We start from the raw sequence: 56694 nt of genomic DNA on the forward strand, positions 1-56694 counted from the left end.
CCGAAGCCCGAGCCGGGGATGACCCCTTCACCTGGATGGAGGAGATCGAGGGCGAGCGCGCCCTGACCTGGGCGAAGGCCGAGAACGCCCGCTCCCTGCCCAGGCTCCAGAACGACCCGCGCTATGCCGGCCTCTACGCGGAGGCCCAGGCCATCGCGACGGCCCCGGACCGCATTCCCGGGATCGCCTTCGCCGGCGGGGAAAGGATCCGGGACTTCTGGCAGGACCGCACCCATGTCCGGGGCCTTTGGCGCGAGACGGACCTCGCCAGCTACCGGTCGGGCGCGCCGGCCTGGCGTACGATCCTCGACGTCGACGCCCTGGCGAAGTCGGAAGGCGGCAACTGGGTCTTCGCCGGGGTCGACTGTCTGGCGCCGGACAATCGGCTCTGCCTGGTGAGCCTGTCCGATGGGGGCAAGGACGCCGTGACGGTGCGGGAGTTCGACGCCCGCGAGGGCCGGTTCCTCGACGGCGGGTTCCGCCTGCCTGAGGGCAAGCACCGCTTTGACTGGATCGACCGCGACACCCTTTTGGTCGTCACGGCCCTTTCGCCGGCGGAAAGCACCGTCTCGGGCTATCCGTACGTCGCGCGTCTGCTGACGCGGGGTCAGACGCTCGCCGAGGCCCCGGAGGTGTTCCGCGGCGACCGTAAGGACGGCGGTTACGGGGTGAACGGGCAGGTCTTCCGGAACGCCGGGGGAGAGGTCGAGGCCGTGATCCTGACCCGGCCCCTCGACACCTTCAGCGCCGAACATCACCTGCTGGCTGGAAACCGGACCCTGAAGCTGGCCCTGCCCCTGCGCTCGACCGTCCAGGCCCTGGTCGCCGGCCGGCTGGTGGTCAGCCTGGAGGCCGACTGGGCGGCGGCCGGCCTGAAGGCCGGTGACCTTGTCGACTTCGACCTGGCCGCAGTCCGAGCCGCGCCGGAAGCCCTGCGGCCGGAACTGGTGCTGCGTCCGACCGAGAGCCAGAGCGTCGAACAGGTCGCCTCGACCCGGGACCGGCTGGTCATTGGCCTCCTGGACAATGTCCGGGGCCAGGTCCGGAGCCTGAAGCGGTCCGGCGGCGGCTGGAGCTCAGAGACCCTCGCCCTGCCGGTGGACTCGACCCTGACCCTCACTTCGGTCAGCCGGGATGGCGACCGGATCCTGGTGAGCGCGGCGGGCTACCTGTCCCCGACCAGCCAGTGGCTGGCGGACGCCTCGGGCGGCGCGCCGGAGCGCCTGCGCAGCCTGCCGGCCCGGTTCGACGCCTCAAACATGATCGCCGAGCAGCACTGGGCGGTCTCGAAGGACGGGACGCGGGTCCCCTATTCGGTCGTCCGCCGGAAGGATGCACCGATGGACGGCTCCAACCCGACCCTCCTCTACGCCTATGGCGGTTTCCTGGTCAGCCAGACGCCGGCCTACGCCGCCACGCCCGGAAAGCTCTGGGTGGAGCGGGGCGGGATCTATGTGGTGGCCAATATCCGGGGCGGCGGCGAGTTCGGGCCGCGCTGGCACAACGCCGGCCTGAAGCTGGACCGGATGCGGGTCTATGAGGACTTCTTCGCCGTCTCCGAAGACCTCATCCGTCGCGGCTACACCTCGCCCCGGCGGCTCGGGATCATGGGGGGGTCGAACGGCGGACTCCTCATGGGCGTCGCCCTGACCCAGCGTCCGGAACTCTACAACGCCGTGGTCATCCAGGTGCCCCTGTTCGACATGATCCGCTACACCCAGATCGGGGCCGGCGCCTCCTGGGTGGGAGAGTACGGCGACCCGGCCATCCCGGCTGAGCGCGAGATGCTGCTCTCCTACTCGCCGTACCAGAACCTGAAGGCGGGGCGGCCCTATCCCAGCGTCTTCCTCGTGACGTCGACCAAGGACGACAGGGTCCATCCGGCCCACGCCCGCAAGGCCGCCGCCCGGCTGGGCGAACTTGGCTATGACTACCTCTACTACGAGAACATGGACGGAGGTCACGCCGCCGCCGCCAACCTGAACGAGCGCGCCCTGCGCCAGGCCCTGGAGTACACCTACCTCATGCAGAGGCTGGTGGACTGAACGCCGGCCTTCCCGCTCCAGGTAGATCGCCACGTCGATCGCGGCGTCTAGGACGACGGGGAAGTCCAGAACATGAACCTTTCCGCGCCGCGGACCGCAAGGGTCGGTTCAATTTGACCGACCTGCCATCAAGGTTAATCCCTGCCCCCAGATCCAGCGCCTGCCGAGTTTACCGGGGGCTAACCCCGACTGTGGCAAGAAGAGCCGCCGGCGGGATTGCAGACGTCATCCCGCCGGGTCGCAATCGCAGTTGATCGGAGCCGCTCAGACTGGCCCTTCCGTTCCGTTTCGGGACAATCTGTGGCGGCGGCGGAATCTGGCGTCGGATCACGCGCAGGCGTACAACCAAAGGGTGAGCGCCCGGGCGGACTCGGCGGGCCTCGGCCGCCGCCGACAGGAATGCGAGGGCGCCAAGCCGCGGCCGGGTCAGGAGAAGCGGAACGTGAGTCGGGCCCAGAAGAGCGCGCCCCCGAGGATTGACAGTCTCTCGGCCGGAGCAGGACGGATCGGACTGGTCCTCTGGCCGGGCGAAAAGGCGGGGCGACGGGATCTTGAGGCCGACCTGGCCGTCCTGGTCGGCTGGCGCCCCACTGTCCTGGTCTCGCTTCTTGAAGCCGCAGAGCTCAAAGCCCTGAAAGGTCTCCGGCCGGAGGTGCGCTTCGAGGCGGAGGCGCTGGAGTGGCGACACCTGCCGCTTCGGGAGCACCGGCCCCCGGACGCCCGGTTTGAAAGGGCCTGGATTTTCGCGGGCGCCGAACTCAGGGACCTGCTCTCCCGTGGCGCGCGCATTCTTCTTCACTGCACCGGCGACGGCGGTCGCGCGGCCTTCCTGGCGGCCCGGCTCCTGGTCGAGATGGGCGAGGACCCTGAGACCGCCTGGCGAAAGGTCCGGTCGGTCCGGCCCGGAGGTGCGGAGGGCCTGAACGAGGCGGGGCCTGTTCTGGCGCCGGAAACGCCGGGTGAGGACCCGGACCGCCTGTCCCGACGAATCGCCTGCATGGCTGCGGGGGCTGTGGGCGACGCCATGGGCTCGGCGGTGGCGTTCCTGAAGGCGTCCGAGATTCAGCGGCGGTATGGAGACGCGGGCGTCCAGGTTCCCGAGTTTGATGCGGCGGGCCGCATCCGCGTGAGCGACGATACCCAGATGGCGCTCTTCGCAGCTCAGGGCCTGATCAGGGCCGGTGACAGATCCACTGAGGCCAGGACGGTCGGTCAGCGGCTGGCCCTTCTGGACTGGCTTGAAACCCAGGAGGGAAGCTTCATCCCGGGCCGGGCCGGTCTGCTCGCTCACCCCTCCATGTGGGTCCGCCGAGGGCCCGGAAGAACCTGCCTTTCGGCGCTGAGGGCTGGCGGTCGGGGTGATCTTGTGCGGCCGATCAACGACTCCCCGGGATGCGGAGCTGTGACACGCTCAGCCCCCGCGGGCCTCCTTCCCGACGTCACTCCGCAGTCGGCCTTCGAGATCGGGGTCCGGGGGGCGGCCCTGACCCATGGCCATCCTTCCGGTCACCTGCCCGCCGGCGCCCTCGCCGCCCTCGTCGCCCACCTCATGACCGGGCGCGGGCTCGATGAGTCCTGGGCGGCCGCCAGGTCGCTGCTCGCCCTGAATCCGGGAGCCCGCCAGACCCTGGAACTGACCGACAGGGCTGTCGACCTGGCCGGTAGACCCCGGATTCCCGATGTCGAGGGAATCCGCCGCCTGGGGCCGGGACGAACCGGGCCTGAGGCCCTGGCCATCGCCCTCTTCGCAGCCCTGCGCGGCGAAGATCTCCTGGACACCCTCCGGATCGCCTCGAACCACGACGGGAACTCGGGGTCCATCGCGGCGATCGCCGGCAACATCAGGGGGGCGGAGGAGGGACTCTTCGGCCTGCCCCTGGCCTGGATTCTGGCCCTGGACGTCCTCGACCCCCTGGCCGAAGTCGTAAGCCTGTGGCCTGTGACGTAGGACATCGCCGGATCCGGGTTATCCTCCCGGCGGCAAGCCGCTCTAGAATGGTCGGCAGACCTGCTGAAGCGAGGGAGGAAACAAGATGACGGACATTCTCGATCTGGGCGGCCGCGTGGCCCTTGTGACGGGCGCCGGCCAGGGTGTCGGACGCCAGATCGCCCTGCACCTGGGCGGCGCGGCGAACAGCGGCGGCGTGGTGGTGAACGACTACGTCCTGGAGCGCGCCGAGGCGGTGGCCGAGGAAATCCGCGCCGCGGGCGGCAAAGCCCTGGCCCTGCAGTGCGACGTCTCCAACCAGGCCGCCGTGAAGGAGATGGTGGCCAAGGCCAGCGCCGACCTGGGCGCCATCGGCGTCCTCGTCAACAACGCCGGCAACGCCGGTGCGACGCCGTCCGCCGACGCCCGCCTGCCCTTCTGGGAAACCGGGCCCGAGGCCTGGCAGACCTTTCTCGGGGTCAACCTCTACGGCGTGATCAACTGCACCGGGGCCGTGATCCCCGGCATGATACAGCGCCAGGCGCCGGGACGGATCGTGACCATCATCTCGGACGCCGGCCGCTGGGGCGACGCCAACATGGAAATCTACGCCGCCGGCAAGGCGGGCGCGGCCGGCTTCATGCGCTCGGTGGCCCGGACCCTTGGCCGCTACGGGATCACGGCGAATTCGGTGGCCATCGCCCTGACCGCCACCCCGGCCGTAGAGCGGACCCTGAACGGGGATCCCGAGCGACTGAAGCGGCAGATGGAGAAGTACATCATCCGCCGCCCCGGCCGCCCGGACGACGTGGCCAACATGGTGCTCTTCCTGTCGTCGGAAGCCTCGAGCTGGATCACCGGACAGGTCTATCCGGTGAATGGCGGCTTCACCTTCGCCCTCTGAGTCCCGGCCGCGGGCCCGTCCTGGCGTCAGCCAAGCAGAGCCAGGACGGCCCGCCAGGGATCGCCGACGAGGAGCAGGGCGGCGAAGACCAGCTCGAACCCCACAGCCTTCAGGTTCTGGGCGTCCAAGGTCAGCTGGCCGCCGCCAGAGCGCCCGACGCCGCGAACACGGTCTGGGACAGGGGCAGGCCCCCGAGGCGGGCCGCGTAGCGCTTCGCAGCGAGGGTGATCATGCCGGACAGGCTAGAGCGGAAGGCCCGCTGATCGCAGATTTTGGCGATGTAGTCCGTCTGGTAGGCTCGGCAGGCTTCCCGCAGCTCCACCGACTCGATCAGCATGTCGAGGCGGCGGAAGACGTCCTCCGGGTCCGACGCTCGGATGTCCTCAGGGACAGCCGTGGCCGCATCGCCCTGGTTCAGGCTGAGCAGGATGGCCCCGGCGCGGGCCGCCATGCGGGCGCTTCGGCCCCCGCCGCCCCGGAAGGGATTGGCGTAAATGTCCACCGCGCCCATCAGGCGCTCAATCTGTCCGGTATCCGGAAAATGCAGGAACTGGTCGCCGAGAACCTGTCGGCAGGCGTTCGACAGCGACCCGGGTAGGTCGCCGACCACCATCCAGATACAGTGCGGCCGGTCGCGGACAGCCAGCTCGACGCCCGTGATGTAGGCCTCGTCAAGCTCGGCGCCGAGGTGGTCGCCCACCGTGGCGATGATGATGGCGTCGTCCGGCGCGCCGATCTCGGCGCGGGTGACGGGCGCGGGCGGAGGCGCCTCCCTCCAGGGGCCGGAGAGAACCTGGACATGGTTCCTGGCAAAGGCCTCCGGCGCCGCCTGCCTGCGCCAGAGCTGTTCGATGTAAGCCCCTGAATGGCCGGACCAGTAGACGTCGGCGTACTGGACCGGCGCGATGTCCGCAGAGGTGTGCATGAGGGTCGGACCAAGCCGGCTCACCACGCTGATGACGGGAGACAGGGTAGGCTCCGAGACCATGTGGAAGGTGCAGGGGCCCCTGCCGAGGATGTCGGCGAGAAACCCGTCGTTCTCGAGGGTGGACACAAGGGAAATCCCGCGCTCCCTTGGAAACCCCCCAAGCCGCTCGCGGATGTATCCCGCCATGTCCAGCGTCATGAAGCCGGAGTAGACGATCTCCAGCCGATCGACATTCGGATCCATGGCCAGAGTCGCGGCGTAGTCGATGGCGGTCTCGGTGGGCGAGTGTCCGGGACCCTCAAGGTCGCCGACCAGCAGGACGTGCGCCCGTCGAAGCCGCGAGAAGGGCAGGGTCCGGCGGCCGAGGACCAGAGTGTCGGCGATGCCGGCGAGGATGGGCCGCGCGACTGCGCCGACGCGTCCGCGCAGGGACTCGGGCGGCGCGGGCCCTCGCAGGACGGTGATTCGCTCAAGGTCACCCGCGATCTGGAGCTTGACCGCCTCGCTCGGCCCCTCGCCTTCCAGGAAGGCCGCCATGCGCGGGTGGAAGGTCTCGTCCGTCATGCCCTCCAGGACCGCCGGATCAAGCATTCCGGTCCAGGTCTCGGCGATCTCTTCGAGGGCTGGATGACAGCTGGTCTGGACGCCGTCGGCGAGGAAGTCCTTGAAGGTCACGGGCATCTCCGGTGCGTCGGGGGTGTCTGCGCCGTCGCCTCCCTCAGGGCGTCGGCTGCAACCCGGGCGAAGTTGGCGGGAGAGGCAGGGTCTGGGTCCGCCTGCGGCATGGAGATCAGGTCCCGGGTTAGGAGACCTCATCCCTCGCGAGTTATGGTTAATATCTGATTACCCGCCCGGCGGCGGGTCTCGGGCCCGGAGACGGGCGCCGGGTTCTACTCCGGTGGCCTGGGCGCGACCTTGCGATACCAGACCAGCTGCTCTGAGGTGGCCAGCAGCCTGCCGTCGCGCCGCCAGTAGCTGGAGCGCTCGTCAGAGGCGCCGCCGCCGCCGACCCGGCCCTCATATTCCACGAGGATGAAGTCATTGCCGACCTCGGCCACCTCGGCGTCGGTGGCGTGGAGGTAGACCGTCAGGGACAGGGTGGTGGTCGAGACGCCCATGCCGAAGGCGTACATGGCCCGGGGCGGGGAATTGTCGGTGATCATGCCCAGCAGGGCCTTGTCCATCGGCTCCCGGCGCGAGCGCACCCAGGCCAGGGAACGAGACCCCGCCGAAGGCTTGGGCGGGAAGCCGTCGAGGCTGCGGCGCTCCAGCACGGTGGAGCCGAAGTGCTGGCGGGCGTGGGGGATTTCCGGCGCCGGCAGGCTGGCCGGGTCCGGGGCCTGCGGCATGGCGGCGAAGGCGAAGGGCGGGGTGTCAGGCCGCTTCGCCGTGGTGACGATGGCGTGGACCCCAACCTCCTCGGAGCCTGGCGGGCGCAGCTCCACCTCCCAGACCCCCACTGAGCCGCCCTGGCGGATCCGGCGGGTGCGCACATCCAGGTCGCCCGCCGGCAAGGCGGCGGCATAGGTCAGGGTCAGGGACAGGACCTCGCCCACCCGCTCGGGTTCGGCCTGGATGATGCGGGTGGCGAGGCCGATGGCGTAGCCGCCCCACAGGCCGCCGGAAGGGTTTCGCCACTCCTCGCCGGCGGGCACGCGCCAGCGCCCCGGTCCGAGGCGCTCGAGGATCATCTGGTGGGTCGGGGCGTCTGTCGTCATGGCCGGGACCCCTACACCGGGCCGGGCGGGAATTGGAAGGGCGGGCAGGCATGGTAGCCTGCTCCAACGCCAGGTTCGGAGCCCTTCGCGGATGGACGCCCCCTTCATCGACGCCGAGGCCCGGGTCCGCAGCCTCGACCCCTCCGGCCGGCTCCTGTCGGCGGAACCCCTTGCCGGGGGCGTCGCCTCGCACACCCGGAAGCTGGTGTTCGAGACGAAGGAAGGGAGCTGTGCGGTCGTCGAGCGCCGGCCGAAGGTCATGCCGGGCAAGCCGCCGCCTGCGGAGCGCGCCGCCCTCGAGGCCGCCCTGCTCGCGCGCCTTCCAGACCTGGACGTCCCCGCCCCTCGCCTGCGCCGCTTCGAGCCGCCGGACACCCTGGTCCTGGACTTCCTCGAGGGCGAGGTTGAGCCGCCGCCGGGCGCGCCCGCCAGCGTCATCGGGCCGGCCGCGCGCGCCCTCGCCGCCCTGCACCGCCTGGGCCCGGAGCACGGCCTGCCGGCCATGCGGACCTTCACCGACCCCCTGCCCGACCTGAAGGCCTGGCGGCCGGAACTCTTCGGCCCGGGTGCGGTCCAGGCGCCCGCCTGCCCGCCCTTCGCCGGGTCGCCCCGCCTCCTGCATGGCGACTTCTGGATGGGAAACCTTCTCTGGCGGGGTGGAGAATTGGCCGGCCTGCTGGACTGGGAGGACGCCTGCCTGGGCGATCCCATGGCCGAGCTGGCCGCAGCCTGCTGCGACCTGCACAGCCGCTTCGGCGCCGGGGCCGCGGACGCCCTCGCCAAGGCCTACGGCGCCCTCGCCCCGCTGCACCCGTCGCGCCTCGCCTGGTGGGATCTCTACATGCCCACCGCCCAGCTCACCTTCATGGACGGCTGGGGCCTGCCGCCTGACGAGCTCGACCGCGCTAGGGTCGCCATGACGGAGCGCCGGGACCAGGCCCTGGCGGCGCTCGGGCCGCTGTCAGGGGTCGGGCCCGCATGACGCTGGCCAAAAACCGGGGCAGATGGCCGCGCAAAAGGTTCAGTTCCCGCGCCTGGCGTCCTATATGGGCGCGATCCGCCGTCGCCCGGCCCCGCGCAGCGCCGGGGCGCCCTGCCGCCTGTTCCGCCCGGAGACGATCATGACAGCCGTCCTGAAGTTCCTGAAAACCGAAGCGGCCGGCGGCCTTTTGATCGCCCTCGCCGCCGCAGCCGCCATCCTTGTCGCCAATTCGCCCCTGGCGGCCGGCTACAACGCCCTCCTCAAGACGCCGCTCGTCCTCGATCTCGGCTTCTGGCAGGTGGGCGGCGCCCTCAAGGACTGGGTCAAGGACGGCCTGATGGCCGTGTTCTTCTATGTCATCGGGCTTGAGCTGAAGCGCGAACTCACCGTCGGCGAGCTTTCCAACCCCAAGACCGTTCTGCTGCCGGTCGCGGCGGCCTTCGGCGGCGCCCTGCTTCCGGTCCTGATCTACAGCGCCTATGCCGGAGGCGTGGATCCGCGCGGCTGGCCGGTGCCGGTCGCCACCGACATCGCCTTCGCCCTCGCCGCCCTGGCCCTCATTGCGCCGAAGGCGGACCCGCGCCTCAGGCTCTTCCTGCTGACCCTGGCCGTCGTCGACGACCTGATGGCCATCGTCCTGATCGCCGTCCTGTTCACCGCCGAGCTGGCCTATGTCCCGCTGTTTGCGGCCCTGGCCCTACTTGGCCTCGTCTACGGGCTCGGCCGGTTGCGCCCCCTGCCGATGTGGATCTATCCGGCCGTCGCGGTGATCACCTGGGGCCTGTCCAAGGAGTCCGGGGTGCACACCTCCGTCATGGCGGTGGCCGCCGCCTTCATCGTGCCGCCCCGGCCGATCGGGAGCGACGACACCCTGCTCGGGCGGCTTGAACACTACATCCACCCCTTCTCGGCCTATGTCGTCCTGCCCATCTTCGCCTTCAGCGCCGCGGGGGTCTCCCTCGCCGGCCTGAAACCGCAGGACATCCTCGGCGGGGTCTCGGCGGGCGTCGCCCTCGGACTGGCGATCGGCAAGCCGATCGGCGTCACCCTCTTCGCCCTGGCTGCGGCGAGGCTGGCGAAAGCACCGCTGCCCTTCTCGCTGGGGCAGCTGATCGGCGTCGGATGCCTCTGCGGCATCGGCTTCACCATGAGCCTCTTCATCGGCGCCCTCGCCTTCGACGGCGACGTCGCCGGAGAAGCGCAGGCGCGGCTGGGCGTCCTGATGGGCTCGTCGCTCTCGCTGCTGCTGGGGCTCATCGCCTTCCGGCTGCTTCCCCCCCCGAAAACCTAGATCATCGCTCGAGGCCTCGCTTGGAAATCGCCATTCAGATCATTGCCGGTCTCGCCCTGCTTGCGCTGGGCGGCGAGGGCGTCATTCGCGGCGCGGTGGGCGTGGCCCGGCGCCTTGGCCTCTCGGAGCTCCTGATCGGGCTCACCCTGGTGGGCTTCGGCACGTCGTCCCCGGAGCTGATCACCAGCATTGACGCGGCCCTGGCCGGATCGCCGGGCATCGCCCTGGGCAATGTGCTCGGCTCCAACATCGGCAACATCCTGCTGATCCTCGCCCTGGTGCTGTTGATCAAGCCGATCGCCGTCAACCCGGCGGCCGTGGGTCGCGACGGGGTCATCGCCCTGGGGGTCTCGGTTCTCCTCGCCGGCCTCGCCCTGGCCTTCGGCGAACTGAACAGAATTGTCGGCGCCCTGCTCGTGACTGGCCTCGCGGCCTACATCCTGATCGTCTGGCGCCTGGAGAGCCGGGGCGGGACGGCGGCCGAGGTGCATATCGAGTCCTCGCACACCCACGACCCGGCGCCCCAGGCCCTCTGGGTCTCGGGCCTGTTCGCGGCGGGGGGTCTCGGCCTCCTGATGCTGGGCGCGGACCTCCTGGTCACGGGGGCGGTGGCGACGGCGCGGATCGCCGGCCTTTCCGAGACGGTGATCGGGCTGACCATCGTGGCGATCGGCACCTCCCTGCCAGAGCTCGTGGCCACCCTGGCTGCGGCGCTCAAGGGCCGGTCGGACGTCGCCTTCGGCAACATCGTCGGGTCGAACATCTACAACATCCTGGGCATTCTGGGCGTGACCGCCCTGATCCGGCCCTTCCCGATCCCGGCGGATGTGGGCCTGCTCGACTGGGGCGTGCTTGTCGCGTCGGCCGCCCTGCTCCTGGTCTTCGCCCTGACGGGACGACGACTGACCCGGATGGAAGGCGTCGCCTTCCTCGCCGCCTATGTCGGCTTCGTCTACCTTCTACTGTCGAAGTGAGGCTGGCGGGATCGGCTCAAACTGCCTTCCGCCAGGGCCGGTCCGCCGCCAGGTACAGGGCGCCGAACAGCCCGGCCCCGAGGATCAGGAGCCAGGACGACGGGTTGTTGAACTCGTAGGCCGGATGGTTCCTGAACATCCAGTGGAGCAGAACGTGTCCCACGGCGAACGCCGCCAGCCAGACCCTGACGGGACGCCGGGACCCGTAGATCAGGATCGCCGCGAAAAGAGGGACGTGGATCCAGATGAAGAGCTCCCGCCCGACATCATCCGGCAGGAAGCTCGTCAGCGGAAGAACCCGCCATTCATGCCGATAGGCGGCGTCGACCTCATGCGAGAAAAGGAAGGCCAGGGTCAGTGAGTAGAGCCGGTCCGCCGCGCGCATCTTCGTCTCCATGAGCAAGCCCCGGGGGTCCCGGTTGACCTGGCGCGACATCGCCCGGCCGGAGGACGGCGAGGGGTCTAGCCCCGGATCTGTCCGTCCAGGTACTTGCGGATACCCGGGCCAAAGGGCGGGCGCAGCATCTTCAGGGGGCCGATGTCCTTCTTCATCTGGCTGAAGACGGCCTTGCGGTGGCTGAACTCCCGGAAGCCGTCGACCCCGTGATAGCTGCCCATGCCGGAGGGACCGACGCCGCCGAAGGGCAGGTCCTCCTGGGCCACGTGCATGATGACATCGTTCACGGTGACGCCCCCGGCCGTCGTCCGGCTGAGCACCTCTTCCCGCTCGGCGGCATCGTCGCCGAAATAGTAGAGGCCCAGGGGCCGGTCGCGGCCGTTCACATAGTCCAGGGCCTCGTCGAGGGTCTGATAGCTCTTCACCGGCAGGACCGGGCCGAAGATTTCCTCCTGCATCACCTTCATGTCGTCGGTGGGCTCCAGGATCAGGGTCGGCGCGATCTTGCGATGGGGCTGCTGGGAAAGGTCCTCGCCCTCGGGCTTGAGCTCGATCACCCGGGCGCCCTTGGCCCGGGCGTCGTCGATATAGCCGGTGATCCGGTCATAGTGCCGCTGGGCGATGATGGCGGTGTAGTCGGGATTGTCCTTGATCGTCGGGAACATGGTGGAGACCGAGGCGCGGGCGGCGGCGACAAAGCCCTCCACCTGGTCCTTCGGCGCCAGGACATAGTCGGGCGCCAGGCAGATCTGGCCGGCGTTAAGCGTCTTGCCGTTCATGACCCGGGCGGCGGCGACGGACAGGTCCGCAGACTTGCCGAGGATGACCGGGCTCTTGCCGCCGAGCTCCAGGGTCAGGGGGACGAGGTTCTCCGCCGCCGCCTTCATGACGTGGCGGGCGATGGAGGTCGCCCCGGTGAAGATCAGGTGGTCGAAGGCCAGGCGCGAGAAGGCCTCGCCCACCTCAGGCCCGCCGGTGACCACGGCGATCTCCTCCTCGGAGAAGGCGCCGGCGAACATGGTCCGCATCAGCTCCGAGGTGGCCGGGGTGAACTCGGAAGGCTTGATCATGGCCCGGTTGCCGGCCGCGAGGATGCCGGCCAGGGGGGCGAAGGTGAGGTTGACCGGGAAGTTCCAGGGGCTGATCACCCCCACCACGCCCTTGGGCTGGAAGCGCACCTCGGCCTTGGCGCCGAAGAGGCCCAGGATGGCCGGCGTCGGCTTGCGCTTCTCCGGGCGCATCCACTTGGCGAGGTTGTCCCGGGCGTGCTGCAGGGGGCCGATGGAGCCGGCGATGTCGGTGAAGGCGGTGGCCTCCCGGGACCGGGAGCCGAAGTCCGTGTTCAGCGCCTCCTCGATCTCCCGGCGGTTCTCCCGCAGGAGCCGGATGCAGCGGTCGATGCGCTCGATCCGCAGGGCCGCGCTGGCCTCGCCATCGCGCAGGTGGGCCGCCTTCTGGCGCTCAAGTATGGCCTGCATGTCCATGGGGATCCCTCCGGTCTGACTGCGCGTGAAGAGGCGCGGAGATTGCGCTCCCGTCAAGATAGGGCGGCGGGGGCGCGCCGCCATGGGCCGCCGCCTCAGGACCGGCCCGCCGCCACCAGGGGCGTGAAGGCGCCGAGGATCAGGCGGGAGGCGTCGAAGGGCGGCGCCCCGGCGCTGTCCATCCGGGGGTCCTGGTGCATCCGTTCCTCGGCGGCCTCCAGGAAGGCCTTGTCGGGCCAGACCTGCCAGGCGAAGACGATCTTCTCCCCCGGCCGGGCGGCGACCGCTTTGCGGAAGTCGGTGTGCTTGCCGTCGGGGACGAAATCCTCCCAGCTCTCGACGACCTCGAGGCAGCCATACTCGCGAAAGAAGGCCGCGCTGGCCTCGGCCCACTGGCGGTAGTCGTCCAGCCGGTCCTCGGGAACCGGGATCACCATGCCGCAGATGTGCATCCCTCATCCTTATTGGCTTGGCGAACCAGAGTGACGTGACCCCCGTTTCTCATCCAGCGATGACGAGAGTCCTAGTTGAATTGAGCCTTGGTTGTCGTGGGTTGCAAGAGGCAGTCGCGCGGCGACATCAGGTGTCGAAGCATGCCGGCCGGACTCTCCGCAGAGGGCTCGGGCGTAGTCCTTAGGCGTCATCCACCGGGGCCTCCTTCGCGCTTTCAACCTTACCTAATGCCCTGCTGGAGGCCGAGCTCGCCAGCAAGACCACTTTCAGCCGGGTTCGAAGCGAGGACAAGCTTAGCAAGCATGGGGCGAATCGATGTTGGCTCAACCGCACCGCGGTTGGGGGTGCGTATGGCCAAGGTCGAGATTCTCAAGCCCGTCGATCAAGCGGTGGGCAAGCGACGCCTTTTGAACGAGTTGAAGGCGGACCTAGCCTCTACCGACTTCCAAGATTTCCGGATCGTCGTCGCTTATGCCAAGTCGGGGCCGTTGCACCGCCTTCGCGGGCACCTCGAAAAGTGGAGCAAGAAGGGCTGTAGGGTCCGAGCCATCATCGGTATCGACCAGCAGGGCACAAGCCGGGAAGCTCTTGAGTTCGCCTTGGCAATGTTTGACGAGGTCTATGTCACGAGAGAGCGCGGTATAACTTTTCATCCAAAAGCATATATTTTCGAAGGACCGGCGCTGGCCCGCATTTACGTGGGATCTAACAATCTCACGGTCGGAGGAACGGAGACAAACTTCGAAGCGGCAGTTCGCGTCTGCGCCAATCTACCTGCGGACGCGGCAGTTTTGCAGGAAATGGAAGCTCTTTGGGATCAGCTGCTACCAGCGAACTGCGCAGCGACGAAGCCGCTCGACCTAGCGCTCCTGAACAAACTCGTGGCCGACGGGCACGTGCTCGGGGAAGCAGCAATGCGGAAGGCCCTTGCCAAGGGCAAGAGCTCCACCACAACGGCGACCAAGACGGGACTTCCTCTGCAGCCCGCATCCCCGCTACCTCCAGGCGCGCTTGCAAATCCGAAGGCGGCAAAGGCGGCATCCACCGGAACGCCGACAGCAACCGTGAGCCCAACCAGTTCGGCAGCCCCGACGGTTAGCCCCGCACAAGCCAATGGCTTTGCCATCCAAATCAAGCCCCACCACAACGGCGAGATTTTCTTGAGCGTAAGCGCGGCGCTCCAAAACCCTGCATTCTTCGAATTCCCGTTCAATGGCATGACCACGCCCAAGAGTACGGGGAACCCTTACCCGCAGCGCGTTCCCGATCCAGTGGTTAATATCCATGTATATGGAGCGGGCAGGGCCCTGGTGCTTTCGGACGAAAAATATAGACTCAACACCGTCTACTATGAGCGGAAGAGCGAAATCCGGATAACAGCGTCAAGGCTTGTCGGTACCGTCCCGGATTATTCAGTCATGGTAATGACGCCAGGTGAGGAACCCGGCGTCGACTACGAGATAACAATCCACCGACCGGATAGTCCCGACTACGGGGCGTGGGTCGCAGCATGTAATCAACAAATGCCGGGTGGTGGGCAGACGCCGCGTCGCTTCGGTTGGTTCTAGGGCCGCTCGAAGATGAGCACCTGATTTGTGGTGATTGCGTTCTTCATGTGAAGCATGCGCTCCGTCGTGACGTCGATGTCAATCGGTGCAAGCACCGAGAAGCCAACGTCCGATGCGATCTCTGAGATATGCCGGCAAGTTTCGATCGCATACCAATCTCCGCCGACGTTGGTGCGGCTGTCCCCGACCACGTAGTAGGCTCGTCCACTCGATTTCAGGACTTTGGACAGTTGAACAAGCGTCGAGCGTATGTCTTTGAAGTACCGAAGCAAAAGGGCTGGCATGTTCTGCCTGCGGAAGCCTGCGTTATCCGCTAAGTTCTGTTTCTGAATGTGTCGAAGGCTCGCAATTAGCGTAGTCGGCAACTCGGCGACGCCCCGCTCAAGCTCCTTCTCAAGCGCTTCTTTTGTTCTTCTCCTGATCTCGCGCGACCCGGTAAGCGCCTCCTCAACGTAGCTACGCTCAGCAGACGGGATGCCGAGGATCGCGAGTAGCGAGAGCCGATCAGTGTCGATGTAGGGTAGGGCCGTCGCGTAGGGCGGGCTCGTCACAACGCAGTCGACGCTTCCGGCGGCGAGCCCCACGTCATCGAAAAAGAGGCTCTCTCGGGAGTCGCCCTCCTCGATGACCGGGGTGAACCGCGCGCCCGGTTGCCGCGACTCAATTGACCAATACTTTCCCAGCCGCATCAGCTGGTGGGAAAGTCGCTGAGCAAAGAGCTCAAGGACCGGAGCGTCCGAAATCGCCTCCTTCCGACGCCGTATCCTGAGATCTATTGGATCCTGCTGGGAGACCTCGCGAACGATGCTGCTAAGTATCACCTCTAGATAGTCAACCAGTGTAGCGTCGCCGTAACGCCGGATTTGATCCAATATCCAGTTGATCTTGAAAAGAACCGTTTCCGGAAACCAGTTTTCCAGCTCGACATGCGTTGCTGTCGTAAATTGTTCTAGGCTGCGAGGGATCTTGGGGCCCTTTTCAATCGCGCGAATGAGGGCGGCTCCTGCGTCGGAAACCAACCCGTGATCGAGGAGCAAGACGCCTGTTTTTGCCCTGGCGATCTTCGCGGCAAGCGGGTTCATGTCTACGCCGTAGGCACGATACCCGTTCAGCAAGCATTCCAGCGGCACCGTCCCGCTTCCGCAGTACGGATCCAGAACCGTCGCGCCGCACTCGATTGCCGACGTGTTCAAGAGGCTCTTCGCAAGCTGCGGATAAAATTTGCCTTTGTACGGATGGATGCCGTGGGTCGCGTACTTGGGATCCTTCCGCGTCGCGCTGTCCGCATCCCCGTTTTCGAGAACCTTCTGCCAGACCGGCTGACGATCTGTTCCCGCACCGTAAACTGCGGCGGTCGAAAATGCGGCTCGCCGGGCGTTCCAAAGTGCCGGTTGGCAGGCAGCGGATACCAGCTCAGTCGCGCCGTCGTCTCCTTCAGATAGCGTGAAGCCCAAGCCGGCGAGCTCAGCCTTCCGCAGACCCTTCTCGTACGGCCACATTCGATATGCAGGAGGAAGGAATGCCACACGCACCGGAGCATTCGGACGCCTGAGCACAAGCAGTTGTTCTGACCGCGCCCGCCGGGCCGGTTTGGCGAAGCTCCTGCGCGTTTCGTGAATCGGGCGATCAATCGTCCCCACGACTTCGAAGCCGATCTCCTGCGCCTCCGCGGCCAGGGCTGAAGCCGTACTAAAGCTTTCGCCTTTGAATACCGCATCGCCGACTATGAAAACGGCGTATCTCCCGGGTTGAAGGGCAGTAAAGCACCCTTCGAGCACTGCGGCCATGTCCTCGCGGTACTCATCAAAGTCCGTCCCATTCCGCTGATGCTTGAGATGAGATCCGATCTCGACGGCTCCAAGGTGGCGGGGATCCCAACCGAGCCAGAACAGGCGGAAGCGGTGGTACAAGTGGTAGTCGGTCGCATTCGGATAAGGTGGCGAGGTCACGATCAGGTCTACGGAGGCGGGTTGCAGCTCCGTCGCAATCGAAGTTCGCGCATCTCCATGCGCGAAGTGTGCGCAGGCACCAGCGAGCGCCGGCGCCGACGTCTCCAACTTTCGGACTACCGTCTTCAGCGACTCGTTGAAGGCCCTAAGGGTTAGGCCGGGGTTGAGCTCCTTCGGATGCGCCACGTAGCGGGTCTCTGAGTCCTGGTTTGAGACCCTCGTGACGATGCGCGCGAGAGACAACAGCGCCGCATCCTGCGCTGAAGCTGACGTGAGGCTTTGGATCAGATGCCGGAGTAGCGCCAACTCGCCGGTCGCGGCCGTGCAGAACCACTTCTCCAGATTGGGAATGTCGGGAATCAGCCCCGCATGTTTCGCAATCAGACCCTCCGCCCAGTTTGCGCCTTTGCCGCCGGCGTTTGCGATGTAGCTGTCAACCGTCACTCGAAGAGCATCGAGCTCGGCGGCCGCTTCTGGTGCGAGGGGGACGCTCTTCACCCGGCCGATGAGTGCCGAAAGCGGGTTTGCATCGAGGGAACACGCGCGGCGGCGCTGCCGCACCGCTTCCACAGCGGTCGTCCCGCTCCCTCCAAAGGGATCGAAGACCAGGTCGCCGGGGAGCGAAAGCCGTCGGATCAATTCTGCAGGGATCTGCGGCGGAAACTTCGCCGGATAGGGATGTAGGTCGTGGGTAAGGTACCGCGTGTCGTCATTGGTGAAGGACCAATCGACAGCGCTCAACGCGCCAAAGACACGAGCGCTGTCGAGTAGCTCGCTGACCGAACGCGGGCTGTCGGTGATGTCATCAGCGATTGCGCGACGCGGAAGCTCCGCTTCGATTTGGTCTTCTACCCAGCTGGCGAAACTTTCGCCTTGCAGCTCTAGCCTCTCCGACAGCGCTGCCTTTTGCGCCTCTGAGGTTTCAACCACGATGCGTTTGCGGGCCATTTTGAATCTGCAACTCCAAACAATTCTGCAGATTCTTTACGCTTGATCACGCCGGACGCCAACCCGGTGCCCCGCCCGGGTCAATCGGGTGCGGCCTATGCCTTCTGCCGAAGTAGCATGGGCTAGCGCGTGAGCGATTGGCGCAGGGGCCCTTCCAGGGTAGCTGCGGCCTCATGCAATTGCGATTATGCCCGAGGGTGCTGCTGTGAGCTTCGCCATTCTGGGGCTTGGAGCGGGCCGTGCTGCCCAGAGTGCTACCCGGCGCATCCAACCCACCAACGCGGGCGACCTAAACCATTGATTTCACTGGCGCACCCGACACGATTCGAACGTGTGACCTTTGCCTTCGGAGGGCAACGCTCTATCCAGCTGAGCTACGGGTGCGTCTTCAGCGGAGGGGCCTTCTAGCCGAAAGGCGGGCGGATGGCGAGGGGGGGAATGCAGGCCGCCGGGCCGGCTAGTCCCCGGGGCCAACCAGGGTCTTGCCCATGCCCTGGCCGGACAGGGCGAACTCCAGGGCCGCGCCATAGTCGGCCAGGGGGAAGCGGCGGCCTTCGGGGGGCGACAGGCGGCCCTCCGCCACCCAGGCGAGGAGGCGGTCGAGGGTCTGCGCGGCGCGCGGGCCCTCGAACAGCAGGAACTGGCGCACATCCACCCCGGTGAGGGAGGCGCCCTTCATCAGGGGCAGGTTGGCGGGCAGGGCCGGGATGGGGCCGCCGGCGAAGCCCACCACCAGGTGGCGCCCGCCCCAGGCCAGGGACCGGAAGGCCGGCTCGAACAGGGGGCCGCAGACGGGGTCGAAGATCACGTCGGGGCCCTTGCCGCCGCACAGGGCCTTGAGCCGGTCGCGCCAGCCCTCGCCCTCCGTATCGAGGGTCGCGTCCGCGCCGCAGGCGGCGGCGAAGGCGCGCTTCTCGGGGGTGGAGGCGCAGGCGAGGACCCGGGCGCCCATGATCTTTCCCACCTGGACGGCGGCGGTCCCGACGCCTCCGGCGGCGCCGAGGACCAGAAGGGTCTCGCCAGGCTGCAGGGCCGCCCGGTGCTCCAGGCCGTGCAGGGCGGTGAGGTGGTTGATGCGGAAGCCCGCCGCCTGGCCCGAGGTCATGTTGGCCGGCAGGCGCGCGCAGGCGACGGCCGGCGTCAGGGCGAAGTCGGCGAAGCCCCCCGCCACGGTGGCCATGACCCGGTCGCCGGGCGCCAGGCCCGCCACCCCCTCGCCGAGGGCGTCGACCACGCCGGCGACCTCCTGGCCCGGGGTGTGCGGCAGGGGCGGCTTGACCTGGTAGCGGCCGAGTGCGACCAGGGCGTCCACATAGCCGAGGCCGCAGTCGGTGATGCGCAGGCGCACCTGGCCCGGGCCGGGTTCGGGGACCGGCGCCTCGACGAGGCTGTAGCCGTCCAGGGAGTCCAGGCTCTCGCCGACGACCTTGCGCATCCGCTCCACCCCCCGTCAGGCCAGGCCCAGCATGCGCGGCAGGTCAGGCTGGCCCGTGTGGGCCGTCAGCCCGCCGTCCACCGCCAGGACGGAGCCCGTCATGTAGCTGGCGTCCTGCGAGGCCAGGAAGGCGACGACGGCGGCGATCTCCTCGGGCCTCGCGAACCGGCCCATGGGGACCCTGGCGTCCCAGTCCTGGCGCACCCCCTGCAGGTCGTTGATGCCGGCGATGATCGGGGTGTCCACGGGCCCGGGGCAGACGGCGTTGACGCGGATGTTCTCCCGGGCGTGGTCGATGGCCACGGCGCGGGTCAGGTTGATCACCCCGGCCTTGGCGGCGTTGTAGGCGGCGAAGGAGAAATCCCCCGCCAGGCCGGAGATGGAGGCGGTGTTGATGATGGCCCCGCCGCCGCGAGCGCGCAGGGCGGGGATCGCCGCCTTGCAGCCGTAGAAGACCGAGGACAGGTCGACATCGATCACCCGGCGCCAGTCGTCCACCGGCAGGTCCACGACGTTGGAGAAGCTGCCGACGCCGGCGTTGTTGAACAGGATGTCGAGGCCGCCGAAGACCTGGACGGCGTCAGCGACCATGGTCTCCACGGCGCCAAAGTCGGCCACGTCCACCGTCCGGAAGCACGCCCGGTCCTCGCCCAGCTCCGCCGCCAGGGCCTCGCCGGCCTCCGCGTTCAGGTCGGCGAGGAGCACCGAGGCGCCTTCGGCGTGGAACCGCCGCGCCGCCGCCGCGCCGATGCCCGAGGCCGCGCCAGTGATCACCGCGACCCTGCCTTCGAACCGGCCCATGGGCGCCTCCCGCTGTCATCCCGGCCCCTACCCTGCCCCAGGGAGACGAGGGATGCACCCCCTCTCGACCGAACTGGCGACCCTGAGACAAGAGCCCGAGAGAGGTGATGCTCTCGCCCGAGACTTACGGGGCCAGACAATCCCCGCCAGGTCTCAGGCGAGACAAGAGTAGAGCAATGCTGACGCATCCGGGTCGGTGAAAACATGAATATAGACGACTCAAGACACACGTCTTTGCGGGAATGACCTGACTTTCAGATCTGAAGCCTCCGATGCTCTGTTAATACATGGTTAACCCTAATTTTCACCACGCTCCCATGCGAGATTTGATTCGAGGCTTCCCGCTCCTGGGAGGTCGACAAGGCGGGGCGCGCCCCGGGAAGGGATCAGTCATGCAGATACAATCGAGCCAGGGGCCAGGGCAGATGCTCTCGGCCCTCTTGGGAAAGGCCGGGGGGGTCGGCGGCGCCGGGCCTGCCGGGGCCCAGCCGCCACAGGGTGGGCCGGGCGGCGCCGGGCCCGCGGGCGGCCCGCAGGGCCAGAAGGGGCCGCCGCCAGGTCTGGCGGGCGGGCGGCTGTCGTCGGGTACGATGTCAGGACTTCTGAACGCTCAGGAAATGAGCGCCGGCAAGCTTGGGGACTCCGACGATCCGGTCAGCAAGCTCATGCAGGCCGCAGATGCTGACGGGAACGGCGGCCTCAGCACGGAGGAGCTGAAGTCGGTGCTGGGCGATGAGGCTCCCGATGACATCAGCGAGAGTCTCGCCAAGATCGACCGGGACGAGGATGGCGAACTGAGCGCCGAGGAAATCGGCGGCGCCCTCAACGAAATGCGCAAGGGCGGACCTGAAGGCGCCGGATCCCCATCCGCCCCGAAGCCGGCCCCGCCGGCCGGAGGCCTGGCGAGCCTCATGACGGCCGCCGGCTCCAATGAGGCGGAAGACAAGGGGGAGTGGTGGATGAAGGCGGCCTGACGTTCCCCGGACGGAGCGCCGGCGGCGAGACCGCCTTAGCGGTCGCGCCGCCGGCGCATCCCGACGGCTTTACCGATCCTTGACGTCCACGGTCTTTCCTCATTTCAGGCGCAGGGTGAGGCTTGTGCGTCTTGGAAGGAATGCGCGGAATGAGGCTCCGCCTCGCTCACCAGGTGTTTCTGCTGATCATGGTCGTCGCCGCGGCGACCACGACGGTCATGGCCCTGGCCATGGCCCTGAACCTGCGACAGGGCTTCCAGGACTATCTGCTGGCGCGGGACCTCGCCGACCTCAAGGCCTATGTCGCCAACCTCGAGCGCAGGCTTTCCGCCCTGCCTGGGCCGATCAGGCTGGCCGACCGCCCGGACCTGCTCCGAAGCCTGCCCGGCCTTGACCTGCCCAGAGAGGACCGCCCGCCTCCGCCGCGCCCAATCCCTGGATCGCCGGAACGGCTCGCCCCACCCATGGAATTCACGGCGCGCCTGGTGGTGCTCGATGACCAGGGGCGGATGCTGCTGGGTCCCTCGGGGGCGCTTCGGATCGCCGATCACGCCCTCCTGCCAAGGGCGCCCATAGTGGTGCGGGGCGAACAGGTCGGCGAAGCCCGCCTGATCCTGCCGCCACGCCTGTCCACGCCCGCCGATTCGGGCTTCCTGGAGCGCCAGCTGAGGCACATGATCCTGGCCGGCGCATTGATCCTCGGGGTGGGGAGCCTGGCGGCGTTCTGGATCGCAAGGGCCTCGGGAGAAGGCCTGAGGGAGATCCGGCGGGTCACCGACTCCATCGCCAGGGGCGAGTTCCGGACCCGGCTGCGCGAGCGCGGGCCCGTCGAGGTGGCCGAGACCCTGGGCAACATCAACAGGATGGCGGAGGAGCTCGAAGCCATGGACGCGGCGCGGCGGCGCTGGCTGGCGGAGATCTCGCATGAGCTGCGCACTCCACTCGCCGCCCTTCGCGCCGAGATCGAGGCCCTGCAGGATGGCGTTCGTCCACTGACGCCAGACGCCATCAGATCCCTGGCCGAAGAAGCCGCCCGCCTTTCCGGGCTCCTGGAAGACCTGCATGTCTTCGCCGTCGCCAGGCTGTCCGGGACGCCGGACCGCAGCGACAGCATCGATCTCGTCGACCTTCTGAAGGAGGCTGCGGAACGCTTCGAGCTCCTGGTGGGAGGCGCGGGCCTGACTCTCACAATTGATGTCGGAGGGCTCCAGAGCGCGCCCTGCCAGGGAGATCGCCGGGCGCTGGAGCAGATGATCGCGAATCTGCTGACCAACAGCGTCAAGTACACCCGGCCCGGAGGCCGAATCCTCATCGCCCTTCGCCGGACCGAGGGCCAGGGATTCATCCTCACCGTGGACGACACGGCCCCCGCCCCCCCGCGGGACGCCCTCGGGCGCCTGTTCGAACCCCTGTACAGGGTTGAGCCGGACCGCAACCGCCAGGCGGGCGGGAGCGGCATGGGGCTCGCGATATGCGAGGTGATCGCCCGCGCCCATGACGGCGCCATCCGCGCGCTGGCGTCAGAGCTCGGAGGCCTGAGGGTCGAAGTCTACCTGCCGGATGGGGCGGCGGCATGAGCGCGCCCGGCCCCGCCGCCTGCGTCTACGTGGTCGAGGACGATCCGAAGATCAGCGCGGTGATCGCCGACTATCTGCGCGACGCTGGTCATGAGGTCCGGACCTTCCGGGACGGCGGGCGAGCCCTGAGAGCCATGGAGAATGAGCCTCCGGACCTGATCATCCTCGACTGGATGCTTCCGGGAATGGAGGGGCCGGCCGTCTGCCGGCAGCTTCGCCGGTTCTCGACCGCTCCGGTGCTGATCCTCACGGCAAGGGCGGAGGAGGCGGACAAGGTGGCGGGTCTCGAGGCGGGGGCCGACGACTATGTCTGCAAGCCCTTCGGGATGCGGGAGCTCATGGCCCGGGTCGCCGCCCTCCTACGCCGGTCAGGCGGGAGGGTGGGAACCGATCCGGCCGCCGCCCCCTATGTGGTGGATGCGGCGGGCCGGCGGATCGCCTGGCGGGGCCGCTGGCTGTCCCTTTCCGGCTCGGAGTACCAGATCCTCGCCGCCCTCATGCGGCGCCCGGGCTGGGTGTTCACGCGCGACAGCCTTCTGGACCAGCTGGGGGCCGAGTTCCGTGATGTCAGCGACCGGTCGATCGACAGTCACATCAAGAACCTGCGCCGGAAGATCGCCAAGGTCGATCCACAGGCCCGGTGCATCGTCTCCGTGTACGGGGTGGGCTACCGCTTCGAGGTCTGAAACCCTCGGCGCGCGCGCCGGATTCAGCCGGAGACCAGGCGCTCGACCGTGAGGACCAGGCCGAACACCAGGGCAAGTCCGGCGGCGGCGGGCGTCGCCGCGGCGCGAAGGGCGGGGGGCGCGCGCCGTCCCAGGAGATGTCCCGCGAGCAGGACGCCGCCGAGGAACACCAGTTGCCCCGCCTCAACGCCAAGGTTGAAGCCGGCGAGGGTCGAGAGTCGCGTCGAGGCATCGAGGGGCAAGGCGCCAAGACCCGAGGCGAACCCCAGCCCGTGCAGCAGGCCGCAGCCGACGACCAGCACCAGCCTGAGACCGATGGGAGGGGTCCGTCCTGCGAGGTTCAGCCCCGCCATCATCACCAGGCTCGCCCCGATGGCGGGCTCCACGAGGCCCGGATCCAGCCTGACGACGCCCAGGGCGGCGGCGGAGAGCGAAAGGCTGTGCGCCAGGGTGAAGGCTGCGGTCACCGAGGCCCAGTATCTCCAGCCTGCGCCCGCCAGGAGCAAGGTCAGGAGGAAGACCAGGTGGTCCGGCCCCCGCAGGATGTGCGCGGATCCTGCGACGACATTGTCCAGAAAGACCCGGACATGACTTCGGAAGAAGACGTGGCGCCGCGTGAGGGGGCTGAAGACCGCCGCCTCCGAGACCTGGCCGCGGGCGGCCGTGAGGGTCATGTCCCCTCCGTCCGGACCAGAGCCGAAGAGGTCCACCTCCACAGCCAGGGTTTCCGGCGCCGCCGGGAGACGGGATCTTTGCAGGATGATCACGTGGTCCACGGCATGCCCCGCGCCGCCGGCCTCGGAGGCCAGGATGAGAGTCCCGACCGGCTGGGCCGCGCGACCCCCGCTCGAGATGCGGAACCGGGCGGCGAAATCCGACGCGATCCCCGGCTGGCCGCGGGACACCTCTCCGGAACTGAGGCGACCGTCCCGGTCGGTGTCCCAACGGGTCAGGGCGGACACGGGAATGGAGGCCGCGGTGTAGACCTCCGCATTCACGACGTTCAACGTCACCGTCCGATCCGGCAGCATGTGCGCCTCGGCGGGAAACAGGGCGAACCCCCAGGCCGCGAGGGCGAGGGCGAGGAAGCGCAGGCCGGCCCTCATTGGCGCAGGCTTCCGAGGGCGATCACGGGAGCGCGCCCTTCCAGCAGTTGGGGAGGAACGGAAAGGCGTCGGTGGCGTAGTAGTGGTAGATCCCCTTCGGAAACTCCGGAGTGACCCCGAACCGGCCATTGCATTCGTCGAGGTCGCCGAGGCCGGGAACATACTCGTAGTCGACCGTGAAGGCGCCCATGGGGATCACGGAAACCGCGGGACGACCCGGGTCCGGGTTCGCCTTGAGCCGATAGCTGGAGGCGAGGGTCTTCAGGCCGCTCGAAGCCTCCGTCGCCTTGGCGTAACCGAAGCGGGCGTAAATCGGGTAGCCATCCGCCGCGAACCCGATCAGGACGATCTTGGGCGTCGCGGCCGAGGCCCCGGCCGCGGTCAGGGTGGCCTCCGGGACGCCGTGGTAGTGGTAGGCGCCGTCCGGCTGGACATGGCCATTGTTCTGGTCGACCCCGAACTTGAAGAGGGACTGGCCCAGCGCCAGGAGGCCGAACTGACTGGGCGGCCCGATCAGGGTGCAGTCGCTGACGGACTTGGCGTTGGCCGGGCATGAGCCCGCTGTCAGCGGATCAAACTTGACGCCGTTGAGATGGTAACCCAGGCGCCAGGGGGTGACCATCTGCGGGGTGCTGGCGGTGGGGGTCAGTGTGGCCTTGAACTGAACAGCCTGGGCGGTGATCGTGTTCGGGTTCTCCAGGTTCGGGAAGACGCCCACCGCATGGTCCGGAATCCCATTGGCCGATAGGGTCCGGTCGCCATTGGCGCAGCTCCAGGTCGCCTGGCTTGTCACGCCGAGCGTGGGATTGAGCACAACCTTGCTGAGGCCGCAGACAACATCCGCTGTTGTGATCGGCATGGTCCCATCCGACCCGGAGTTTCCGCCGGAGTCCGGGGCCGGCGCCCCCGAACCTTCGCTGCTGCAGGCGGAACAGAGGAGTGCGATCGCGAACGCCGCAGTGCTGATCCTGAGGGCGGCGGGCCAGGGTGGACTCATCTGAGACATTCCTACGGGCATCGCCATCGCGACGGTCGGTCTCATCGCCTAGCGCCGGAGTGTGGAGGGATCATGTGCGTCTGCCCGGGCGAGAGAAGCGCGATGGCCTGAGGCGCCCCCGCAGGGACCCGGAGATTGCCTCGGTCGCCCTAGAGCCGGATGATCACCGGCGGAGGCGCCATGCAGCTGACCGTCCGGCCCCTGGCCATCGACACCTTCCGCGAGAACACCGTGCTCCTGTCGCGGGACTGCCGGGCCCTGCGGCCCGAGCGGCTGGAGTGAGAGGGCTGAAGGGCGCCGGCGCGACAGATCGACGCCCGGCGAATCCTGGCGGGCCGCGTCCGATAGCAATGAGCACTATGAATTCGCCATAGCTCTACCGGGCTCAGTTTGAAGGCTTGCAGCGGAGCTTCGACCTCATTCGCGCGCCTGATAACACGAGCTGACGAAGGCCAGAATGCGAGGGAGGAAAGTCAGTCAAGCTATGCCAAATCGGAATTCAATAGGGTGTGCTTTCGTCAAGAAGGACTTTGGCCGTGATCCTGAAATTGTAGCGGCTTTTGGAAGTGTCTGATTTTTCGGGCTTCCGGTGGGGAAAGGCTTGGCCGTGCGGCCTTGAGATTGCTGTGGTGCCCTGGCTAAAGTCTTGGTTTGTTCCGGAATGGGGACCAAATAGCCATCATTGGTAGGTATGCTCGCGGCTTTGAATTCGGAGGTCCATGCCGCGCATCGAGAGCAGAGTTTCGCCTGCGGCTTCGGGGGCCCGGGATGCGATCTCGGCCATGGCGAAGGGGCTCATGCCGTCAGCTTGCTGGCGGGCATCAGGGGGCGGTCGCAGATGCGCTCCATAAGGTCCGCCCGCTTCGGCTCCAGTTCGACCAGCAGGCCAGTCAAACCTAGGCCGCATTGCGGGGGTTTTGCAGGCAGATTACGCCCGGGAACGATAGTCTGCGGCAGCTTTCGGGCTTGCCGCCTTTCGTCCTGAATGACCGGTCGTGGGTGGGAACCTGCCCGGCAGGTTTTGGCTTAGCAGGAGCCGAAAGCGGCCATCTGATGGAGGCTAGCCTTTTCCGAAAAGGATCGGGAAACGGGAATGCTGGGTGATCTGCCCGGTTAGCTTCCCTTTTTACGACCGTAGCGTTACAAATGAAGCATTATGACAGAAAATGACCGGCTCGTGCTTCGCCCGTACAACACAGGCGACTTCGAAGATTATCTAAAGATGGTTTCTGATCCCAATGTCGTCCGGTTTCTCGGCGGTCAACCAATGCCTGCGGAGGATGCTTGGAACAGGCTTCTACGCTATGCCGGACACTGGGCGCTCTTCGGTTTCGGGATGTTCGCTGTCTTTGAAAGGCCTACTGGTCTCTTTATCGGGGAGACCGGCGTGGCTGATTTTCATCGAGGATTGGGCGAAAACTTTGACGGGGTGGGTGAAGCCGCATGGGTTTTCACTTCTAAGTCCCAAGGTCGTGGATTTGCTTATGAAGCGGCAATGGCGGCTCTAAATTGGTACAGCAGCTGCGCTGACCGCCGACGAACCGTCTGCCTGATCGCACCTGACAATCGGCCTTCGTTGGTCCTCGCGGAGAGACTGGGTTACGTCCCGTTTGGCAACGTCGTTCACAGAGGCGGTCCGTTCGTGAAGCTAGAACGCACCTTGATCGACTAACCCCGCCCCCTTCTTCTAATTCTCTGCTCTAGGATGCTAGCCGTTCCCGACTAGGAACATTCAATAGTAGAGTGCAGGCCGATTGGCTTTTCAAGACAAGAGATGGAGATGTTTTCCGAAGGCCTCTACGCGAATAGATTTTCCCGGAATTGCCGGTCAAAGATGCAGAAACGAGAATGCCGCGGGCGACTGTAGTGACCGGATTCGAGATGTTCTCGCGATTTTTCGAACGACCACAAAGGGGTCGGTTGCTGAAGGGCAGGAATTCTTCGCAACCGGCGTCGAGCCGCTGTGCTGCTTTCGGGATCGCTCGCGGGTCCGGTTCATGGCCGAGAATGGGTGGAATTCGGAATGGCAGTTCCTGTTGCCACGCGTGGGTCTAGCTGCGGCGCAATCTGATCAAAAAGTGAACAAACTGCTCTTATTCCGCCACGATTGGTGATGCGGTAAGCCTTCGTTCGAATCGGAGCGACCGACCCTATGGCAAAACGAAAGACCGCGCTGGAACACCTGAACAACGGGCGCGAACCGCACATCGTTCATATGATTCCGCCCGGTGCGCCCGGCTATCGTGAGGCTGATGGCGGGGCGATGGTTGTCTCTTCCCCATCGGAGGTGAACGCCATTGTGCGCACTCTCAGGCCGGGCGAGGTCGTTACGCTCGACGACCTTCGCGCTGCGATCGCCCGTCGTCATCAGGTCGCGGTGGCCTGTCCAGTTTCGACCGCGATATTCCTCAATATGTGCGCCCGTGCAGCAGAGGAGCAGCGCGCAATTGGTTTGCCTGAAAGTGAGCTTACGCCCTGGTGGCGCGTGCTAAAGAAAGGCGGCTTTCTCAACCCTAAATGCCCCGGCGGCACCGAAGCGCAGCAGGCGCTGCTGAAAGCCGAGGGCGTGCGCGTTTCGCCGCTGCGCAAAAAGCCTGCCGTTTTCGACTTTGCCGAGCGGACGCCGACCGACCCACTGGAGCAGCGCGCATGATCCGGAAGACCTTGCTGGCGCTTGTTGTGCTTACATTGCTTGCCCTCGGCGGACTTTATGCCTGGGGTCTGTCAATCCCCGCCACCACGAAAGCCGAGCGCGTTGTGCAATTCGCAGCGACGCCCGAACAGGTCCATGCTCGCATCAGCGACGTTCGTGGCCAACAGGAGTGGCGTAGCGATATCGGTAAGGTTGAAGTCAGCGGCGACGGTCAGCGATGGGCCGAGTTCCCAGACGACGGAAGCACGCTTACCTTCCGGTTGATCGAGAGCCGTCACGCAACCACCTTCGCCATCACTTACAAGTCATCGGTTGGCTTTGAGGGACTTTGGCGCGCCGAGCTTGAGCCCAAGGGCAACGGCACACAAGGCCTGTTCGTCGAGGAGGTTACGATTCCAAATCCTCTCCTCCGCGGAATTGGTCGTCTGGCCAATCCGTCGGGTCAGCACCTCGACCTTTACCTAAAGGACCTCCGACGCGTAACCGGATCCCAATGATGAAGCGCGGCTGATCAAGGCAGCTATGGGGTCGGTTCCCGAACGGCAGCTTTTTTGCAGACGCGAGGCAAAGCTGCCAAGCTATGCCAAATCGGAATTCAATACGGTGTGCGACCCTTCCCTACGCGAATGCCGGCCAGATCCGCGGGGCAATTCGTATAGAGCCTATTGCGTCGGCTCTTGGGGATAATGTCAGCGAAACTGCCAGCGGGCTCGAAGGCAAAGAAGCGAGGAATGTACGGCCAGTCGGGTGTCAGAACGTAGTGCCAGACTTTGGCCGGGTAATCCGACACGCGATAGGTTGCGTCGGCCTGGATCCCATTCCGTTCGTCCAGGAGCGAAAATCGTGCCTTACCGGCATTGAGCTTTGCGGCAGTGAGGCCGTGGTAATCACCGCCCGAGATGAGGGTCCGCCGAATAAGGTCGCTCTTTGCCTCCGGATCAAAGGCGTAATCCTGGACGAAAAGGCCGTCGTAGAGCCCGCTTGGCGTGAAGTCCGGGTTGGTAAGGTCCAGCGCGCGCCGCTTGCCAGACCGCAGGATGTAGCCGGAGAAAAAGAAGCTCTCTATGTCACCATTTGTCTGGGTGGCCCGGTAGTCAGTGACGGGGTAACCATCGGCGGAAAAAGCCTACAAGGAGCGCCCCAGTCTTGCCATGCCTCTTGCGCAGCAGAGCCGTGAGCATTCGCGGATAACCGTGATAGTGGAACATCCCGCTCGGCTGGACGTGTCCCGCAATCGCATCCGGAACGCCGACGATCCGCGAAACGGTCGGATGCATGACCTCGTATTCCCAGCCGGAGCATTTGTTATCAAAGGCATTGTTCGGGTCGGGAACGCCGCCGTCATACCAGGGACCCGACGGATCCAGGATCACGCCGTCGAGAGCAACCCCAAAAGGGATCATATTGAGGGCCCACGGCTCGTCGTTCGGTCCGGGAACTACCTGCCCGCGCCCGCGGTCCTGCACCTCAAGCGCATAGCCTTCCTCTCCGAGGGCGAGCCGATCATTAATCCCGAACGGATCAGCGGGATTGGGAAACAAGGACCGCGGCTCGACCACACCATTATCGGAGGGATAGCGGCCTAACGGCCCGGCGCGCCCAGTGAAGCGCAACGAACCCATGGCGTTCGTCCCGGGGGAGATGTGCTCGACCATCATCATGGTATCGAGATCCGCCGACAAGGCGCGGGCGTTACTGGCCCAGAGGAGCCCGCCTGCGACACCGGCCGAGGCAACCGCGAACGACGACAACAGCAGATTACGACGACCGATCGACACGAGCTTGCTCCTCATTGAACCGACATTCCCCAGATGAACGCTGGGTTGAGGCTAGATCTGCCGTTGTTTTGGGATTGAGGCCGCAGGCAACATCCGCTGTTGTGATGGGCATGGTCCCATCCGAACCGGAGTTTCCGCCGGAGCCCGGGGCCGGCGCTCCCGACCCCTCGCTGGCGCAGGCGGAACAGAGGAGTGCGATCGCAAACGCGGCAGCGCTGATCTTGCAGGCGGCGGGCCAGGTTGGCTTCATGTCAGGCACTCCCTCGGGCGTCGCTGGCGCGACGGTCGGTCACATGGCCTAGCGCTGGAGTGTGGAGGGATCATGTGCGTCTTCCCGGGCAAAAGAGGCGCGATGGCCCCGAGGCGCCCCCGCAGGCGCCCGGAGATTGCCCCGGTCGCTACAGAGGTCGATGATCGTCGCCGGAGACCCGCATGCAACTCACCGTCCGGCCCCTGGCCATCGACACCTTCCGCGAGAACACCGTGCTCCTGTCCCGGGACTGCCAGGCCCTGCGGCCCGAACGGCTGGCGGGGGTGCGCAAGGTCGAGGTCAGCGCCGGCGGACGCACCCTGATGGCCTCGGTGGTGATCTGCGACGATCCCGCTCTGGTCGGGCCGGACGAGGCGGGGCTGACGGAACCCGCCTTCCGGCGGCTGGGGGTCCCGGCCGGGGCCGCGGTCCGGATCACGCCGGCGCCGCCGCCGAAGGGCGCCGCCGCCCTGCGCGCCAAGATCGCCGGGGAAACCCTGACCGCCGCCCAGATCGACGACGTGGTCCATGACCTGGCCGACAACCGCTGGTCGGACATCGAGATTTCGGCCTTCCTGGTGGCCTGCGCCAGCTTCATGACGGCCGAGGAGACCCTGGCCCTGACCCGTGCCATGGCCGGCGCCGGGCGGCGGCTGACCTGGAACCGGCCCCTGGTGGCGGACAAGCACTGCATCGGCGGGGTTCCCGGCAACCGCACCTCGCTGATCGTCGCGCCGGTGGCCGCGGCGCATGGCCTGATCACTCCCAAGACCTCGTCCAGGGCCATCACCTCCCCTGCCGGGACCGCCGACACCATGGAGGTCCTGGCCCGGGTGGACCTGGACGAGGACGAGATGCGCGCCGTGGTCGAGCGCTGTGGCGGCTGCATCGTCTGGGGGGGCCGGGTGAACCTGTCGCCCGTGGACGACGTGCTGATCTCGGTGGAGCGGCCCCTGTCCCTCGACACGCCCGAGCAGATGGTGGCCTCCATCCTCTCCAAGAAGCTGGCTGCGGGCTCAACCCCCCTGCTCCTCGACCTGCCCTCTGGCCCGGGGTCGAAGATGCGCGAGCCCGGGTCGGCCCTGCGGCTGCGAAAGCTGTTCGAATTCGTCGCCGACCGGGTAGGCCTGACGGTCGACATCGTGGAGACCGACGGCTCGCATCCGGTGGGGCGCGGGGTCGGCCCGGCCCTTGAGGCCCGCGACGTCCTGGCCGTCCTGCGCGGCGAGGCCGGGGCGCCAGCCGACCTGAGGGAGAAGTCGATCCGCCTGGCCGGGCGGCTGATCGAGCTGGACCCCGACTGCCCGGGTGGGTCGGGGGAAGCGCGGGCCCGGGAGCTGATCGGGAGCGGCGCAGCCCTCGCCAAGCTGGAGGCCATCGCCGAGGCCCAGGGCCCGTCTCCCCTGGCCGGCGGGCTGACGCCGGGACGCCTGGTGTGCGAAATCCCCGCCGCCCGGGACGGAACGGTCACGGGCGTGGACTGCCTGAGGATCGCCCGGATCGCCCGTCTGGCCGGGGCGCCGACCGACCCCGGGGCGGGGCTTGACCTCCTGAAGCGCCGGGGCGAGACCGTGCGCCAGGGCGAGCCCCTCTACCGGCTGCACGCCGAGGACCCGTCGGACTTCGCGCTGGCCTGCGAGGCGGCGGGCGAGGACAGCGGCTTCGCCCTCGCATGAGCCCGGAAGTCCACGCCTTTCCCGACGAGGCGGCGCCCGCGGGGCGCTTCGCCGACGCCCTTGGCCTGCCGCTGAATCTCATCCGACCCCACGCCTTCCCGGACGGGGAGTCGAGGCCCACCGTGACGGCGACCGCGGGGTCCGCCGCCATCCTTTACCGCAGCCTCGCCCGGCCGGACGGCCGCCTTATGCCCCTGCTTCTGGCGGCGGACGCCCTGCGGCGGGCCGGAGCGACGCAGGTCGACCTGGTCGCGCCCTACCTGCCCTACATGCGCCAGGACCGGGTCTTTACGCCGGGCGAGCCCCTCAGCCAGGCGGTGATGGGGCGGGTGCTCAGCGAGGCCTTCGACCGCATCCTGACCCTGGAGGCCCACCTGCACCGGACGCCTGACCTGGCGGCGGTCTTTCCGGATCGACCGGCCCGGAATGTCGGCGGCGCAGGGATTCTGGCGGCGGCCCTGGCGCGCCTGACGCCCCGGGTGGACCTCGTCGCCGGCCCGGACTCCGAGAGCCTGGCCTGGGCCTCGCAGGTCGCCTCGCACATCGCCGCCGGCCTTCTCGTCGCCCGCAAGCAGCGGCGCGGAGATCGCGACGTCAGCGTTCAGTACCCGGACGATATCCGCCTGCGGGGGGCGCACGTGGCCATCGTCGACGATATCTGTTCGAGCGGCGGCACGCTGATGGCGGCCGCCCGGGCCCTGAAGGCGGCCGGGGCGTCCAGGGTGACGTCCGCCGTCGTTCACGGCCTCCATGACGCCGACGTCGTCCGCGCCCTGAAGGCGTCGGGGATAGATCGGCTCATCGCCACGGACTCCGTCGCCGGGCCGGGGCGGCGCCTGCCAGTCGCCGGCGCCCTGGCCCTCGCCTGGCGGGAGATGGACGCGGCCTAAGCGGCCTCAGATCTCCAGGCAGATCTTCCCAAAGTGCTTCTGCGAGATCTGGTGGGCGAAGGCGGCGGCGATCCCGTCCAGGGGGAAGGTGGAGTCGATGACCGGTCGGATCGTCGAAACCTCCAGGGCCCGGATCATTTCCTCCTGCTCCTGGCGGGAGCCGACGGTGACGCCCTTCACGGCGACATTCTTGGACATGATCACGGCCGTCGGCACCTCGCCGGCGAAACCCGCCAGCACGCCGATCAGCGAGACATGGCCGCCGATCCGGGTGGCCGTGACCGACTGGGCCAGGGTGCCCGCCCCGCCAATCTCGACCACCACGTCGACCCCCCGCCCGCCGGTCAGGGCCGCGGCGGCGGCGCCCCATTCCGGGGTCTGGCGGTAGTTGATCAGGTGGTCGGCGCCCAGGGCCCTCAGCTTCTCGAGCTTCTCGTCCGAGGAGGAGGTGGAGATGACGGTGGCGCCCGCCGCCTTGGCCAGCTGCAGGGCGAAGATGGAGACCCCGCCCGTGCCCTGGGTCAGGACCACGTCGCCGGGCTTGATCCGCGCCTCGACCATCAGGGCGCGCCAGGCGGTGAGGGCGGCGCAGGGCAGGGTGGCGGCCTCGGCGAAGGACCAGCCCGCAGGCATGTGGGTGAAGGCGCGGGCCGGCATGGCCACAAGCTCCGCCGCAAAGCCGTCGGCATGGTCGCCGGGCACGCCGATCAGCCGCTCCAGCATCGGTCCGCCCGTCGCCCAGTTGGGGAAGAAGGTCGACAGGACCTTGTCGCCCGGGGCGTAGCCCGTCACCCCCTCGCCCACCGCGACCACCTCGCCGGCGCCGTCGGACATGGGAATCCGTCCGTCGGCGGCGGGCAGCATGCCGGCGACGACCGCGAAGTCATGGAAGTTCAGCGAGCTCGCGCGGACCCGCACCAGGAGCTCGCCGGAACCGGCGACGGGATCGGCCCGCTCTTCGATGACCAGCTTGTCCAGCCCTCCCGGGGCCTTCACGGCGGCGACTTTCATGGGCCTCTCCCTGACTGGCCCCCGCGGGGCCGATGTGTTCCGGCGCGCACAATGGACACTCCGGCGCGCATCGCAAGATCACGCGACGTCAGCCCTTGCGCCCGGGCTTTGGCGGGCGTAACCGAAAGACGTCAAAGGGGAGTAGCCCTCCGCCATCCCCGGCGGGCCCCTGCGTCAACACACTTGGCCGGCATGGCCATGGCGCAGGGAGAACGGTCCGTCCTTTCAGGGCGGGGGTTCGGGCGAGACCGATGGCGCTGCGGCCCCGTTCCGTCGGGCGGGGGCTGTTGCGACCATTGGATGTCTCGCCGCCCGACCCGGAACTGATCCTTGGAACCCTTCCTCACCTCCACCGCCATCGTCACCCTCGCCGAGATCGGCGACAAGACCCAGCTGCTGGCCATCGTCCTGGCGGCCCGCTTCGTCCAGCCCTTCCCCATTGTGGGTGGAATCCTCGTGGCGACCCTGGCCAACCACTTCCTGGCGGCCCTCATCGGCGCCCAGGCGGCGGCCTTCCTGCAGGGCGACATCTTCCGCTACATCATCGCCCTGTCCTTCATCGCCATGGCCGCCTGGACCCTGGTCCCGGACAAGCTGGACGAGGACGAACCCCTGAAGGCGCCGGCGAGGATGGGCGCCTTCCTGACCACCACCGTGGCCTTCTTCCTCGTCGAGATGGGCGACAAGACCCAGCTGGCCACCGTCGCCCTCGGCGCGCGGTTCGAATCCGCCCTCATCGTCACCCTGGGCACGACCCTGGGCATGATGCTGGCCAACGTCCCGGCGGTCTTCCTCGGCCACGAGATCCTGAAACGGGTGTCCCTGACCCTGGTCCGCCGGATCGCCGCCGGCCTCTTCCTGGTCATCGGCGTCTGGATGATCGTCCAGACGGCGGGCTGGGTCTGAGGCCCGGCGCCAAGGCGGTTGCTCCCCCGAGGGGGAGCTCCGACCGAAGGTCGGTGAGGGGGTCAATCCCCCTCGCCGTTGACCCCCTCCGGCCCGCATTCGCGGTCCACCTCCCCCTCAAGAGGTGGAGGAATTAGAGCGCGATTGCTCCCCCGAGGGGGAGCTCCCGGCGAAGCCGGGTGAGAGGGTCAGCGGCGGCGGGGGATGAAGACCTCGACACCGGGGGCGACCCCGCGGGCAGCGGCGTAGTTCCCCATGTTGAGGGCGAGGCTCATTCGCCCCCGGGAGTCCGGGTAGAGCAGCACGGCGCCCTCCGGCACGTCGCTGAAGGTACGGACATAGGGCGCCGGCTCCGGCCGGCCGGCGACGGTCAGAGGCACGGTCTCGCCCAGCCGCCAGCCCAGGCCCGCGAAGGCCTCGGCGGAGAGGTCGAGGATCAGATTGCCATAGGGCCCATCCGTGCCGATCGCCCGGGCGTGGACCCCGTCCGCGCCCATCCGGGGCGGGGCGAGGTCCAGCCGGATCAGGGTCTTCGGGTCGATTTCTGGCCCGACCCCCCGCCAGTCGTCGCCGCGGGCCAGGCGCCCGACCACCGGGGCGAAAATGTCCCGCCCGTGGAAGGTGGAGGACCGGCGGGCGCCGATCATCCAGGACTCCGCCGTGATCTCGCGGGCCTGGACGATGGGATCGGTCGCGTCGAGCAGGGTGATCAGGCCGTTGTCCGGCAGAACCAGGCTCTGGCCCCGGCGGGTCCGCGCGACGATGGCGCGGCGGGTCGACCCCACCCCGGGGTCCACGACGACGAGGATCACCGCATCCGCCGCCAGCCAGGGCGCCGAGCCCGCCAGGAGGCGCGCGCCGGCCTCGACGTCATAGGGCGGGACACGGTGGGTGATGTCGAGGAGCCGGGCGTCCGGGGCGAGGGAGAGGATCACCGCCCGGCAGATGGCGACGGCGTCGTCGATCTCGTCGAAGTCCGACAGGAAACCCACCATCCGCCCCGGGGCGGCGGCGCGCACCGGGCCTGCGACGAGGGGCAGGACGAGGCCGGCGGCGAGCAGCCCACGCCGGGATGGGCGAGGGGCGCTCATGCTGCGGGCGTCCGGAGGGCGGCGTACAGACGCCGGATGCTGAGCTCCCGAACAGGGGGGCTCCCGGCGCCGGGGATGCTGCCGTTGAGGTTCTGGATCATGCCCACGAAGACGATGTCGTTCGTCGGGTCGATCCAGAACCAGGTGCCGAAGGCTCCGCCCCAGTAGTAGGTGTCGCGACCCTGGGGGGTCCCGGCGGCGGCGGGGTCCTCGATCACGGCGAAGTCGAGCCCGAAGCCCGTCCCGGACTGGGCGGGGCCGTAGAGGTCCACCTTCACGCCGGGCGCCAGGACGCTTCGCCGCATGAGCCGGACGGTCTCGGGCTTCAGAATCCGCGCGCCCTCCAGTGCGCCGCCGTTCAGCAGGGCCTGGGAGAAGCGGAAATAGTCCGAGGCCGTGGACAGGAGGCCCCCGCTTCCCGACAGGAAGACCGGCGGCGTGACCGGTATGGCCTGGGGCGGACCTGCGACGATCCGGCCCTCCCGGTAGGTATGGATTCGGGCGACCCGGGCCGCCTTGGCCGCCGGGACATGCAGGCCGGTGTCGACCATCTTCAGCGGTCCAAAGACGTGGCGGTCGAGATAGGCGTCCAGCCGCTCGCCCGAGAGCCGCTCCACCACATGGCCCTGGATGTCGACGCTGGGGCCATACCGCCAGTCCGACCCGGGCTGGGCGGCGAGCGGCAGGGCGGCGAGGCGGCGGATCATCTCCTTCAGGTCCCCGGCCCGCAGGCCCGCCTGAGCGTAGCCGGCGCTGACGTCGAAGCCGGCGGTATGGCCCATCAGCTGGGCCATGGTCATGGGCGAGGCCTGGGGGACGAGACTCCCGTCCGGCGCCTTCACCTTGAGGCCTGCGAACTCGGGGATGTGCTGCTCGACGGGGTCGTCCAGCTTCCAGAGGCCCTTCTCCCAGAGCTGCATCATGGCCACGCCGGCCACGGGCTTGGTCATGGCGGCGATCCGCCAGATCGTGTCCGGCCGGGCCGGGGCGCCGGTCTCCACGTCCGCCAGGCCCCGGGTCTCGAAGTGGAAGACCCGACCCTTTCGCGCCGCCAGGGTGGTGACCCCGGCCAGCTGGCCGCGGTCCACCAGATCCTGCAGCTCCGCCGAGAACGCGTTCAGCCTGGACGGATCGAACCCCGCCGCCCCGGGCGGGACCATGGGCAGGGACGGGGCGGAGGCCAGGACGGGAGCGCCGAGGGTCGCCAGGGGCGCAGACGCAGCGGCGGCTGCGAGGAGGTTGCGGCGGGAGAGGCGCATGGGCATGTTTCCGGGATGAGACTGAGACTGTCGCCTGCGATCCTGCACGGTCCCGCCGGGATTGCGCAACCTTGGGGCCGGCGCCTTCTGGCCGCGGCGGCGGCCGGGTTCGTCTTCTGGCCCGGCGGAGCGGCCCTCGCCCAGAGTCCCTGCAGCGGCCTCGCGCCCGGGGCGGACCGGCCGGTCCGCAACCTGGCCTATCAGCCGCCGACCCCCGACCTGCCCCGGTCCGTGCACCTGCTGGACCTCTGGCCCGGCGCGACCCCCACGCCCGCCCCCCTGGTGGTCTTCGTCCATGGCGGAACCTGGATGCACGGGGGCAAGTATGCGGGTACGCCCGGCCAGGCGAGGGCCTTCCGGAAGGCCGGCTACGCCTACGCCACGGTGAACTACCGCCTGCTCCGGCATGGCCCCCCCCAGGAGGCGGCGCGGGACATCGCCGAGGCCGTGGCCTTCCTGAGGCGGGAGGCGAAGGGCTGCGGGCTGGACCCGGAGCGGATCATCCTGATGGGGCATTCGGCCGGCGCCCATCTCGCCGCCCTTGTGGCCCTGGACGAGTCCTATCTGGAGGCGGCTGGCGTCCCCTCGCAGACGGTCCGCGCCGCCATCCTCCTGGACGCCTACGGCCTGGACATCGCGCGCCACGTCCGCGAGACGGGGGACCGGGTCTACGCCCGGGTCTTCGGCCCCGACCCCGCCGGCTGGACCGCCATGTCGCCGGTCAGTCACGCGGTCCCCGGTCGCCGTCCGCCCCCGATGATCCTGCACGTCGTGGCCGGCAATCCCGAGACGCCGGGCCAGGCCGAGGCCTTGGCCGGCGCCCTGCGCGCCGCCGGCGGCGAGGCGGAGGTTCACGCAGCCCGGCGCGAGAGCCACAACAGCCTCAACTATGGTTTCGGCGCCGAGGGCGATGCGACCACCCGCCTCACCCTGGACTTCCTGGCCGCCTGGGTGCGCTGACCCCGGGCTTGTCAGGACCCGACGCCGCGGCCTTAACTGCGCGCAGACATCAGACCGGACAGGAAGGAACCTCCATGAACGCCCCGACGCCCCCGACCACGGGACCACTGACCTTCGGGTTCAACCCGCACGACGACATGAACGACCTGCGGATGAGCGAAAAGGCGACGCCGCTCTACGAGCACGTCAAGCGCTTCATCGCCGAAACGGTCGTGCCCATGCAGAAGGAGTTCCAGGCCTTGGGCGAGGGTCATGCCGACCGCTGGAGCTTCGCCCCCGGCCAGCTTGAGGTTCTGGAGAAGGCCAAGGACCAGGCCAAGAAGGAAGGCCTCTGGAACTTCTTCCTGCCCGACGCCGAGACCGGCGAGGGCCTGTCCAACCTCGACTACGCCTACATCGCCGTGGAGCTGGGCAAGGCGCCCATGGCCTCGGAGGTCATGAACTGCTCGGCGCCCGACACCGGCAACATGGAGGTGCTGGAGCGCGTCGGCACGCCCGAACAGAAGGAGCGCTGGCTGAAGCCCCTGCTGAACGGGGAGATCCGCTCGGCCTACGCCATGACCGAGCCGGCGGTGGCCTCCTCCGACGCCAAGAACATCGCCACCCAGGCGGTGCTGGACGGCGATGAGTGGGTGATCAACGGCGAGAAGTACTACATCTCCGGCGCCGGCGACCCGCGCTGCAAGATCATGATCACCATGGTCCGCACCAATCGCGACGCCCCCCCGCACAAGCAGCAGTCGCAGATCCTGGTGCCCATCGATGCGCCCGGGGTGGAGATCCTCGGCCCGATGCACGTCTTCGGCGAGGACCATGCGCCGCGCGGCCACATGCATATCCGCTTCACCAATGTCCGGGTGCCCAAGTCCAATGTCCTGCTTGGCGAGGGCCGGGGCTTCGAGATCAGCCAGGTCCGCCTCGGGCCGGGCCGGATCCACCACTGCATGCGCACCATCGGCAAGGCCGAGCGGGCCCTGGACCTGATGGTCCGCCGGGGCCTGTCCCGGGAGGCCTTCGGCCGCAAGATCGCCTGGCTGGGCGGCAATGTGGAGATCATCTCCCGCGCCCGGATCGACATCGAGGCCATGCGCCTGATGGTGCTGAAGGCGGCCCGCGCCATGGACGTGCTCGGCAACCGCGAGGCCCGGGTCTGGGTGTCCATGGTCAAGGCCATGGTGCCGGAGCGGGCCTGCCAGATCATCGACCAGGCCATCCAGATGCACGGCGCGACAGGCATCTCCCAGTGGACGCCGCTCGCCTCCATGTACACCGACGTGCGCCACCTGCGCTTTGCCGACGGCCCGGACGAGGTCCACCACCTGGTGGTGGGCCGCAACGAGCTGCGGGCCTACGAGGGCGGCGCCGAGGAGGTCTCCGCCTCGGTCGCCTTGAGGACCTGAGCCTGCAGCGCGGTCCCCGGGGCGGCGCCCGCCGCCGCGGGGATCAGCCTGGAAAGTTGGCCGGGACCACCTCGGACAAGGTGGGGCCGATCTCGTCGTAGACGACGAGGTGGGCATGGTCATCCAGGTCCGTAGGGTCGCGGTTGACGATCACCAGCCGGGCGCCGGCCCGCCGCGCCTGAATGGGAAAGCCCGCCGCCGGCCAGACGGTCAGGCTGGAGCCCAGAACGAGAAACAGGTCGCAGGACAGGGTCTCCTCCTCCGCCCGGCGCATGGGCCCTTCCGGCATGGCCTGGCCGAAGGAGATGGTCGCCGTCTTCACGATGCCGGCGCATTCCCGGCAGGCGGGCAGCTCGCCCCGGACCTCGAAAGCCGGGCGCAGGTCCTCGATCTCGTGGCGCAGGCCGCAGGACAGGCAGGTGGCGTAGCTGGCGTTGCCGTGCAGCTCGATCACCCGGTCGGCGGGAATGCCCGAGCTCTGGTGCAGGTTGTCGACATTCTGGGTGATGACCGAGGTCAGCCGCCCGCTCTCCCACAGTCGGGCGAGGGCGAAATGTCCGGCGTTGGGCTCGCGGCCCGTCCAGCCGGCGCGGCCCTGGAAGGCCCGGGCCCAGGATTCCCGGCGCTTCTCCTCGCTGTTCACGAAATCCTGGAACAGGATCGGCTTCATCCGGCTCCAGACCCCGCCCGGCGAGCGGAAGTCCGGAATTCCGGATTCCGTGGAGATTCCGGCCCCGGTGAAGGCCACGATCCGCTCAGCAGACCGCAGCACCTCCGCCAGATCCCGCCGTGTCGCCGATCTTCCGCCCACGTCCATCCTCCGCGCTGCGCCGCCAGACCCCGAATTCAGGACAAGCGCCCGACGCGCGCAAGGGGGAAGGCGGGGTCGGGAGCCCGGTTCCCCGTCAGTCGGTGAACACCACCGTCTTGCGGCCGTTCAGGAGGACCCGGTCCTCCAGCACCCAGCGCACCGCCCGGGCCAGGACCCGGCGCTCGATGTCGCGGCCCTTGCGCACCAGGTCCTTCGGCTGGTCGCGGTGGCTGATCCGCTCCACGTCCTGCTCGATGATCGGGCCCTCGTCGAGGTCGGGGGTGACGAAGTGGGCGGTGGCGCCGATCACCTTCACCCCCCGGGCGTGAGCCTGATGATAGGGTCGCGCGCCCTTGAAGCCGGGCAGGAAGGAGTGGTGGATGTTGATGCACCGCCCGGCCAGGTGCAGGGCCATCTCCTCCGACAGGATCTGCATGTAGCGCGCCAGGATGACGAGGTCGGTCCCCGTGGCGGCGATCAGGTTGCGCAGCCGCGCCTCCTGGTCGGCCTTGGTCTCGGGGCTCACCGGCAGGTGGTGGAAGGCGATGCCCTTGAGATCCGTGTGCGGAAAGCTCGCCTCCGGATGGTTGGAGACCACCGCCGAGATATCCATGGGCAGCTCGCCCTGCCGCCAGCGCCAGATCAGGTCGGCCAGGCAGTGATCAGTCTGCGAGGCCAGGATCATCACCCGCCGCCGGTCCTCGGGATCGCGCAGGGTCCAGTCCATGGCGAGGTCCGCCGCCAGGGCCTCCAGCCCCGGCCGCACCGCCGCCGCCCCGCCCGGGCCGGGGGTGAAGACCACGCGCATGAAGAAGCGGCCGGTCTCGCCGTCATCGAACTGCTGGGCGTCGACGATGTTGGCGCCGTGCTCGAAGAGCAGGGTGGAGACGCGGGCCACGATGCCGGGCCGGTCGGGACAGGACAGGGTGAGGATCACGCAGGGGCTCCCGGGACGGGGCGGCGGATACCGCGAAAGGCGTCGGCTGGGAAGGCGGGGGCGTCAGGCGTCCGGGGTCAGAGGGCGCCGAACAGGGAGGGGAGAAGATAGCGCTGGACGCCCTGCAGGATGAGCAGGGCGAAGATCGGCGTGATGTCCAGGCCGGCGATGGGCGGGATGAAGCGCTGCAGGGGGGCGAGCACCGGGTTGGTGACCGTCTCCAGCACCTGCTGGATCCGGCCCACGACGGGGTTGCGCAGGTTGATCACGTTGAAGGCGGTCAGCCAGGACATGATCGCCCCGATGATGATCGCCCAGATCATGATCTCGAGCAGGTTGTGCAGGATGAAGTGTATGAAGCCCATGCCCGCCACATAAGCCGCCCGCCGCGCCCGGGCAAGCCGACGCGAAGGGCCGTCTTGACAGCCCGCCCCCAAAACCGCTTATTCCGCGCCTTCCTTGGGGCCGTAGCTCAGTTGGTAGAGCGCATCGTTCGCAATGATGAGGTCAGGGGTTCGACTCCCCTCGGCTCCACCAGGAAGTCCCCTTCCGGTCAGCTCCCGGCGATATAGGCCTTCAGGCCGTCCGCCTCGGCTTCGACCTCGGAAATCTTCCACTTCACCAGGTCGCCGATGGAGACGATCCCGACCAGCCGCCCGGCCTGGACGACCGGCAGGTGGCGGATGCGCCGGTCGGTCATGCGCGAGAGCAGGGAATCGACGGTTTCGCCGGGGTCAGCGAACACCACGTCCTCCGTCATGTAGGCGGAAACGGGGCGCGACGTGACCTTTTCGTCGCCGCCGGCCACAGCCCGGACGATGTCGCGCTCCGAGACAATGCCCACCACGGCCTCGCCCTTCGTCACCACAAGGGCGCCGACGCGTCTGGAGTGCAGGAGCTCGGCGACCCGGCCGACCGTATCTGAAGGCGTGACGGTGAACACCGCATCGCCCTTGGCCCGAAGAATCTGTGAGACCAGCATGGTGACCCCCGTTCCCGTCCGTGATGGCGGAACCTTCGGCGGGTTCCGGGGGCGATGCAAATCAATCAATCGTCAAACCGGGAACCCCGGCGGCGAGCTTGCCGGAGCGGGCCTCGACTCCGCCCGAGCCTCTGCGCGCCGAGACCTGAGCCTGGCCCCCGAACGGGCAGCCCGTCCACAATGACGGCCTAGAGGTTGGCCAAGGCTCTGTAAGCCGCGCGCCAGTCCTCCGGGATCCGTCGCCAACTTGTCTCCTGGGAAGCTCTCACGAGTGGCGAGGGATGGACCGAACTCGAGAGGCTGAAGGCCTCCGCAGCCAAGAGCGGGTAAGCCCGCTCGGCCCGCTTCCCCACCAGCACCACGGCCCTCAGCCGCGGCAGGAGGCGCACCAGCCGAAGAGTCTCCAGCGCACCCTCCCTCACCTCGCGCGCCGTGACCTTGCGCGTTCCGTTCCAGCCCGCGATCATGTTCCAGAACACGGTCTCCCGGCGGGGAATACCGGCCTTGCGCATGAAGTCGAATATGGCCTCGGCGGTGGGGTCGTCGTTGTCGCGGCTGATGAAACCCGAGCCCGCACCACCGGTGCGCGACGCCGAGGTCATGGGTCCCGGTTTCTCCAGCAGGAACAGCATTCGCGCCTCGACGCCGCCGTCCAGCGGATCGAAATCCGGGAACTCGTCAGGCGAGCTGGCCCGCAGTTGCTCGACATAAGCGGTCAATGGACGGACATGCGGCTCCTCCAGGAGCGCGCGCCGCGCCACCCGAGCCGCTGGATCGTGAAGGCTGCGAGCAATGTTTATATTCATAATCTCGTGAATTAGCGTGTTTTAGTCATGTTCAATACGAATTTTGAAAATCTTTAGTATGTTAATCAACTGACTTGACGTTTCTATACAATAATCTACATAATCGCTGTTATGTGAATGCATGGATGGGTGTATGATATGTTCTAATGTCACTGACAAGTGATCACGGAATATCTTCAATGCTCCATATGTTTCATCAAGATATATCTTATTATCTAGTTCGAGATCAATTATTGTCAGACAAACTTTGATTTGGTCTAAATGATTTTGATTTAGAGATGGGCCAGGTGAATTAACTATATTGTTCGGAGAATCTTCGACAAGTAGACGCATTCTCAGCATTACCAAGACTCGCTTCTCTCTACGATACAATTCATCCTTTTTGGCTTTTTCTCTGTCAAAATGTTGACCTAAAAAGTTCGCATAAATCATTGTTGCGACCGCGAGTATGCTTCCAGCCGCTTGAACCCAAGCAGCTGACGTGACAGATAACGAACTGCTGTAAGAAGTAGCAATTTGTATGTAAATTAAAACAATACAAAAAGAAACAACAAGGGCCATAGATAAATTTGGCAATAATAGCTTTTTGTTTATATTACTTTTCTTTGATAGCTTTTCATTATCTAAATCATAGATGTAAATATGATCCGTCTTGCTTATCGTGATGAATAATAAGGAAACTATCGTAACTATCAATCCCACAACAAGCAGGGGCTGCGATAGCCAGTGCGCCCAAGAAGGTATGTGCACGCCAATAATGCGCTGCACCTCAACGCTCACCACAGCCCCCGCAGGTACCTCAAACTCGCCTCCACGCTCGGCCAGTAGGGGGCCGGCGGAAAGTCGTGCTCGACGAAGCGGTGTTCCACGCCGACGTCCACGCCGGCGGCCAGGAGGGCGGGGAAGTCGAGGGTTCCGGCGCCCACGTCGGCCATGCCGCCGTCGGCCTTGTAGTCCTTCAGGTGCAGGAGGCGCACGCGGCCGGCCAGGCGGCGGATCATGGCCAGGGCGTCCTGCCCGCCCCGGGTCAGCCAGTAGACGTCCAGCTCGAAACTGACGAGGTCCGGGTCGGTCCCGTCGACCAGGCGGTCGAAGGGAAGGGTCCCGTCGGCCTCCGGGGCGAACTCGAAGTCGTGGTGGTGGTAGGCGACGCGGAAGCCCTCGGCGGTCGCCCGGCGGGCGAAGGCGTTCAGGCCGGCGATCACGGCGTCCCAGTCCCTCTGGTCCGGCATGACGAAGGGCAGGACGATCCAGCGGCAGCCGAGGTGGCGGGCCATGGCCAGGACGGCGTCGGGTCGGTCGCGCATGTCGTCCAGGCCGGCGTGCACCGAGGGGCAGTCCAGGCCGATGGCGGCCAGGTGGGCGCCCAGGTCGGCGAAGTCCATGGACAGGGGGGCGGCGAACTCCACCGCGTCATAGCCGATCTCGCGGATGCGGCTGAGGGTCCCCTTGGGATCGGCGGCGAAGGGCTTGCGCAGGGTGTAGAGCTGCAGGCCGTAGGCGGGCATCAGAGGGCTCCGTCGCGAAGGAGGTCGGCCGCATGGTTCGCCGTGCGGGCGGACAGGGCCATGTAGGTCAGGGAGGGGTTCATCGAGGCGCTGGAGGCCATGACCGCCCCGTCGGAGAGGAAGAGGTTGGGAACCTCGTGCGCCTGGCCCCAGCCATTCACCACCGAGGTCGCCGGGTCGCGGCCCATGCGCGCCGTGCCCATCTCGTGGATGCGGTCGCCGGGCGGGGTGATCTGCTCCGCCGCCGCCTCCCAGGAATTGAGGTCGACGCAACCGGCGGCCTTCAGCATCTCCCAGGCGTCGCGGGCCGCCTCGCGCATCATCACCTGTTCGTTGCGGCCGTGGGCGGCGTCGATGATGGGGACGGGAAACCCCCAGGAATCCGTCCGCGAGGTCGAGAGGGTGACGCGATTGTCGGGGTTGGGCAGGACCTCGCCGAAGGGCAGCAAGGACATGGACCAGGGCATGCCGCCATGCGCCTCGGGCCGGCGCGAGCGCACGGCGCCGCCCTGCATGCCGAAGCCGCGCAGATAGGGCTTGTCCGTCTCCGTGACGTGGGCGTAGCGCGGGATGTAGATCCCCGTCGGGCGCTCGCCGGGATCGGGCTCGTCCCGAAAGCCGGGCCAGCGCCCGACAATGGGCCGGGTGCTGACATGGTCCATCAGGTTGCGTCCGACCTGGTCGCTGCTGTTGGCCAGGCCCCTCGGGAAGGCGTCGGACCGCGAGTTCAGGAGAAGGGTCGCCGTATTGATGCTGGAGGCGTTGAGGAAGACCATCCGCGCCGAGTAGGTTCGCCCCTCCCGGGTGAGGCGATCCACCACCCTCACGCCGGTGACGCGCCCCCGGGCGGGGTCATACTCCACCGAAGTCACAACGGCGTCGGTCACCACGGTCAGCCTGCCGGTCGCCAGGGCGGCGGGGAGGGTGGCCGCCTGGGTGGAGAAGTAGCCGCCCAGACTGCAGCCGTGGGCGCAGCGCAGCTTGCCCTCGCAGCGCTTGCGACCAAGGTCCTGATGCGTCTTGGTGGTCCGGGTCAGGTTGGCCGCCCGGCCGATGATCATGCGCCGGGTGGGAAATGCCGTTTCGATGTTCGCCTTCACCGCCTCTTCGACCACATTCATCGGCCAGGGGGGCAGGAAGTCGCCATCGGGCAACTGGCTCAGATCGTCATAGTCGCCGCTGATGCCGGCGAAGGCCTCCACATGGTCATACCAGGGGGCGAGGTCGTCATACCGGATCGGCCAGTCGACCCCGTGGCCATCCTTCAGGTTGGACTCGAAGTCCTGCGGCGCCCAGCGGTAGGACTGGCGGCCCCAGGTCAGGGAGCGCCCGCCCAGCTGATAGCCCCGGATCCACCGATAGGGCTTGCCCGTCGCGGTCTCGTAGGGGTGATCAAAGTCGCTGGCCCAGAAGGCCTTGTTGGACTCGAACAGGGCGTAGGACACCCCCACATGGTAGGGGTAGTGCTTCTCCCGCTCCTCCAGGGGGATCTGATCCTCCTTGGGCGTGCGGCTGGCCGCCAGGTCGTTGCTGTAGTCCTCCCCGTGACGGACCTCCGGCCCGCGCTCGAGCATCAGGACCTTCAGCCCCCGCTCGCACAGCTCCTTGGCGACCCAGCCGCCGCTGATCCCCGACCCGACGACGATGGCGTCAAACATTGCGGACTCCCTGGGCGGCGCCCGCATCGACGAGGGCTATGGCGGCGGCCAGGGCGGCGACAGGCTCCCCGCGCGGCACGAACTCGTGGCCCACCCACTGGCCGTAGCCCTTGCGGGCGAGCAGGCCGGCGATGGCGGGCCAGTTGATCTCCTGCCGGTTGTCCAGGTCCCGGCGGCCAGGGGCGCCGGCGGTGTGGACGTGGCCGATCAGGTCGAGGTGGTCGACGATGGTCCGGCTCAGGTCGCCCTCCATCAGCTGCATGTGATAGCCGTCGTAGAGGAGGCGCAGGCCCGGGTCGTCCAGCTGACGCACGATCTCGGCCCCGAAGGCGGTGCGGTCGCACTGGTGGCCGGGGTGGTCGACCTTGCTGTTGAGAAGCTCCAGGAGCAGGCGCACGCCCGCCGCCTTCGCATGTTCCACCACAGGCCCCAGCCCCTCCACGCAGGCGGCGATGGCCGGGGCGTCGGCGCCGTCGCCGATCCTCGAGCCGGAGAAGACGATCACGGCCTCGCAGCCTCCCGCTGCGGCGTCATCGATCCGGCGGCGCACCTCGTCGCGCAGGGCCGCGTGCCGGGAGGGGTCGTTGAACCCGGTCTCCAGGGCGTGGCCGCTGAGGGTGACGACGGACAGGCCGAGGTCCTGGGCCACGGGCCACAGGTCGTCGGGCAGCATCTCCACCCCCTTGGCGCCCGCGCCGGCGGCGCCGGCGAGAAGGGCCCTGGGGTCGGTGGCGGGGTCCATGGCGAAGGACCACCAGGCGAAGCTCTGACGGATCATGCGGCCTCCTCGGAAAGGGAAATCCAGGCCCCGTCCGAAGCGGCGCTGCGGACGGCGGCGGTGATGAAGGCGACGCCCTCGACCCCCTCGCGCACCCCGGGCAGGCCGGCGAGGCGGTCGGGGGGCGCCTGTCCCGCCCGATGGGCGAGGATGAGGTCGGCGGCGTCGGTGTAGATCTGGGCGAAGCCCTCGAGATAGCCCTCGGGATGGCCGGCGGGCAGGCGGGTGGCGGCCTCGGCGGCGGCGGACAGGCCCGGTCCGCCCCGGCGCAGGACCTGCGGGGCCTCGCCCAGCCGGGCGAAGCGCAGGTAGTCGGGCTCTTCCTGGGACCAGTCGAGGGCGGCGTCGGCGCCGATCACCCGCAGGCGCAGGCCGTTGGAGGCGCCGATGGCCACCTGGCTGGCCCAGAGCTGGCCGCGGGCGCCGCCGGCCCAGCGCAGGCGGACCTGGACGTCGTCGTCCAGCCGGCGGCCGGCGACGAAGCGGGAGGTCTCGGCGCTGACCGCCGAAGGCGTCTCGCCGGTCACGAAGGCCGCCAGGTGGAAGGCGTGGGTGGCGATGTCCCCCAGGGCGCCGCCAGGGCCGGCCCGGTCCGGATCGCCGCGCCAGTCGGCCTGGCGGTTGCCGGGCAGGTCGCGGGCAAGCCAGTCCTGGGCGTACTCGGCCTGGACCACCCGGATCGGCCCCAGGACGCCCCGCGCCACCAGGTCCCGGGCGTGCCGGACCATGGGATAGCCGCTGTAATTGTGGGTCAGGACGAAGGGCAGGCCGGTCCGGGCGACGAGGTCCGAGAGGGCCCTGGCCTCCTGCATCCCGGTCGTCAGGGGCTTGTCGCAGATGACCGCGATCCCGGCCTCCAGGAAGGCCCGGGCCGGGGCGAAGTGGGCGGCGTTGGGAGTGACGATGGCGACGGCGTCGATCCCGTCCGGCCGGGCGGCCTCGGCCCGGGCCATTTCGGCGAAGTCGCCATAGCTGCGGCCCGGGTCCAGCCCCAGGCCCAGGCCGAAGGCGCGGGACCGCTCCGGATCCGAGGAAAAGGCGCCGGCGACCAGGGTCCAGCGGTCGTCGAGCCGGGCGGCCATGCGGTGGACGGCGCCGATGAAGGCGCCCTCCCCGCCGCCGACCATGCCGAGACGAAGGCGTCGCTCAGCGGTCAAGGCCGAGCATCCGGCGATTGGCGGCGGCGTCCACCCCGGTGGCGACGAAGTCGTCGAAGCTCTTGCCGGTCACGTTGATGATGTGGTCGCGGATGAAGGGCGCGCCCTCGCGGGCCCCGTCCTCGGGCGCCTTGAGGGCGCACTCCCACTCCAGCACCGCCCAGCCCTGGTAGCCGTACTGGGCGAGCTTGGAGAAGATGGCGCGGAAATCGACCTGGCCGTCGCCCAGGGAGCGGAAACGGCCGGCGCGCTCCTTCCAGGGCTGGTAGCCGGAATAGACCCCCTGCCGCCCGGTGGGCCGGAATTCGGCGTCCTTCACGTGGAACATCCGGATCCGCTCGTGGTAGAGGTCGATGTACTCCAGGTAGTCCAGCTGCTGCAGCATGAAGTGGCTGGGGTCATAGAGCAGGCAGGCCCGGGGATGGTGATCCACCCGGTCCCAGAACATCTCCACCGTCGCCCCGTCGAACAGGTCCTCGCTGGGATGCACCTCGTAGCAGAGGTCCACCCCGGCCTCCTCGTAGGCGTCGAGGATGGGACGCCAGCGCCGGGCCAGCTCGTCGAAGGCCTCCTCCACAAGGCCCGCGGGGCGTTGGGGATAGGGATAGAAGTAGGGCCAGGCCAGGGCGCCCGAGAAGGTGACGCTGGCGGGCAGGCCCATCCGTCGCGAGGCCTTGGCGCCCAGGAGGACCTGCTCCACCGCCCAGGCCTGGCGGGCCTTGGGATTGCCGCGCACGGCGGAGGGGACCCCGCCGTCGAACATCTCGTCATAGGCCGGATGCACCGCCACCAGCTGGCCCTGCATGTGGGTGGACAGCTCGGAGACCTCCAGGCCGAGGTCGGCGAGCATGCCCTTGACCTCGTCGCAGTAGGCGTCGCTCTCGGCGGCCAGCTTCAGGTCGAACAGGCGCCGGTCCCAGGTGGGAATCTGAACGCCCTTATAGCCCATGTCCGCCACCCAGCGGCCGATGGCGGGCAGGCTGTTGAAGGGCGCCTCGTCCCCGGCGAACTGGGCAAGGAAAATCGCTGGTCCCTTCATGGTCTCTCCCTGGTCCTGATGAGCCTGGCTCCAGCCTAGCACGGCGGGCGCTCAGGGCGAGAGGCGCCTTCAGAGGTCACGCAGCACGGCGCGCACGGGGGAGGCGTCAGCGCCCGCCAGGGACAGGGGAAGGGCGATGAGCTCAAAGACGCCATCCTCGACGCCATCGAGGACCAGGCCCTCAAGCACCGCCATGCCCAGGCGGCCCAGGGCGAGGTGGCTGGCCAGATGCTTGGCCTCCTGCGGGTCGAGGGAGGGGCCGTCCATCCCGATCAGCCGGACGCCGGCGGCGCCGAGGGCTTCCACCAGCTCCGGAGCGGGAGTGCGGAAGGCCTCCGGCCAGGCGTCATGGGGAAAGGCCTCAAAGGTCCGCAGGAGCACCCGGCGGACGCCAGGGACGAGGCGGGGCAGGACCTCCTCCGGGGCGATGCGCTCCGGTCCGTCCGTCACCGACATGAGCTGGGCGGGGCCGAGGTAGGGAACCAGGTCAACCATCTCCATGGAGCCGCCCGCCGGGTCGAAATGCAGGGGGGCGTCGGCGTGGGCGCCGGAGTGGGTGGACAGGGTCAGGCGCGAGACGTTGACCGGGCAGTCCCCGTCCAGGATCCAGGTCCGCTCCAGGCCGAAGGGGGTGTCGCCCGGCCAGACCGGCAGGCCCGGCCGCAGGGGCTGGGAGATGTCGTACAGCCGGCGGCCGGCCTCGTCCCGGGGGGCGTTCATGTGACCCTCTGCTTCTCGGCGAAGGCGGGATCGCGCCAGGCGCCGGTCTCCATGACCCGGGCGAAACGGTCCGCCGCGGCCCAGACATCCGCCCGGCGCAGGAAGAGGGGCGAAAAGCCCAGGCGCATCAGGTCCGGGGCCCGGAAGTCGCCGATCACGCCGGCGGCGATCAGGGCCTGCACCACCGGGTAGGCCTGGGGGTGGGCGAAGGACAGGTGGCCGCCCCGGGCCTCCCGCCGGGCCGGGGAGACGCGGGTGAAGCCGTGCGCCTCCAGCGCCGGCGCCGCGCGAGCGAGGAAGAGGTCGGAGAGGGTCCGGGACCGCGCGAGAAGGGCGGCGGGTTGAAGGCCTTCGAACACCTCCAGGGCCGCATGCAGGGCGGTCAGGGACAGGATGGGAGGGGTCCCGGCCATGAGACGGGCGGCGCCGGCGGCGGGCGCGTAGTCCGGCGCGAAATCGAAGGGGCGCTCATGCCCCATCCAGCCCGACAGGGGATTGGCGAAGGCCTCGTGGTGGCGGCGGGCGAGGAAGGCGAAGGCCGGCGCCCCGGGTCCGCCGTTCAGGTACTTGTATCCGCAGCCCACCGCCATGTCCGCGCCGGCTGCGGCGAGGCCGACGGGCGCGAGGCCTGCGGTGTGGCTGAGGTCCCAGAGGGTCAGGACGCCCGCCTCGGCGGCCTGGCGGGACAGGCCGGACAGGTCCGCCAGGGCGCCGGTGCGATAGTCCGCGTGACTCAGCACCAGCAGGGCGACGTCGTTCGAGAGCGCTCCGGCGATCTCGTGATGCGGAACGATCCGTATACGGATATCGGGCCTCAGGCGGGACAGACCCTGGAGCATGTAGCCGTCCGTGGGAAAGTCCATCTCGGCCGCCAGGAGGACCTTCCGGTCCGGGCTCAGGGCCAGGGCGCCCGCCGCCAGCTTAAAGAGATTCACCGAGACCGAGTCGGCGCAGGCCACCTCATCGGGATCAGCGCCGATCAAGGGGGCGATGCGGGTCGCGGTGCGGGTCGGCAGGCCAATCCAGTCATCGTCGTTCCAGCCGCGCACCAGGGACCGGCCCCACTCGCCCGCAGTCGCCCTGCGGACCGCCGCCTCGGACGCGCGCGGCAGGGGCCCGAGGGAGTTTCCGTCCAGGTAGACGATCCCGGCGGGCAGGCGGAATCGCCCCGTCAGGGCCGAGAGGGGGTCATCCCGGTCGAGCCTGCGGCAGGCGGCCAGGCTGTCCGGAATAGGCTCCGGGGCGAGTTCCGGGATCGGGGCCATCAGCGGACCTTGATGAACACCGGGTTGGCGTAGAACCAGAGGTCGTCCCAGGGATTCTCGCCCGGGACGTCCATGGCCGGCTCCGCCTCCTCGGTCCCGGTCCCGCGCAGGCGGATGTAACCGGAGGCCTGGACGTTGCGCAGGGTGGTGGTGAGGGTGATGACTTCGCCCTCGCGGACCCAGTCGGCGGCCGTGAAGCGCCGCTCGACCCGCGTCGTGGGGTTCACGTCCGCCGAACGGCTGGGGGCAGGGCCGGTGAGGTCGCCGCGGATGAGGTCGATCCGCTTCACCTCCGGGGACCGGCCGCCAAAGTTCTCTCCGGACGGATCGCGGACCCTCAGGGTGATCCGGACGTCCTGACCCTTCGAGACCGTGACCTCTCCGCCGATGCCCGCAGGCGCGCCGCCGCGGGCCACGGGCCGCACCTCGAGATCGACAGAGGAGACGAGATCACCCGTTGTCACGAAGACGCGGCCATTGCGCAGGCCCTCCAGGATGTCGTCCGGCGTCTTCCGGGCGAGGACATGGGTCTTGGCGTACTCACCGGGCCAGAAGTCGATTCCACCGTCCGTATAGTGGCGGTGGGAGTCGGATGTCGCCGTGATCCACCAGCGCCGGCCCTCCCCCAGCATGGAATCCCAGAAGCCGCCGACCCGGGCGGTCATCTGGTCGTAGCCGCCGTAGGTGGGGTGCTGGCGGTAGGCGCCGCGCGCCTGCGAGAGGCGTGGGGAGCCATCGGGGTTGAGGCCGGCGGCCTGATGCCCGGGCGCCCCTTCCATGCCTACCGCGACCGAGGGCGCTGCGTCGTTCCAGTCGCGAAGCTCGGCCGGCGCGGTCTGTCCATAGGTCCCCATCGCCGGGGCCGACCGCGAGGCGTGGTGGGCGATCACCACCGGCGGACGCGGGAGACCCTTCATGTAGGTCAGGGCCTCGACCATCCGGTCCTCCTGGTCGCGGGCCGGATCCAGGGGCCAAGCCTCGTACTTGTCGAAGCGGCGTTCGAGATCGACGAGATCGTCGCGCTCCGACGGGGACTTGGGGACGATGATGCTGGAATGGTCGGCGCCGGGCGTATTCAGCTCCAGGCCGAAGAAAAGGATCAGGTCCGGCGTCTCTCCCCGCGCCCTCAGGATCTCGGGGTAGGCCAGGTCCCGGCTGATCCGGGAGTGATTCGGTCCGCCGTGGTCCGTCGCCGCCATCCAGGACAGGCCGAACTTCCGGGCCATGCGGGCGTTGGTGGGAATGGTGTTGCTCGAGTCGCCCCCGATCACGGGCTCCGGAGGCGCAGCGGGGTCCGATCCGGGCTTCCAGCCGACGCTGAACTGGGAATGGACATGGTGGTCGCCCGCCAGCCAGGTGCGGCCATCGCCGTGGGATGCGTGGGGCGCACCGGTTTCGTGGGCCAGCGCAGGGGCGACGAGCGCCGATCCGAGGGCGGCCAGGAGAAGTCCGTTCCGGAGCATGGCGAGGTTCCGCAGGGCTGGAGTCAGGCGAGCGCCCGGAGCAGATCCGGTGCGCACGTCAGGCGTATGACGATACCGGATCAATGCGCATCATCCCAGTTGGCGGCGGCGCGGACGTCGACCAGCAGGGGGACGCTGAGCGCGACGGCCGGCAAGGGGGCCGTCGCCATGACCCGGCGGATGACCTCCGGGGCGGTCGAGGCTTCGGCCTCGGGCGCCTCGAAGATCAGTTCGTCATGGACCTGGAGCAGCATGCGGGTCTTCAGCCCGGCGGCGGCCAGTTCACCCGGCATGCGGATCATGGCCCGCCGGATGATGTCGGCGGAGGCGCCCTGGAGGGGGGCGTTGATGGCCGCCCGGTCGCCGAAGGCGCGCTCCGCCTGGCTGCGGGCGTGGACCGCCGGGATGTGGACGCGCCGCCCGAAGAGGGTGGTGACGAAGCCCTGCCGTCGGGCCGTCTCCCGGGCCTGGTCCATGTAGGCGCGGATGCCCGGGAAGCGCTCGAAATAGGTGCGGATATAGTCCGCGGCCTCGTCCCGGGGGATCGACAGCTGGGCGGCCAGGCCAAAGGCGGAGATGCCGTAGACGATGCCGAAGTTGATGGCCTTGGCCCGCCGGCGGGTTTCGGCCGGCATGCCCTCTATGGGAACGCCGAAGACCTCAGAGGCCGTCATGGCGTGGATGTCCAGGCCCCTGGCGAAGGCGTCCTTCAGCTGGGGGATGTCGCCCACATGGGCCAGCAGGCGCAGCTCGATCTGGCTGTAGTCGGCGCTGATCAGGACATGGCCGGGGTCCGCGACGAAGGCCTGACGGATCTTGCGCCCCTCCTCGGTGCGGACCGGGATGTTCTGGAGATTGGGGTCCGTGGAGGACAGCCGGCCCGTGGTGGTGGAGGCCAGGGCGTAGGACGTGTGGACCCGGCCGGTGGCGGGGGCGATGGCCGCCGCCAGGGCGTCGGTATAGGTGCCCTTGAGCTTTGACAGCTGGCGCCAGTCCAGCAGGACCCTCGGCAGGGCGTGGCCTTCGGCGGCCAGCTCCTCGAGGACCGAGGCGTCGGTCCCCTGGGCGCCGGTGGCGGTGGTCCGCCGGGACTCAAGGCCCATCTGGCCATAGAGCACCTCGCCCACCTGCTTGGGGCTGCCGAGGTTGAAGGGGTGGCCCGCCAGCCGGTGGGCCTCGGCCTCGAGCTCGCCCATCCGCACCGAAAAGTCGTTCGAGAGCCGGCGCAGGCGCTCGGGGTCGACCCGCACGCCGGCGTTCTCCATGTCCGCCAGCACCGGCGGCATGGGCCGCTCGAGGGTCTCGTAGACCGTCAGCAGACCCTCCTGCCGCAGCCGTGGCCGCAGGACCTTGTAGAGTCGCAGGGTCACGTCGGCGTCCTCGGCGGCGTAGGCGGTCGCGGGCTCGAGGGCTACGTGCCGGAAGCTTTTCTGGGCCTTGCCGGTTCCCGCCACCTGCTTGAAGGGAATGGGGCTGTGGCCCAGGTGCAGGCGCGACAGCTCGTCCATGCCATGGCCGTGCAGCCCGCCCTCCAGGACGTAGCTGATCAGCATGGTGTCCTCGATGGGCGCTACGCGGATTCCGTAGCGCGACAGGACCCCCAGGTCGTACTTGGCGTTCTGGCCGACCTTGAGGACGGAGGGGTCCTCCAGCAAGGGCCGGAGCCGGTCGAGGGCTTCGGCGAGGGGGATCTGGGTCAGGTCGCCGGGGGCGTCGAGGGCGAGTCCCGGCTCGGCCTCGTGGGCCAGGGGGATGTAGCAGGCTTCGCCGGGGCCGACGGCCAGGGAGACGCCCACCAGACCCGCCGTGGCCGAGCCCAGGGCGTCGGTTTCGGTGTCGAAGGCGATGATCCCCGCCGCTCGCGCCCGGGCGATCCAGACCTCGAGCGTGGGCAGGTCTCGCACGCAGGCGTAGGCGGCGGCGTCCACCGGCTCGGACGCGGCCGTCTGGTCCGCGGCGGTCTGGACCTTTGCCGCGAGGTGCGCCCCGGCCACCCGGCGACCCAGGGTGTTGAGCTCCATCTCCTGCAGGAAGGCGGCCAGGGCGTCCGGGTCAGGATCGGCCACAGCCAGCTCTTCGAGGGCCGAGGGCAGGGGCGCCCGGTCGTCCAGCTGGACCAGCTGGCGGGACAGGCGGATCTGCTCGGCGTGCTCCAGGAGGATCTGCCGGCGCTTCTCCTGGCGGATCTCGCCGGCCCGGGCCAGGAGGGTCTCAAGGTCGCCGTACTCGTTGATCAGCAGGGCCGCGGTCTTGACGCCGATGCCCGGGGCGCCGGGCACGTTGTCGACGGGGTCGCCGCAAAGGGCCTGGACCTCGACCACCTTGTCCGGCGGGACGCCGAACTTCTCGATCACCTGCTCAGGCCCGATCCGGACGTTCTTCATGGTGTCGAGCATGGTCACCCGCGCGCACACCAGCTGCATCAGGTCCTTGTCGGAGGAGATGATGGTGACCTCGCCGCCCGCCTCGCGGACCTGGCGGGCATAGGCGGCGATCAGGTCGTCGGCCTCGAATCCCGGCTGCTCCAGGGCGTGGACGCCGAAGGCGCGGGTGGCCTCGCGCACCAGGGGGAACTGGGGAACAAGGTCCTCGGGCGCCGGCGGGCGGTGGGCCTTGTACTCGGGGTAGATCCTGTTCCGGAAGGTCTTCTCGGAATGGTCGAAGACCACCGCCAGATGGGTCGGCGCGTCCGGCTGGGCCTTCATGTCCACCAGCAGCTTCCACAGCATGTTGCAGAAGCCGGATACGGCGCCGATCGGCAGACCGTCCGACTTGCGGGTGAGGGGCGGAAGGGCGTGGAAGGCCCGGAAGATGAAGCCGGAGCCGTCGACGAGGTAGAGGCGGAGGGGGGCGTCGCTCATGGCCCCCATCCTAGAGGGCGGCGGCGGGCCGGTCGATCCTCGGTTGGCGGGTCAGTGGCCGCCCGAGACCTCGTAGACCCCGGGCGCGCCCTCGCCATGGCCGGCGTCCAGGACGAACCTCCGGTCGCAGTACGGGCAGTCCACCGTCCCGTCGACGCCAAGGTCGAGATAGACGCGCGGGTGGCCCAGGGCGCCGCCGACGCCGTCGCAGGCCACGCGGCGGGCGTGGACGCGCACGATCTCGGGTTCGGGCGCGGCGGACGGGGCGGCGGGGATGGTCTTGCGGGCCATGGAAGGGATCTCCCTCGCCGGGGCGCTTGGCGGCGACCCGGGCAGGCTCTAGGTATGCGAGCCGGCCTTCACCCGTCAATGCGCCGCAGCCCCGGAGACGCCATGAGCCCGCCCGACTACGCCATCGAGGCCCGGAACGTGGTCAAGACCTATGCGGCGACCAAGACCACGCCCGAGATGCAGGCCCTGAAGGGTGTCGATCTCCTCGTGCCGCGCGGCTCTGTCTTCGGCCTCCTGGGTCCGAACGGGGCGGGCAAGTCGACCTTCATCAACATCCTGGCCGGCCTGGTGCGCAAGACCTCCGGCACGGTCAAGATCTGGGGCCGGGATATCGACGAGCGCCCGCGCGACGCCCGGGCCGCCATCGGCGTGGTGCCCCAGGAGATCGCCGCGGACCCCTTCTTCACGCCCCGGGAATCCCTCGAGGTCCAGGCCGGCATGTACGGCGTACCCCCGAAGGAGCGCCGGTCCATGGAGCTGCTCACCGCCCTGGGGCTCGCCGACAAGGCCGAGGCCTATGTGCGCCAGCTCTCCGGCGGCATGAAGCGGCGCCTGATGGTCGCCAAGGCCATGACCCACAATCCGCCCGTCCTGATCCTCGACGAGCCCACCGCCGGCGTGGACGTGGAGCTGCGCCGCCAGCTCTGGCGCTATGTGGTGGAGCTGAACCGGAAGGGCGTGACCATCGTCCTGACCACCCACTACCTGGAGGAAGCCCAGGAGCTCTGCGACCGGATCGCCATCATCAACAAGGGCGAGGTGGTGGCGTGCGAGGCCACAGGCGAACTCCTCGGCCGGATCGACACCCGCGCCGTGGTGGTGACCCCGGAGGTCCCGGTCGAGGCCGCGCCGGCCCTCTCCGGCTTCGAATCCCGACTGCGGCCAGGCGGCGCCTTCGCCGTGACCTACCGGACCGGGGAGTCCAGCGTCGAGCAGGTCCTGGCCGCCGTCCGCGCCGCCGGCCTGTCGGTCCGAGACGTCGCCACAGAGGACCCGAGCCTTGAGGACGTCTTCGTCGCCCTCACCTACGGCGCCGCCGAACGCGCCGGCTGATCCGGAGGAGACAGACGCCGTGCTCAGATTCGCCCTGATCGCCCTCGCCCTGGCCGCCGCCTGCCCCGCAGCGGCGGGAGACCCCAACCGCATCGTGCTGAACGGGTCGGATGCAACCCTGGGCGTCAACGCCGTCGCCGACGAGGGCGAGGGAGAGGCCCGCAGCATCGGCAGCTACGCCCTGCGCCTCTACAAGGCCGGCGACCCGTCCTTCCCCTTCGACGCCTTCGTGGCGGGCGCCGTCCGGCCCCGGGACGGCGCGCTGGAGGCCCTGAAGTTTTCGGACATCGACCGCGACGGGCGGCCCGAGGTGATCGTGGTCGTCCGTTCCGCCGGGTCCGGCGGCT

At 68.4% G+C, this 56694-nt stretch carries 51 protein-coding genes, 2 tRNA genes and 1 riboswitch (1 of these 54 only partly in view); of the genes, 22 read left to right on the forward strand and 31 right to left on the reverse strand.

The features are described from left to right. From INE98_RS01765 to INE98_RS01775, 3 genes are all read left to right on the forward strand, one after another. Nucleotides 1–2045: prolyl oligopeptidase family serine peptidase (locus tag INE98_RS01765; protein ID WP_293536051.1), on the forward strand; the 2045-nt coding region annotated here is incomplete at its 5' end. 442 nt (nucleotides 2046–2487) lie between these two features. Next, nucleotides 2488–3993, forward strand: a complete 1506-nt coding sequence (locus INE98_RS01770; RefSeq protein ID WP_293536053.1) for an ADP-ribosylglycohydrolase family protein — start codon at nucleotides 2488–2490, stop codon at nucleotides 3991–3993. Nucleotides 3994–4078: 85 nt separating this feature from the next. Beyond that, a complete protein-coding gene (locus tag INE98_RS01775) occupies nucleotides 4079–4876 on the forward strand; it encodes an SDR family oxidoreductase (RefSeq protein WP_293536055.1) in 798 nt (265 codons plus the stop codon). A 130-nt stretch (nucleotides 4877–5006) separates the two neighbouring features. Here INE98_RS01775 and INE98_RS01780 read toward each other — a convergent pair whose 3' ends face one another. Together INE98_RS01780 and INE98_RS01785 are read right to left on the reverse strand one after the other, a co-directional pair. Then, entirely contained in the window at nucleotides 5007–6479 is a 1473-nt protein-coding gene (locus INE98_RS01780) for a hypothetical protein (protein ID WP_293536056.1), read from the reverse strand. Between the two features lie 215 nt (nucleotides 6480–6694). After that, a complete protein-coding gene (locus INE98_RS01785) occupies nucleotides 6695–7522 on the reverse strand; it encodes a thioesterase family protein (RefSeq protein WP_293536058.1) in 828 nt (275 codons plus the stop codon). Between the two features lie 91 nt (nucleotides 7523–7613). Between INE98_RS01785 and INE98_RS01790 the strand changes: the two genes are divergently transcribed. From INE98_RS01790 to INE98_RS01800, 3 genes are all read left to right on the forward strand, one after another. After that, a complete protein-coding gene (locus tag INE98_RS01790; protein ID WP_293536060.1) occupies nucleotides 7614–8504 on the forward strand; it encodes an aminoglycoside phosphotransferase family protein in 891 nt (296 codons plus the stop codon). 139 nt (nucleotides 8505–8643) lie between these two features. Then, entirely contained in the window at nucleotides 8644–9795 is a 1152-nt protein-coding gene (nhaA, locus tag INE98_RS01795) for a Na+/H+ antiporter NhaA (protein ID WP_293536062.1), read from the forward strand. Between the two features lie 20 nt (nucleotides 9796–9815). Next, nucleotides 9816–10769, forward strand: coding sequence for a calcium/sodium antiporter (locus INE98_RS01800; RefSeq protein WP_293536063.1), 954 nt, complete (start codon nucleotides 9816–9818; stop codon nucleotides 10767–10769). Nucleotides 10770–10785: 16 nt separating this feature from the next. On the opposite strand, the gene INE98_RS01805 is transcribed toward INE98_RS01800, so the two are convergent. The 3 genes from INE98_RS01805 to INE98_RS01815 all read right to left on the reverse strand — a co-directional run bounded on the left by INE98_RS01805 (nucleotide 10786) and on the right by INE98_RS01815 (nucleotide 13102). Beyond that, entirely contained in the window at nucleotides 10786–11154 is a 369-nt protein-coding gene (locus INE98_RS01805; protein WP_293536065.1) for a DUF6713 family protein, read from the reverse strand. Nucleotides 11155–11231: 77 nt separating this feature from the next. Beyond that, a complete protein-coding gene (locus tag INE98_RS01810) occupies nucleotides 11232–12650 on the reverse strand; it encodes a coniferyl aldehyde dehydrogenase (RefSeq protein ID WP_293536067.1) in 1419 nt (472 codons plus the stop codon). Between the two features lie 95 nt (nucleotides 12651–12745). Beyond that, a complete protein-coding gene (locus INE98_RS01815; protein ID WP_293536069.1) occupies nucleotides 12746–13102 on the reverse strand; it encodes a DUF1428 domain-containing protein in 357 nt (118 codons plus the stop codon). Nucleotides 13103–13453: 351 nt separating this feature from the next. Between INE98_RS01815 and INE98_RS01820 the strand changes: the two genes are divergently transcribed. After that, nucleotides 13454–14671, forward strand: coding sequence for a phospholipase D-like domain-containing protein (locus tag INE98_RS01820; RefSeq protein WP_293536071.1), 1218 nt, complete (start codon nucleotides 13454–13456; stop codon nucleotides 14669–14671). Here the strand turns inward: INE98_RS01820 and INE98_RS01825 are convergent. The 4 genes from INE98_RS01825 to INE98_RS01840 form a co-directional block, all read right to left on the reverse strand. After that, a complete protein-coding gene (locus tag INE98_RS01825) occupies nucleotides 14668–17568 on the reverse strand; it encodes a DNA methyltransferase (protein WP_293536072.1) in 2901 nt (966 codons plus the stop codon). The genes INE98_RS01820 and INE98_RS01825 overlap by 4 nt on opposite strands. A gap of 307 nt (nucleotides 17569–17875) precedes the next feature. After that, nucleotides 17876–17952, reverse strand: a tRNA-Arg gene (locus tag INE98_RS01830). Nucleotides 17953–18025: 73 nt separating this feature from the next. Beyond that, entirely contained in the window at nucleotides 18026–19003 is a 978-nt protein-coding gene (locus INE98_RS01835) for an NADPH:quinone oxidoreductase family protein (RefSeq protein ID WP_293536074.1), read from the reverse strand. Nucleotides 19004–19018: 15 nt separating this feature from the next. Further along, on the reverse strand, nucleotides 19019–19804 hold the full coding sequence (locus INE98_RS01840; protein ID WP_293536075.1) for an SDR family NAD(P)-dependent oxidoreductase: 786 nt from the start codon (nucleotides 19802–19804) through the stop codon (nucleotides 19019–19021). 392 nt (nucleotides 19805–20196) lie between these two features. Between INE98_RS01840 and INE98_RS01845 the strand changes: the two genes are divergently transcribed. From INE98_RS01845 to INE98_RS01855, 3 genes are all read left to right on the forward strand, one after another. After that, entirely contained in the window at nucleotides 20197–20778 is a 582-nt protein-coding gene (locus INE98_RS01845) for a hypothetical protein (protein ID WP_293536077.1), read from the forward strand. 149 nt (nucleotides 20779–20927) lie between these two features. After that, nucleotides 20928–22355 (forward strand): ATP-binding protein, encoded by a 1428-nt coding sequence (locus INE98_RS01850; protein ID WP_293536078.1) that lies wholly within the window; start codon nucleotides 20928–20930, stop codon nucleotides 22353–22355. Continuing rightward, nucleotides 22352–23041, forward strand: coding sequence for a response regulator transcription factor (locus tag INE98_RS01855; RefSeq protein ID WP_293536080.1), 690 nt, complete (start codon nucleotides 22352–22354; stop codon nucleotides 23039–23041). Before INE98_RS01850 ends, INE98_RS01855 begins: the two co-directional genes overlap by 4 nt. A gap of 23 nt (nucleotides 23042–23064) precedes the next feature. On the opposite strand, the gene INE98_RS01860 is transcribed toward INE98_RS01855, so the two are convergent. Together INE98_RS01860 and INE98_RS01865 are read right to left on the reverse strand one after the other, a co-directional pair. Next, a complete protein-coding gene (locus tag INE98_RS01860; protein ID WP_293536082.1) occupies nucleotides 23065–24147 on the reverse strand; it encodes a HupE/UreJ family protein in 1083 nt (360 codons plus the stop codon). Between the two features lie 22 nt (nucleotides 24148–24169). Further along, the gene (locus INE98_RS01865) at nucleotides 24170–25006 is read right to left on the reverse strand and encodes a YHYH protein (protein ID WP_293536084.1); all 837 of its coding nucleotides are present in this window, start codon (nucleotides 25004–25006) and stop codon (nucleotides 24170–24172) included. Here INE98_RS01865 and INE98_RS01870 point away from each other — a divergent pair. The 4 genes from INE98_RS01870 to INE98_RS01885 all read left to right on the forward strand — a co-directional run bounded on the left by INE98_RS01870 (nucleotide 25005) and on the right by INE98_RS01885 (nucleotide 28294). Continuing rightward, nucleotides 25005–25148, forward strand: coding sequence for a hypothetical protein (locus tag INE98_RS01870; protein ID WP_293513745.1), 144 nt, complete (start codon nucleotides 25005–25007; stop codon nucleotides 25146–25148). The two genes, INE98_RS01865 and INE98_RS01870, sit on opposite strands and share 2 nt — an antisense overlap. A gap of 1152 nt (nucleotides 25149–26300) precedes the next feature. Next, on the forward strand, nucleotides 26301–26816 hold the full coding sequence (locus INE98_RS01875) for a GNAT family N-acetyltransferase (protein ID WP_293536085.1): 516 nt from the start codon (nucleotides 26301–26303) through the stop codon (nucleotides 26814–26816). Nucleotides 26817–27296: 480 nt separating this feature from the next. Beyond that, nucleotides 27297–27797, forward strand: a complete 501-nt coding sequence (locus tag INE98_RS01880) for an MGMT family protein (protein WP_293517635.1) — start codon at nucleotides 27297–27299, stop codon at nucleotides 27795–27797. Further along, nucleotides 27794–28294 carry an SRPBCC family protein gene (locus INE98_RS01885; protein ID WP_293517637.1) on the forward strand — a complete coding sequence of 167 codons (501 nt, stop codon included), beginning with the start codon at nucleotides 27794–27796 and terminating at the stop codon, nucleotides 28292–28294. Before INE98_RS01880 ends, INE98_RS01885 begins: the two co-directional genes overlap by 4 nt. A gap of 597 nt (nucleotides 28295–28891) precedes the next feature. On the opposite strand, the gene INE98_RS01890 is transcribed toward INE98_RS01885, so the two are convergent. Then, on the reverse strand, nucleotides 28892–29575 hold the full coding sequence (locus INE98_RS01890) for a YHYH protein (protein WP_293536087.1): 684 nt from the start codon (nucleotides 29573–29575) through the stop codon (nucleotides 28892–28894). Between the two features lie 432 nt (nucleotides 29576–30007). Here INE98_RS01890 and INE98_RS01895 point away from each other — a divergent pair, with 432 nt between their 5' ends. After that, nucleotides 30008–31501, forward strand: coding sequence for a thymidine phosphorylase family protein (locus INE98_RS01895; protein WP_293536089.1), 1494 nt, complete (start codon nucleotides 30008–30010; stop codon nucleotides 31499–31501). After that, on the forward strand, nucleotides 31498–32391 hold the full coding sequence (gene prs / locus INE98_RS01900; RefSeq protein WP_293536091.1) for a ribose-phosphate diphosphokinase: 894 nt from the start codon (nucleotides 31498–31500) through the stop codon (nucleotides 32389–32391). Before INE98_RS01895 ends, prs begins: the two co-directional genes overlap by 4 nt. Nucleotides 32392–32397: 6 nt before the next feature. On the opposite strand, the gene INE98_RS01905 is transcribed toward prs, so the two are convergent. Continuing rightward, a complete protein-coding gene (locus INE98_RS01905) occupies nucleotides 32398–33402 on the reverse strand; it encodes an NAD(P)-dependent alcohol dehydrogenase (protein ID WP_293536092.1) in 1005 nt (334 codons plus the stop codon). Nucleotides 33403–33526: 124 nt separating this feature from the next. After that, nucleotides 33527–33674, forward strand: a riboswitch (yybP-ykoY riboswitch). A 58-nt stretch (nucleotides 33675–33732) separates the two neighbouring features. Here INE98_RS01905 and INE98_RS01910 point away from each other — a divergent pair. After that, a complete protein-coding gene (locus INE98_RS01910; RefSeq protein WP_293536094.1) occupies nucleotides 33733–34308 on the forward strand; it encodes a TMEM165/GDT1 family protein in 576 nt (191 codons plus the stop codon). 188 nt (nucleotides 34309–34496) lie between these two features. Here INE98_RS01910 and INE98_RS01915 read toward each other — a convergent pair whose 3' ends face one another. Both INE98_RS01915 and INE98_RS01920 read right to left on the reverse strand, forming a co-directional pair. Further along, on the reverse strand, nucleotides 34497–35399 hold the full coding sequence (locus INE98_RS01915; protein ID WP_293536095.1) for an SAM-dependent chlorinase/fluorinase: 903 nt from the start codon (nucleotides 35397–35399) through the stop codon (nucleotides 34497–34499). Beyond that, the gene (locus INE98_RS01920) at nucleotides 35396–36658 is read right to left on the reverse strand and encodes a serine hydrolase (RefSeq protein ID WP_293536097.1); all 1263 of its coding nucleotides are present in this window, start codon (nucleotides 36656–36658) and stop codon (nucleotides 35396–35398) included. The genes INE98_RS01915 and INE98_RS01920 overlap by 4 nt, the downstream gene beginning before the upstream one ends. Before the next feature lie 15 nt (nucleotides 36659–36673). On the opposite strand from INE98_RS01920, the gene INE98_RS01925 reads away from it, so the two are divergent. Then, a complete protein-coding gene (locus INE98_RS01925) occupies nucleotides 36674–37618 on the forward strand; it encodes an alpha/beta hydrolase (protein WP_293536098.1) in 945 nt (314 codons plus the stop codon). Nucleotides 37619–37692: 74 nt separating this feature from the next. Next, nucleotides 37693–39018 carry an acyl-CoA dehydrogenase family protein gene (locus INE98_RS01930; protein WP_293536100.1) on the forward strand — a complete coding sequence of 442 codons (1326 nt, stop codon included), beginning with the start codon at nucleotides 37693–37695 and terminating at the stop codon, nucleotides 39016–39018. A gap of 43 nt (nucleotides 39019–39061) precedes the next feature. Here INE98_RS01930 and INE98_RS01935 read toward each other — a convergent pair whose 3' ends face one another. The 3 genes from INE98_RS01935 to INE98_RS01945 all read right to left on the reverse strand — a co-directional run bounded on the left by INE98_RS01935 (nucleotide 39062) and on the right by INE98_RS01945 (nucleotide 41131). Continuing rightward, nucleotides 39062–39829, reverse strand: coding sequence for a Sir2 family NAD-dependent protein deacetylase (locus INE98_RS01935; RefSeq protein ID WP_293536101.1), 768 nt, complete (start codon nucleotides 39827–39829; stop codon nucleotides 39062–39064). 94 nt (nucleotides 39830–39923) lie between these two features. Next, nucleotides 39924–40766, reverse strand: coding sequence for a formyltetrahydrofolate deformylase (gene purU / locus INE98_RS01940; RefSeq protein WP_293536103.1), 843 nt, complete (start codon nucleotides 40764–40766; stop codon nucleotides 39924–39926). Nucleotides 40767–40843: 77 nt separating this feature from the next. After that, on the reverse strand, nucleotides 40844–41131 hold the full coding sequence (locus tag INE98_RS01945) for a YggT family protein (RefSeq protein WP_293536104.1): 288 nt from the start codon (nucleotides 41129–41131) through the stop codon (nucleotides 40844–40846). 96 nt (nucleotides 41132–41227) lie between these two features. Between INE98_RS01945 and INE98_RS01950 the strand changes: the two genes are divergently transcribed. Continuing rightward, nucleotides 41228–41303 (forward strand) — tRNA-Ala (locus INE98_RS01950). A gap of 16 nt (nucleotides 41304–41319) precedes the next feature. Here the strand turns inward: INE98_RS01950 and INE98_RS01955 are convergent. From INE98_RS01955 to INE98_RS02015, 13 genes are all read right to left on the reverse strand, one after another. Further along, complete coding sequence (locus tag INE98_RS01955) at nucleotides 41320–41748, reverse strand: CBS domain-containing protein (RefSeq protein ID WP_293536105.1); 429 nt, start codon at nucleotides 41746–41748, stop codon at nucleotides 41320–41322. A gap of 188 nt (nucleotides 41749–41936) precedes the next feature. Beyond that, nucleotides 41937–42467, reverse strand: a complete 531-nt coding sequence (locus INE98_RS01960) for a uracil-DNA glycosylase (RefSeq protein WP_293536107.1) — start codon at nucleotides 42465–42467, stop codon at nucleotides 41937–41939. 108 nt (nucleotides 42468–42575) lie between these two features. Further along, nucleotides 42576–43334, reverse strand: coding sequence for a hypothetical protein (locus INE98_RS01965; protein ID WP_293536108.1), 759 nt, complete (start codon nucleotides 43332–43334; stop codon nucleotides 42576–42578). After that, complete coding sequence (locus INE98_RS01970) at nucleotides 43331–44062, reverse strand: sugar phosphate isomerase/epimerase (protein ID WP_293536110.1); 732 nt, start codon at nucleotides 44060–44062, stop codon at nucleotides 43331–43333. The genes INE98_RS01965 and INE98_RS01970 overlap by 4 nt, the downstream gene beginning before the upstream one ends. Further along, entirely contained in the window at nucleotides 44062–45720 is a 1659-nt protein-coding gene (locus tag INE98_RS01975) for a GMC family oxidoreductase (RefSeq protein ID WP_293536111.1), read from the reverse strand. The genes INE98_RS01970 and INE98_RS01975 overlap by 1 nt, the downstream gene beginning before the upstream one ends. After that, entirely contained in the window at nucleotides 45713–46498 is a 786-nt protein-coding gene (locus INE98_RS01980) for a TIM barrel protein (protein ID WP_293536113.1), read from the reverse strand. The genes INE98_RS01975 and INE98_RS01980 overlap by 8 nt, the downstream gene beginning before the upstream one ends. Further along, on the reverse strand, nucleotides 46495–47655 hold the full coding sequence (locus INE98_RS01985; protein WP_293536115.1) for a Gfo/Idh/MocA family oxidoreductase: 1161 nt from the start codon (nucleotides 47653–47655) through the stop codon (nucleotides 46495–46497). The genes INE98_RS01980 and INE98_RS01985 overlap by 4 nt, the downstream gene beginning before the upstream one ends. Beyond that, nucleotides 47645–48694: a sugar phosphate isomerase/epimerase gene (locus INE98_RS01990; RefSeq protein WP_293536117.1), complete on the reverse strand. Its 1050-nt coding sequence runs from the start codon at nucleotides 48692–48694 to the stop codon at nucleotides 47645–47647. The genes INE98_RS01985 and INE98_RS01990 overlap by 11 nt, the downstream gene beginning before the upstream one ends. Nucleotides 48695–48763: 69 nt before the next feature. Further along, nucleotides 48764–49414 (reverse strand): arylformamidase, encoded by a 651-nt coding sequence (gene kynB / locus INE98_RS01995; protein WP_293536119.1) that lies wholly within the window; start codon nucleotides 49412–49414, stop codon nucleotides 48764–48766. Next, nucleotides 49411–50679 carry an aminotransferase class V-fold PLP-dependent enzyme gene (locus INE98_RS02000; RefSeq protein ID WP_293536121.1) on the reverse strand — a complete coding sequence of 423 codons (1269 nt, stop codon included), beginning with the start codon at nucleotides 50677–50679 and terminating at the stop codon, nucleotides 49411–49413. The genes kynB and INE98_RS02000 overlap by 4 nt, the downstream gene beginning before the upstream one ends. After that, the gene (locus tag INE98_RS02005) at nucleotides 50679–52226 is read right to left on the reverse strand and encodes a phosphoesterase (protein ID WP_367120157.1); all 1548 of its coding nucleotides are present in this window, start codon (nucleotides 52224–52226) and stop codon (nucleotides 50679–50681) included. Before INE98_RS02005 ends, INE98_RS02000 begins: the two co-directional genes overlap by 1 nt. Beyond that, a complete protein-coding gene (gene polA / locus INE98_RS02010; protein WP_293536123.1) occupies nucleotides 52223–55003 on the reverse strand; it encodes a DNA polymerase I in 2781 nt (926 codons plus the stop codon). Before polA ends, INE98_RS02005 begins: the two co-directional genes overlap by 4 nt. 51 nt (nucleotides 55004–55054) lie before the next feature. After that, nucleotides 55055–55294 (reverse strand): zinc-finger domain-containing protein, encoded by a 240-nt coding sequence (locus INE98_RS02015; RefSeq protein ID WP_293536125.1) that lies wholly within the window; start codon nucleotides 55292–55294, stop codon nucleotides 55055–55057. Nucleotides 55295–55396: 102 nt separating this feature from the next. Between INE98_RS02015 and INE98_RS02020 the strand changes: the two genes are divergently transcribed. Next, entirely contained in the window at nucleotides 55397–56347 is a 951-nt protein-coding gene (locus tag INE98_RS02020) for an ABC transporter ATP-binding protein (protein WP_293536127.1), read from the forward strand. Nucleotides 56348–56366: 19 nt separating this feature from the next. Further along, nucleotides 56367–56694 carry the 5' portion of a PliI family lysozyme inhibitor of I-type lysozyme gene (locus INE98_RS02025; protein ID WP_293536129.1) on the forward strand. 143 nt of this gene lie beyond the right edge of the window, so only the first 328 of its 471 coding nucleotides appear in the window; it begins with the start codon at nucleotides 56367–56369; the stop codon falls past the right edge of the window.

The sequence above is a fragment of the Phenylobacterium sp. genome, assembly GCF_020253645.1.
GTDB lineage: Bacteria > Pseudomonadota > Alphaproteobacteria > Caulobacterales > Caulobacteraceae > Phenylobacterium.

Coding starts and splice junctions, on each gene's coding strand:
- INE98_RS01920 (WP_293536097.1), bottom strand. CDS start 36,658: ATGCGCCTCTCCCGCCGCAACCTCCTCGCAGCCGCCGCTGCGTCTGCG.
- INE98_RS01980 (WP_293536113.1), bottom strand. CDS start 46,498: ATGATCCGTCAGAGCTTCGCCTGGTGGTCCTTCGCCATGGACCCCGCC.
- INE98_RS01975 (WP_293536111.1), bottom strand. CDS start 45,720: ATGTTTGACGCCATCGTCGTCGGGTCGGGGATCAGCGGCGGCTGGGTC.
- INE98_RS01855 (WP_293536080.1), top strand. CDS start 22,352: ATGAGCGCGCCCGGCCCCGCCGCCTGCGTCTACGTGGTCGAGGACGAT.
- INE98_RS01945 (WP_293536104.1), bottom strand. CDS start 41,131: ATGGGCTTCATACACTTCATCCTGCACAACCTGCTCGAGATCATGATC.
- INE98_RS01790 (WP_293536060.1), top strand. CDS start 7,614: ATGGACGCCCCCTTCATCGACGCCGAGGCCCGGGTCCGCAGCCTCGAC.
- INE98_RS01805 (WP_293536065.1), bottom strand. CDS start 11,154: ATGCGCGCGGCGGACCGGCTCTACTCACTGACCCTGGCCTTCCTTTTC.
- INE98_RS01835 (WP_293536074.1), bottom strand. CDS start 19,003: ATGCGCAAGGTCGTCGGCGAGAGCCTGGACTCCCTGGACGGCTACAGC.
- INE98_RS01840 (WP_293536075.1), bottom strand. CDS start 19,804: ATGGGCCGGTTCGAAGGCAGGGTCGCGGTGATCACTGGCGCGGCCTCG.
- INE98_RS01845 (WP_293536077.1), top strand. CDS start 20,197: ATGCAGATACAATCGAGCCAGGGGCCAGGGCAGATGCTCTCGGCCCTC.
- INE98_RS01875 (WP_293536085.1), top strand. CDS start 26,301: ATGACAGAAAATGACCGGCTCGTGCTTCGCCCGTACAACACAGGCGAC.
- INE98_RS01785 (WP_293536058.1), bottom strand. CDS start 7,522: ATGACGACAGACGCCCCGACCCACCAGATGATCCTCGAGCGCCTCGGA.
- INE98_RS01880 (WP_293517635.1), top strand. CDS start 27,297: ATGGCAAAACGAAAGACCGCGCTGGAACACCTGAACAACGGGCGCGAA.
- INE98_RS01825 (WP_293536072.1), bottom strand. CDS start 17,568: ATGGCCCGCAAACGCATCGTGGTTGAAACCTCAGAGGCGCAAAAGGCA.
- INE98_RS01870 (WP_293513745.1), top strand. CDS start 25,005: ATGGTCCCATCCGACCCGGAGTTTCCGCCGGAGTCCGGGGCCGGCGCC.
- INE98_RS01990 (WP_293536117.1), bottom strand. CDS start 48,694: ATGAAGGGACCAGCGATTTTCCTTGCCCAGTTCGCCGGGGACGAGGCG.
- nhaA (WP_293536062.1), top strand. CDS start 8,644: ATGACAGCCGTCCTGAAGTTCCTGAAAACCGAAGCGGCCGGCGGCCTT.
- INE98_RS01970 (WP_293536110.1), bottom strand. CDS start 44,062: ATGCCCGCCTACGGCCTGCAGCTCTACACCCTGCGCAAGCCCTTCGCC.
- INE98_RS02020 (WP_293536127.1), top strand. CDS start 55,397: ATGAGCCCGCCCGACTACGCCATCGAGGCCCGGAACGTGGTCAAGACC.
- INE98_RS01850 (WP_293536078.1), top strand. CDS start 20,928: ATGAGGCTCCGCCTCGCTCACCAGGTGTTTCTGCTGATCATGGTCGTC.
- INE98_RS01885 (WP_293517637.1), top strand. CDS start 27,794: ATGATCCGGAAGACCTTGCTGGCGCTTGTTGTGCTTACATTGCTTGCC.
- INE98_RS01860 (WP_293536082.1), bottom strand. CDS start 24,147: ATGAGGGCCGGCCTGCGCTTCCTCGCCCTCGCCCTCGCGGCCTGGGGG.
- INE98_RS01810 (WP_293536067.1), bottom strand. CDS start 12,650: ATGGACATGCAGGCCATACTTGAGCGCCAGAAGGCGGCCCACCTGCGC.
- INE98_RS01775 (WP_293536055.1), top strand. CDS start 4,079: ATGACGGACATTCTCGATCTGGGCGGCCGCGTGGCCCTTGTGACGGGC.
- INE98_RS01815 (WP_293536069.1), bottom strand. CDS start 13,102: ATGCACATCTGCGGCATGGTGATCCCGGTTCCCGAGGACCGGCTGGAC.
- INE98_RS01930 (WP_293536100.1), top strand. CDS start 37,693: ATGAACGCCCCGACGCCCCCGACCACGGGACCACTGACCTTCGGGTTC.
- INE98_RS01955 (WP_293536105.1), bottom strand. CDS start 41,748: ATGCTGGTCTCACAGATTCTTCGGGCCAAGGGCGATGCGGTGTTCACC.
- INE98_RS01925 (WP_293536098.1), top strand. CDS start 36,674: ATGAGACTGAGACTGTCGCCTGCGATCCTGCACGGTCCCGCCGGGATT.
- INE98_RS01820 (WP_293536071.1), top strand. CDS start 13,454: ATGGCCAAGGTCGAGATTCTCAAGCCCGTCGATCAAGCGGTGGGCAAG.
- INE98_RS02000 (WP_293536121.1), bottom strand. CDS start 50,679: ATGGCCCCGATCCCGGAACTCGCCCCGGAGCCTATTCCGGACAGCCTG.
- polA (WP_293536123.1), bottom strand. CDS start 55,003: ATGAGCGACGCCCCCCTCCGCCTCTACCTCGTCGACGGCTCCGGCTTC.
- kynB (WP_293536119.1), bottom strand. CDS start 49,414: ATGAACGCCCCCCGGGACGAGGCCGGCCGCCGGCTGTACGACATCTCC.
- INE98_RS01905 (WP_293536092.1), bottom strand. CDS start 33,402: ATGAAAGTCGCCGCCGTGAAGGCCCCGGGAGGGCTGGACAAGCTGGTC.
- INE98_RS01915 (WP_293536095.1), bottom strand. CDS start 35,399: ATGAGCGCCCCTCGCCCATCCCGGCGTGGGCTGCTCGCCGCCGGCCTC.
- INE98_RS01865 (WP_293536084.1), bottom strand. CDS start 25,006: ATGCCGATCACAACAGCGGATGTTGTCTGCGGCCTCAGCAAGGTTGTG.
- prs (WP_293536091.1), top strand. CDS start 31,498: ATGAGCCCGGAAGTCCACGCCTTTCCCGACGAGGCGGCGCCCGCGGGG.
- INE98_RS01895 (WP_293536089.1), top strand. CDS start 30,008: ATGCAACTCACCGTCCGGCCCCTGGCCATCGACACCTTCCGCGAGAAC.
- INE98_RS02015 (WP_293536125.1), bottom strand. CDS start 55,294: ATGGCCCGCAAGACCATCCCCGCCGCCCCGTCCGCCGCGCCCGAACCC.